The 57,671-nt window shown below is 62.1% G+C and carries 49 protein-coding genes and 1 other annotated feature (1 of these 50 cut by a window edge); of the genes, 30 read left to right on the plus strand and 19 right to left on the minus strand.

From position 1 onward, the window contains the following. Positions 1-394 precede the first annotated feature (394 nt). Positions 395-3,001 (plus strand): Rne/Rng family ribonuclease, encoded by a 2,607-nt coding sequence (locus ACK4FH_RS13570; protein ID WP_409814608.1) that lies wholly within the window; start codon positions 395-397, stop codon positions 2,999-3,001. A gap of 67 nt (positions 3,002-3,068) precedes the next feature. Here the strand turns inward: ACK4FH_RS13570 and ACK4FH_RS13575 are convergent, their stop codons facing one another. After that, positions 3,069-4,475, minus strand: a complete 1,407-nt coding sequence (locus tag ACK4FH_RS13575; protein ID WP_409814611.1) for a gamma-glutamyltransferase — start codon at positions 4,473-4,475, stop codon at positions 3,069-3,071. A gap of 272 nt (positions 4,476-4,747) precedes the next feature. Here ACK4FH_RS13575 and ACK4FH_RS13580 point away from each other — a divergent pair, with 272 nt between their 5' ends. The 7 genes from ACK4FH_RS13580 to ACK4FH_RS13610 all read left to right on the plus strand — a co-directional run bounded on the left by ACK4FH_RS13580 (position 4,748) and on the right by ACK4FH_RS13610 (position 11,978). Beyond that, a complete protein-coding gene (locus ACK4FH_RS13580; protein ID WP_409814614.1) occupies positions 4,748-6,118 on the plus strand; it encodes a M48 family metalloprotease in 1,371 nt (456 codons plus the stop codon). A 32-nt stretch (positions 6,119-6,150) separates the two neighbouring features. Then, positions 6,151-6,891 (plus strand): DsbA family protein, encoded by a 741-nt coding sequence (locus ACK4FH_RS13585; RefSeq protein ID WP_409814616.1) that lies wholly within the window; start codon positions 6,151-6,153, stop codon positions 6,889-6,891. A 127-nt stretch (positions 6,892-7,018) separates the two neighbouring features. Next, entirely contained in the window at positions 7,019-8,005 is a 987-nt protein-coding gene (locus tag ACK4FH_RS13590; RefSeq protein ID WP_409814618.1) for a fatty acid desaturase, read from the plus strand. Between the two features lie 62 nt (positions 8,006-8,067). Further along, positions 8,068-9,060: a zinc-dependent alcohol dehydrogenase family protein gene (locus tag ACK4FH_RS13595; protein WP_409814620.1), complete on the plus strand. Its 993-nt coding sequence runs from the start codon at positions 8,068-8,070 to the stop codon at positions 9,058-9,060. A 60-nt stretch (positions 9,061-9,120) separates the two neighbouring features. Continuing rightward, positions 9,121-9,175, plus strand: a sequence feature (sul1 is cis-regulatory element that is thought to sense ions involved in sulfur or methionine metabolism; They are found in Alphaproteobacteria). An 81-nt stretch (positions 9,176-9,256) separates the two neighbouring features. Continuing rightward, the gene (locus ACK4FH_RS13600; RefSeq protein WP_409815320.1) at positions 9,257-10,753 is read left to right on the plus strand and encodes a SulP family inorganic anion transporter; all 1,497 of its coding nucleotides are present in this window, start codon (positions 9,257-9,259) and stop codon (positions 10,751-10,753) included. A 13-nt stretch (positions 10,754-10,766) separates the two neighbouring features. Continuing rightward, positions 10,767-11,621: a universal stress protein gene (locus ACK4FH_RS13605; RefSeq protein ID WP_409814623.1), complete on the plus strand. Its 855-nt coding sequence runs from the start codon at positions 10,767-10,769 to the stop codon at positions 11,619-11,621. Between the two features lie 9 nt (positions 11,622-11,630). Continuing rightward, the gene (locus ACK4FH_RS13610; protein WP_409814625.1) at positions 11,631-11,978 is read left to right on the plus strand and encodes a TraR/DksA family transcriptional regulator; all 348 of its coding nucleotides are present in this window, start codon (positions 11,631-11,633) and stop codon (positions 11,976-11,978) included. Positions 11,979-11,985: 7 nt separating this feature from the next. Here the strand turns inward: ACK4FH_RS13610 and ACK4FH_RS13615 are convergent, their stop codons facing one another. Both ACK4FH_RS13615 and thiS read right to left on the minus strand, forming a co-directional pair. Beyond that, positions 11,986-12,786 carry a thiazole synthase gene (locus ACK4FH_RS13615; protein ID WP_409814627.1) on the minus strand — a complete coding sequence of 267 codons (801 nt, stop codon included), beginning with the start codon at positions 12,784-12,786 and terminating at the stop codon, positions 11,986-11,988. A 22-nt stretch (positions 12,787-12,808) separates the two neighbouring features. Next, on the minus strand, positions 12,809-13,009 hold the full coding sequence (thiS, locus tag ACK4FH_RS13620; protein WP_409814630.1) for a sulfur carrier protein ThiS: 201 nt from the start codon (positions 13,007-13,009) through the stop codon (positions 12,809-12,811). Between the two features lie 409 nt (positions 13,010-13,418). Here thiS and aroQ point away from each other — a divergent pair, with 409 nt between their 5' ends. From aroQ to aat, 4 genes are all read left to right on the plus strand, one after another. Further along, entirely contained in the window at positions 13,419-13,922 is a 504-nt protein-coding gene (gene aroQ / locus ACK4FH_RS13625; RefSeq protein ID WP_409814633.1) for a type II 3-dehydroquinate dehydratase, read from the plus strand. A gap of 81 nt (positions 13,923-14,003) precedes the next feature. Beyond that, a complete protein-coding gene (accB, locus tag ACK4FH_RS13630) occupies positions 14,004-14,453 on the plus strand; it encodes an acetyl-CoA carboxylase biotin carboxyl carrier protein (RefSeq protein WP_409814634.1) in 450 nt (149 codons plus the stop codon). Between the two features lie 16 nt (positions 14,454-14,469). Beyond that, complete coding sequence (accC, locus tag ACK4FH_RS13635) at positions 14,470-15,813, plus strand: acetyl-CoA carboxylase biotin carboxylase subunit (protein WP_409814637.1); 1,344 nt, start codon at positions 14,470-14,472, stop codon at positions 15,811-15,813. Positions 15,814-15,865: 52 nt separating this feature from the next. Next, positions 15,866-16,495, plus strand: coding sequence for a leucyl/phenylalanyl-tRNA--protein transferase (aat, locus tag ACK4FH_RS13640; protein ID WP_409815322.1), 630 nt, complete (start codon positions 15,866-15,868; stop codon positions 16,493-16,495). Here aat and ACK4FH_RS13645 read toward each other — a convergent pair. From ACK4FH_RS13645 to ACK4FH_RS13660, 4 genes are all read right to left on the minus strand, one after another. Then, entirely contained in the window at positions 16,462-16,857 is a 396-nt protein-coding gene (locus ACK4FH_RS13645) for a DUF2155 domain-containing protein (protein ID WP_409814640.1), read from the minus strand. The genes aat and ACK4FH_RS13645 overlap by 34 nt on opposite strands. A 38-nt stretch (positions 16,858-16,895) precedes the next feature. After that, positions 16,896-17,351, minus strand: a complete 456-nt coding sequence (mlaD, locus tag ACK4FH_RS13650; RefSeq protein ID WP_409814642.1) for an outer membrane lipid asymmetry maintenance protein MlaD — start codon at positions 17,349-17,351, stop codon at positions 16,896-16,898. 42 nt (positions 17,352-17,393) lie between these two features. Then, entirely contained in the window at positions 17,394-17,792 is a 399-nt protein-coding gene (locus ACK4FH_RS13655) for an NADH:ubiquinone oxidoreductase subunit NDUFA12 (RefSeq protein ID WP_409814645.1), read from the minus strand. A 144-nt stretch (positions 17,793-17,936) separates the two neighbouring features. After that, positions 17,937-18,461: a response regulator gene (locus ACK4FH_RS13660; RefSeq protein ID WP_409814648.1), complete on the minus strand. Its 525-nt coding sequence runs from the start codon at positions 18,459-18,461 to the stop codon at positions 17,937-17,939. Between the two features lie 385 nt (positions 18,462-18,846). Here ACK4FH_RS13660 and ACK4FH_RS13665 point away from each other — a divergent pair, with 385 nt between their 5' ends. The 3 genes from ACK4FH_RS13665 (at position 18,847) to ACK4FH_RS13675 (ending at position 26,441) form a co-directional block, all read left to right on the plus strand. After that, positions 18,847-22,575, plus strand: a complete 3,729-nt coding sequence (locus tag ACK4FH_RS13665; protein WP_409814650.1) for a vitamin B12-dependent ribonucleotide reductase — start codon at positions 18,847-18,849, stop codon at positions 22,573-22,575. A 738-nt stretch (positions 22,576-23,313) separates the two neighbouring features. Then, entirely contained in the window at positions 23,314-25,254 is a 1,941-nt protein-coding gene (locus tag ACK4FH_RS13670) for a PAS domain S-box protein (RefSeq protein ID WP_409814651.1), read from the plus strand. A 698-nt stretch (positions 25,255-25,952) separates the two neighbouring features. Continuing rightward, the gene (locus ACK4FH_RS13675; RefSeq protein ID WP_409814654.1) at positions 25,953-26,441 is read left to right on the plus strand and encodes a fasciclin domain-containing protein; all 489 of its coding nucleotides are present in this window, start codon (positions 25,953-25,955) and stop codon (positions 26,439-26,441) included. A 12-nt stretch (positions 26,442-26,453) separates the two neighbouring features. Here ACK4FH_RS13675 and ACK4FH_RS13680 read toward each other — a convergent pair whose 3' ends face one another. Together ACK4FH_RS13680 and aspS are read right to left on the minus strand one after the other, a co-directional pair. Next, on the minus strand, positions 26,454-26,897 hold the full coding sequence (locus ACK4FH_RS13680) for a host attachment protein (protein WP_409814657.1): 444 nt from the start codon (positions 26,895-26,897) through the stop codon (positions 26,454-26,456). Positions 26,898-26,987: 90 nt separating this feature from the next. Further along, the gene (gene aspS, locus ACK4FH_RS13685; RefSeq protein ID WP_409814660.1) at positions 26,988-28,811 is read right to left on the minus strand and encodes an aspartate--tRNA ligase; all 1,824 of its coding nucleotides are present in this window, start codon (positions 28,809-28,811) and stop codon (positions 26,988-26,990) included. A gap of 171 nt (positions 28,812-28,982) precedes the next feature. On the opposite strand from aspS, the gene rnd reads away from it, so the two are divergent. Next, on the plus strand, positions 28,983-30,140 hold the full coding sequence (gene rnd / locus ACK4FH_RS13690; RefSeq protein ID WP_409814663.1) for a ribonuclease D: 1,158 nt from the start codon (positions 28,983-28,985) through the stop codon (positions 30,138-30,140). Positions 30,141-30,142: 2 nt separating this feature from the next. Here rnd and ACK4FH_RS13695 read toward each other — a convergent pair whose 3' ends face one another. Both ACK4FH_RS13695 and ACK4FH_RS13700 read right to left on the minus strand, forming a co-directional pair. After that, complete coding sequence (locus ACK4FH_RS13695; RefSeq protein ID WP_409814666.1) at positions 30,143-31,639, minus strand: Ppx/GppA family phosphatase; 1,497 nt, start codon at positions 31,637-31,639, stop codon at positions 30,143-30,145. Between the two features lie 33 nt (positions 31,640-31,672). Beyond that, complete coding sequence (locus ACK4FH_RS13700; protein ID WP_409814668.1) at positions 31,673-33,883, minus strand: RNA degradosome polyphosphate kinase; 2,211 nt, start codon at positions 33,881-33,883, stop codon at positions 31,673-31,675. Between the two features lie 153 nt (positions 33,884-34,036). Between ACK4FH_RS13700 and ACK4FH_RS13705 the strand changes: the two genes are divergently transcribed. Beyond that, positions 34,037-34,453 (plus strand): hypothetical protein, encoded by a 417-nt coding sequence (locus ACK4FH_RS13705; protein ID WP_409814670.1) that lies wholly within the window; start codon positions 34,037-34,039, stop codon positions 34,451-34,453. Here the strand turns inward: ACK4FH_RS13705 and ACK4FH_RS13710 are convergent. From ACK4FH_RS13710 to ACK4FH_RS13720, 3 genes are read right to left on the minus strand one after another with little or no spacing between them, the layout of a single operon-like run. Next, positions 34,450-35,130 (minus strand): HdaA/DnaA family protein, encoded by a 681-nt coding sequence (locus tag ACK4FH_RS13710; protein WP_409814673.1) that lies wholly within the window; start codon positions 35,128-35,130, stop codon positions 34,450-34,452. The two genes, ACK4FH_RS13705 and ACK4FH_RS13710, sit on opposite strands and share 4 nt — an antisense overlap. Before the next feature lie 3 nt (positions 35,131-35,133). Next, the gene (locus ACK4FH_RS13715; protein ID WP_409814675.1) at positions 35,134-36,231 is read right to left on the minus strand and encodes an AI-2E family transporter; all 1,098 of its coding nucleotides are present in this window, start codon (positions 36,229-36,231) and stop codon (positions 35,134-35,136) included. A gap of 18 nt (positions 36,232-36,249) precedes the next feature. Further along, entirely contained in the window at positions 36,250-37,383 is a 1,134-nt protein-coding gene (locus ACK4FH_RS13720) for a DUF2066 domain-containing protein (protein WP_409814678.1), read from the minus strand. A 183-nt stretch (positions 37,384-37,566) separates the two neighbouring features. On the opposite strand from ACK4FH_RS13720, the gene purM reads away from it, so the two are divergent. Both purM and purN read left to right on the plus strand, forming a co-directional pair. Beyond that, positions 37,567-38,658: a phosphoribosylformylglycinamidine cyclo-ligase gene (purM, locus tag ACK4FH_RS13725; RefSeq protein ID WP_409814681.1), complete on the plus strand. Its 1,092-nt coding sequence runs from the start codon at positions 37,567-37,569 to the stop codon at positions 38,656-38,658. Beyond that, positions 38,655-39,302, plus strand: a complete 648-nt coding sequence (purN, locus tag ACK4FH_RS13730) for a phosphoribosylglycinamide formyltransferase (protein ID WP_409814684.1) — start codon at positions 38,655-38,657, stop codon at positions 39,300-39,302. The genes purM and purN overlap by 4 nt, the downstream gene beginning before the upstream one ends. Positions 39,303-39,485: 183 nt before the next feature. On the opposite strand, the gene ndk is transcribed toward purN, so the two are convergent. After that, complete coding sequence (gene ndk, locus ACK4FH_RS13735; protein WP_409814687.1) at positions 39,486-39,908, minus strand: nucleoside-diphosphate kinase; 423 nt, start codon at positions 39,906-39,908, stop codon at positions 39,486-39,488. Positions 39,909-40,005: 97 nt separating this feature from the next. Between ndk and ACK4FH_RS13740 the strand changes: the two genes are divergently transcribed. Then, positions 40,006-41,913 carry an ATP-binding cassette domain-containing protein gene (locus ACK4FH_RS13740; RefSeq protein WP_409815324.1) on the plus strand — a complete coding sequence of 636 codons (1,908 nt, stop codon included), beginning with the start codon at positions 40,006-40,008 and terminating at the stop codon, positions 41,911-41,913. Here ACK4FH_RS13740 and ACK4FH_RS13745 read toward each other — a convergent pair. The 3 genes from ACK4FH_RS13745 to ACK4FH_RS13755 all read right to left on the minus strand — a co-directional run bounded on the left by ACK4FH_RS13745 (position 41,910) and on the right by ACK4FH_RS13755 (position 44,889). Continuing rightward, the gene (locus ACK4FH_RS13745; protein WP_409814689.1) at positions 41,910-42,839 is read right to left on the minus strand and encodes an MBL fold metallo-hydrolase; all 930 of its coding nucleotides are present in this window, start codon (positions 42,837-42,839) and stop codon (positions 41,910-41,912) included. The genes ACK4FH_RS13740 and ACK4FH_RS13745 overlap by 4 nt on opposite strands. Before the next feature lie 97 nt (positions 42,840-42,936). Beyond that, a complete protein-coding gene (locus ACK4FH_RS13750) occupies positions 42,937-43,386 on the minus strand; it encodes a DNA polymerase III subunit chi (RefSeq protein ID WP_409814691.1) in 450 nt (149 codons plus the stop codon). Between the two features lie 9 nt (positions 43,387-43,395). After that, a complete protein-coding gene (locus tag ACK4FH_RS13755) occupies positions 43,396-44,889 on the minus strand; it encodes a leucyl aminopeptidase (RefSeq protein ID WP_409814694.1) in 1,494 nt (497 codons plus the stop codon). A gap of 249 nt (positions 44,890-45,138) precedes the next feature. Here ACK4FH_RS13755 and lptF point away from each other — a divergent pair, with 249 nt between their 5' ends. The 10 genes from lptF (at position 45,139) to ACK4FH_RS13805 (ending at position 57,233) form a co-directional block, all read left to right on the plus strand. Next, positions 45,139-46,302: an LPS export ABC transporter permease LptF gene (gene lptF, locus ACK4FH_RS13760; protein ID WP_409814697.1), complete on the plus strand. Its 1,164-nt coding sequence runs from the start codon at positions 45,139-45,141 to the stop codon at positions 46,300-46,302. Next, positions 46,299-47,393 carry an LPS export ABC transporter permease LptG gene (gene lptG, locus ACK4FH_RS13765; protein ID WP_409814698.1) on the plus strand — a complete coding sequence of 365 codons (1,095 nt, stop codon included), beginning with the start codon at positions 46,299-46,301 and terminating at the stop codon, positions 47,391-47,393. Before lptF ends, lptG begins: the two co-directional genes overlap by 4 nt. 214 nt (positions 47,394-47,607) lie before the next feature. Further along, entirely contained in the window at positions 47,608-49,677 is a 2,070-nt protein-coding gene (locus ACK4FH_RS13770) for an LPS-assembly protein LptD (RefSeq protein ID WP_409814699.1), read from the plus strand. Between the two features lie 148 nt (positions 49,678-49,825). Then, the gene (locus tag ACK4FH_RS13775; RefSeq protein WP_409814701.1) at positions 49,826-51,178 is read left to right on the plus strand and encodes a peptidylprolyl isomerase; all 1,353 of its coding nucleotides are present in this window, start codon (positions 49,826-49,828) and stop codon (positions 51,176-51,178) included. 63 nt (positions 51,179-51,241) lie between these two features. After that, the gene (gene pdxA, locus ACK4FH_RS13780) at positions 51,242-52,258 is read left to right on the plus strand and encodes a 4-hydroxythreonine-4-phosphate dehydrogenase PdxA (RefSeq protein ID WP_409814704.1); all 1,017 of its coding nucleotides are present in this window, start codon (positions 51,242-51,244) and stop codon (positions 52,256-52,258) included. After that, positions 52,255-53,106: a 16S rRNA (adenine(1518)-N(6)/adenine(1519)-N(6))-dimethyltransferase RsmA gene (rsmA, locus tag ACK4FH_RS13785; RefSeq protein WP_409814706.1), complete on the plus strand. Its 852-nt coding sequence runs from the start codon at positions 52,255-52,257 to the stop codon at positions 53,104-53,106. The genes pdxA and rsmA overlap by 4 nt, the downstream gene beginning before the upstream one ends. Before the next feature lie 85 nt (positions 53,107-53,191). Beyond that, positions 53,192-54,241 carry an alcohol dehydrogenase gene (locus tag ACK4FH_RS13790; RefSeq protein WP_409814708.1) on the plus strand — a complete coding sequence of 350 codons (1,050 nt, stop codon included), beginning with the start codon at positions 53,192-53,194 and terminating at the stop codon, positions 54,239-54,241. Positions 54,242-54,380: 139 nt separating this feature from the next. Further along, positions 54,381-55,184 carry a sulfotransferase domain-containing protein gene (locus tag ACK4FH_RS13795; RefSeq protein WP_409814711.1) on the plus strand — a complete coding sequence of 268 codons (804 nt, stop codon included), beginning with the start codon at positions 54,381-54,383 and terminating at the stop codon, positions 55,182-55,184. A gap of 28 nt (positions 55,185-55,212) precedes the next feature. Further along, on the plus strand, positions 55,213-56,349 hold the full coding sequence (locus tag ACK4FH_RS13800) for a DegT/DnrJ/EryC1/StrS family aminotransferase (protein WP_409814713.1): 1,137 nt from the start codon (positions 55,213-55,215) through the stop codon (positions 56,347-56,349). A 14-nt stretch (positions 56,350-56,363) separates the two neighbouring features. Continuing rightward, complete coding sequence (locus ACK4FH_RS13805) at positions 56,364-57,233, plus strand: glycosyltransferase family 2 protein (RefSeq protein ID WP_409814716.1); 870 nt, start codon at positions 56,364-56,366, stop codon at positions 57,231-57,233. On the opposite strand, the gene ACK4FH_RS13810 is transcribed toward ACK4FH_RS13805, so the two are convergent. Continuing rightward, positions 57,226-57,671: the 3' portion of a methyltransferase domain-containing protein gene (locus ACK4FH_RS13810; RefSeq protein ID WP_409814719.1), read on the minus strand. The gene runs 706 nt beyond the window's last position; the window shows 446 of its 1,152 coding nt (coding positions 707-1,152); the start codon falls outside the window, past its right edge — the gene reads right to left on this strand; its stop codon occupies positions 57,226-57,228. The two genes, ACK4FH_RS13805 and ACK4FH_RS13810, sit on opposite strands and share 8 nt — an antisense overlap.

A 57,671-nucleotide genomic window follows, 5' to 3' on the forward strand; every position in this document is an offset into this window, starting at 1 on the left:
TCAAGGCAATTGCCGTGGGGCGATGCCGAAATGCGCAATCGACAAGTTCTTGCTCCCCCCGCCGCCTCTTACTGGCGCGGCGAAGGGCGGGCCCCGCCGGCACCCGGCGTCTTGATGGGTGCACCAAAGGTAGAGATGCACGACGCAGTCAGACAGCAAGCCGACCGGCCGGCGCGACGGGAATTTCCCGCAGCGGGCCACGCACCGGTTGCGTGTCGGGCCGCGCGGGTTGTCCCCGCCCCTTCATCACAGAACCCGTCCGCCGCCGCGCCGCGCCATCAAGGTGCCGACGCGACCGGCAGGACCAGAACAACAGGCGCGGTTGCGCGGCTTGCCGGACGCATGATTTTGCGACGGACCGCTCGCGACGGTTTGCGCCCCGGAGAACACCCTTATGGGAAAGAAAATGTTGATCGATGCGGCCCACCCGGAAGAAACCCGGGTTGTGGTCGTCAGCGGCAATCGCGTTGAAGAATTCGATTTCGAGTCAGAAAACAGGAAGCAGCTTCGAGGAAATATCTATCTTGCCAAGGTGACCCGCGTTGAACCGTCGCTCCAGGCGGCGTTCATCGAATATGGCGGCAACCGGCATGGCTTCCTCGCCTTCAGCGAAATCCATCCCGATTATTACCAGATTCCGGTTGCGGACCGCGAAGCCCTGCTGAAACAGCAGGCCGACGAGGCGCGCCGCGAGGACGAAGAAGAGGAAGCGGAGGAAGAGGCCGCGGCCGATAAATCCGCACCGAAGGACGGCGAGGCGAAAGCAGACGCCGAAGAAGGCGACGACGCCGAAGACGACAACGGCATGCCCGACCGCGGCGAGACCGAAACGGTCGTCTCCGATGAAACCATCGAAAGCGTGGGCGCGGAAGACGCGATGGAAGAAGCGGCCCCGCGCAAACAGCGTATCAACTACCGCTCCTACAAGATTCAGGAAGTCATCAAGCGGCGCCAGATCCTGCTCGTGCAGGTCGTAAAGGAAGAGCGTGGCAACAAGGGCGCCGCGCTGACCACCTATCTCTCGCTTGCGGGCCGCTATTGCGTCCTCATGCCGAACACGGCGCGGGGCGGCGGCATTTCGCGCAAGATCACCGTGGCGGCGGACCGCAAGAAGCTCAAGGCAATCGCGGAAACGCTCGATGTGCCGGAAGGCATGGGCCTCATTGTCCGCACCGCAGGCGCAAAGCGTACCAAGGCGGAAATCAAGCGCGACTACGAATATCTGCTGCGCATGTGGGAAAGCGTGCGCGAGCTGACGCTGAAATCGACGGCGCCCGCCCTCGTCTATGAGGAAGGCAGCCTCATCAAGCGTTCGATCCGCGATCTTTACGACAAGGACATCGACACGGTCCAGATCGAGGGCGATGAAGGCTACAAGGAAGCCAAGAACTTCATGCGCATGCTCATGCCGAGCCATGCGAAGAATGTGCAGCCCTACAAGGAAAAGCAGCCGCTCTTCCAGAAGTTCCAGATCGAGCAGCAGCTCGACTCGATGCTGAACCCGACTGTCACGCTGAAATCTGGCGGTTATGTCGTCATCAATCCGACGGAAGCCCTTGTTTCCATCGACGTGAACTCCGGCCGCTCCACCAAGGAACGGAACATCGAGCAGACGGCGCTCAAGACCAATCTCGAAGCGGCCGAAGAGATCGCACGGCAGATGCGGCTGCGCGACCTTGCGGGCCTCATCGTGATCGACTTCATCGACATGGACGAGAACCGCAACAATCGTGCGGTCGAGCGCAAGCTCAAGGAATGCCTGAAATATGATCGCGCCCGCATTCAGGTGGGGCGCATCAGCCATTTCGGCCTACTCGAAATGTCGCGCCAGCGCATGCGATCGGGCGTTCTCGAGGGCTCGACCGTCATTTGCCCGCATTGCTCGGGCACCGGCCTTGTGCGATCGGTCGAGTCGATGGCGCTGCATGTGTTGCGCAGCGTCGAGGCGGAAGCCATCAAGGGCCGTGCTGCCGCATTCACGATCAAGGTGCCGGCAGAAACGGCGATCTACATCCTGAACCAGAAGCGCGCAAACCTGCTCGATGTCGAGGAACGCTATGGCGTCTCGGTCTATGTCGAAGCGGATCCGACGCTTGCCGGCTCCGATCACAAGGTCGAACTCGCCGAGGCCCGTGCGCTGACCCGTACGCGTCCGGCGCAGGGCGCAATCAATGCCGAGAGTGGCTATTCCGACGAGGAAGAGCCCGAAGCCGCCGAGATCGAGGACGAAAGCGACGAGGAAGAGGAAGAATCCGAAGCCTCAACGCGCAGTGCCCCGGAAGACAAGAATGACGAGCGGGGCGACGGCCAGCGCCGCCGCAAGCGCCGCCGCCGCCGTGGCGGCAAGCGCAATGGCGAGACCGAAGCGCGCGGCGAGAATGAACCCCGCGATCAGGCCGATAGTGACGAAGACGAAGAAGACCGCGACGAAGAAGGCGCCGCCGAAGGTGAAGCCTCGACGCAGGCGCGCGACGAGGACGAGCAGCTCGATGCCGATGGCCAGCCGCGCAAGCGCCGCCGCCGTGGCCGCCGTGGCGGCCGCCGCAATCGCCGCCGCCAGGACGAGGATGCGAATGGCAACCCGATCGAAGGCGCCATTGCGGATGTGGATGGCGATGCGATCCTGAGCGACGAGGCTGCCGACGAGTTCGAATCCGGCGAGCCGCTCGCAACGGGCGAAGCGCCCGTGCTTCTGTCCTATTCGCGTAACGGCGATGGAGAAGATAACGACGATGAGGAAACCTGGGATGCGGAAGCAGCCCAGGAAGGTGCCTACACCGAAAGCGTGCAGGATGCCGCCGAGGCGATGGGCGACGAGGAAAGCGAAAGCGCCGATCTTCCCGAGACCGCCGACGATGACGACGAAGAAGATGAAGCCGCACTCGAACCCGTCATCGAAATGGCCGAGGCGGAAGCCGATATCCCGATGGTCGGCGAGGCACGGCCCGACGCCGGCGAGCCAAAGGCGTCGTCGAAACGAGGCTGGTGGCAGCGCCGCTGACCTTTTGCCTCAGGCAAAACAAAAGGCCCGGAGTTCGCTCCGGGCCTTTATTTTTGGGCTTTCCGCCTCAATTCACGGCGGAAAATCCGGTCACGCCCATGCCGAAACCTTGCGGGTTGCTTTCAAGGACACAGCTTGCCGCGCCGACACCCGCAGGACAGCCGATGGCATTCACCGGTGAAGCAAGGTCGGCGATACCGGCACCGATTGCAGCCTGCGCCGCCTCTGCAGACGTGAAGTTGCGAGCGATATGCTGCGCCGCCGCTGCGCCTTTTGGCGCGCCGGCCCCCGACACCGACAGACGCACGATTTCGCCGCTTGGACCCGTCACGAGAATGGGCGAGAGATAGACCGAAGCGAGGCCAGCCGCACCGACCGGGCTTGCCGCAAGCGCGACGCCGGTATCGCCTGCAATTTTTGCTGCGCCAAAAAGTCCGTTCATGGTGACGGCGCAGGCGACGGCACCGCCATTGCGGTCCATCGCGGCGAAGGTGGTCGCGCCATGATTGACCCCGGAGGGCGAAGCAGCGCCGAGGCGAGCGGCCGTCTTGTCTGCCAGCGCGGAAAGTTCCGTGGCATTTGCCGTCGCGCCTTCACGCCAGAGTTCGGCGGCAAAAACACCGGCTCCAAGTTCGGCCGAAGGAAACCAGACCCTCATTGGCCCGTGATCGGCGCTTTGCGCCGTGCTGACGATAGGCCTGTAATCCGCAAGATCGCTCTCGTCGAGGTTGCCGCCCGCGTCGCGCACCGCGTCCGCAAGCCGCCTTGCGACGGGGCCGGTATAAAAGCCCGCCGCGCCGCGCGCGCGTATCTGACCGAGGGTCGTGGAGAGTTCAAGTTGCGTGAGCAGGTCGCGCTCGCTTGCGACACGCCCTTGCGGCGCAAATACATTGGAAAGCGAAGGTGAGGCGCCGATGATGCTGGAGGCGATGGCGAACTGGGCCGCGCCTGCGCGCGACACGGAACTGCCGGTGGCTGCCAGCCGTTCGGCGGGAGCAACGACGGACGACCAGGCCGCCTTGCCATAGCGGGAATGGATATAGGCAAAGCCACGCACATTGCCGGGAACGGCGACGGCGCCGCCGCCGCGCGGGCGCGATGCAAGGAAGGAAACGGTCTCAACCGTTTTCTCGCCGGCGCCATGTACGAGGCAGATACCGCCACCGCCAAGGCCGGCTGCCGCCGGATAGGTGACCGACAGCGTGAAATAGATCGCCGCAGCCGCATCCGCCGCATTTCCACCCTGTTCCAGAACCTGCCGGGCAGCGAGTGCAGCTGCGGGCTCGTCCGCCACCGCGGCGCCTGAAAAACCGGGTGCAAGCAGGCTGTCCCTGCCCGTCCGGCCCGTCATGCGGGCCTGACGCTCGGGCTGCGTTTCGACGCCGTGGCTGACCGCCGTGCCGCGAACCGGATCGCGCGGACCATCGTCAGCGCAGGCTGCAAGCCCCAGTGAGGCCGCCAGTACGAGCGGCACCAGCTTCCGGCCGCGCCCGGCTTCAAAGTTTAACCACAATCCGGCGTTCATATGATTTTCAGGCATGTCGTCTTTCACTGGTTCCTCAAGCGCCGGATTCCGCGGGTTTTGCCGTATCTGCAGAGGAACTGCAAAAATCGGCACGATTGACGGTAGTGTGTCCCACCCCTACCGTTTAGTCGCGATCAAGCCGCGGCGTCAACAAAGCGGCAGCCGGCGAGGGCGGGAACGCAGGAGCGGGGCATCGTGCCCCGAACACGGGTTCAGTACGAATGGTATTTTCCAGTTCGATCAAGGGCTTCCGGGCGGCCATTCAGGGCGTTGCCCTCGCCGTCGCGCTTTCTTTCTGCGCCCTGCTTGCCGCCCCGGCGGAAGCGCAGGGCATCCGAATCGTCAGCGATGCTGAAACCGAAGCCATGTTGCGCGAATATTCGGACCCGCTGTTGCGCGCTGCGGGCATCGACCCGGCTGCAGTAAAAATCCATCTGGTCAACGACCGCAATCTCAACGCCTTCGTTGCCGGCGGCCAGCAAATGTTCTTCCATACCGGCCTCATAACGACCGTGAATTCGCCGGGCGAACTCATGGGCGTCATCGCGCACGAAATCGGCCATATGTCCGGCGGCCATCTCGTGAAGCGCCGCGAGGAATTCGAGAACATGTCGATGCCGGTCATGGCATCGATGATCCTCGGTGTCGGCGCCATTGCCGCCGGTGCGGGCGATGCCGGCATGGCGCTCATCATGGGCAGCCAGCATCTCGCAACGCGGAGCCTGCTTGCCTTCACCCGCGAACAGGAAGCAAGCGCGGACCAGGCAGGCGCGACCTTCCTGCAGCGCGCGGGACTGTCCGGCAAGGGAATGCTCGATCTCTTCGCCTCGATGCGCGATCAGGAGCTTCTGTCCGCCAACCGGCAGGACCCTTATGCGCGCTCGCATCCCATGTCCGGCGCGCGCTATTCGGCACTCGAAGCGCGGGTGAAGGAATCGCCCTATTACGACAAGCCCGATCCGCCCGAGCGCGTCCACACCTTCAAGATGGTGCAGGCGAAGATCTACGGCTTTCTCGACGATCCGAATGTGGTGTTCCGCCGCTACCCGGCGTCGGACACGAGCCCCTACGCGCATTATGCACGATCCGTCGCCTATCACCGCACGGGGCAGCTCGACCGCGCCATGACCGAACTTGCGCCGCTTCTCGAGCAGGAGCCGAAGAACCCCTATGTCCGGGAAGTTCAGGGCCAGATTTATTTCGAGAGCGGACAGGTGGAGGACGCCATCACCTCCTATAGCGAGGCCGTGCGCCTGAAGCCGCAGGACCACCAGCTTCACCTGGGATATGGCCGGGCGCTTGCAGCGCGCGGCGACAGGGAAACCACGGAAAAGGCCATCGCCCATCTCAATACCGCGGCCAGCGGCGGCAACCAGCCCTATGCCTATTATCAGCTTTCCATTGCTTATGGTCAGCTCGACAATATCGGCATGGCGGAGCTTTCCACCGCGCAATATTACGACTCGCTCGGCCGGGTGCAGCAGGCAAAGGCCCATGCGGATCGCGCCATGCGCCAGCTCGCAAAGGGCAGCCCCGAATGGTTGCGCGCGCAGGACATTGCGATGCAGCCGAACCCGGAACGGCGCGGCTGACGCACTCCCTATCCTCTCAAAAGACGAGACAAATGATCGCTTACCTTCGCACGGCCATTTTCGCCCTCCTTCTCCTTGCGCCGCTTGCCGTCCATGCGCAACCGGCGCAGTTCGACGACAAGGCGAAAGCCGAGATCGAACGCATCATCCATGACTATCTGATCGAGAACCCGGAAGTTCTGGTCAAGGCCTTCGAGGAACTCGAGCGGCGCCACGACGACGCCAAACTTGCGCAAACGCGGGCGGCGCTCGCCGAACATGCGCAGGCGCTCTATTCCGACCCCGGCGATTATGTCGCCGGCAATCCGGAAGGCGACGTCACCATTGTCGAGTTCTTCGATTACCGCTGCGGCTATTGCAAGCGGAGCTTCGTACCGCTGATGGATTTCGTGAAGAAGGACGGAAATGTCCGTCTCGTGCTGAAGGAATTTCCGATCCTGGGGCCGGCCTCGCTCGAAGCGGCGAAGGCCGCGATGGCGGCCAGGAAACAGGGCCGCTACATGGACATGCATGCAGGCCTTTATGCGCACAAGGGCGACCTCGACAGTGCGGCCATCGACGCCATTGCGAAAAAGGCCGGGCTCGATGTGAAGAAGATGCGCAAGGACATGGAAGACCCGGCCTTTGCCGACCAGGTGAGCCGCACCTACGCGCTTGCCGAGGCGCTCGGCATCGAGGGCACACCGGCCTTCGTTGCGGGCGGCACCGTCTTCCCCGGCATGGCGGATGAAGACCGCCTTGAACATATGGTCGCCAGCGCGCGCGGCAACTGAGCCGGTCATCCACTATCGACAAGTGCTCGCCAAGTGCGGCACACCTTTCTACGCGGTGCCCCGTCCGGGGTATTCGCGCCTTTCGGAAAACTCGAACGAGAAGGCCCTCTCAAGGGGCACGGTTGTCATGCATACACGTATCGATGAATTTGCTGCCCATTGCGCGCGCTTCCGCACGCCGGACCTTGCCCGTGCCAGCTGGCAGATCGCCACTACCGCCCTTCCCTTCATCGCGCTTTCGGCGGCGATGTATTTCAGTCTCTCCGTCGGCTACTGGCTGACGCTGCTGCTGGCGGTGCCGATGGCGGGGTTTGCGCTCCGCTTCTTCGTCATCCAGCATGATTGCGGTCATGGATCGTTCTTTGCTTCGAAGCGGGCAAACGACATCACCGGGCGCATCATCAGCGTTCTGACCATTACGCCTTATGCCTATTGGCGGCGGCTCCATGCGCTGCACCATGCCTCTTCTGGTAATCTGGACCGTCGCGGCTTCGGCGATATCAACACGCTGACGACGGATGAATACCGTGCGCTCAGTCCGGTCCGCCGCCTCGCCTATCGCGTGTACCGGCACCCCGTCTTTCTGCTGGCGGTTGGCGGGCCAGTTCACTTCCTGCTGCTGCAGCGCCTGCCGCTCACCTTGCGTACGCCGGCACGGGAAATGTGGACGAGCGTGATGCTTCACAATCTGGCGATGCTGGCCGTCTATGGCGCGCTGCTCGCGCTTCTCGGCTGGCAGAACTTCCTGGTGATGGTTGTGCCGGTTCTCGTTGCCGCCGCCGCGATGGGCGTCTGGCTTTTCTATGTGCAGCACCAGTTCGAGACCACAAGCTGGGACGGAAACGGCCAATGGGACCGCAACAGCGGCGCGCTCAACGGCAGCTCCTATTATGTGTTACCGCCGGTGCTCGCCTGGTTCACCGGCAATATCGGCCTCCACCACATCCACCATCTCTGCAGCCACATTCCGAACTACCGCTTGCGCGAGTGTCTCGATGCGATGCCGGCGCTCAAATCGATCAACCGGCTGACGATCGCCGAAAGCCTCATGACCGCGCGGCTGGCGCTCTGGGACCCGGCACAGCGCAAGCTCGTGGGTTTTCAGGGCGTATAGCGCAGGCACTCCCTTGGCGTCATACTGCTGCGAAAGCGGCATTTGACGGGAGGCGGGCCAACATGAAGCGCATCGACATATCCGATTATGGCGTACCGGAAGATGTCGCGCGTTGCGTGGAGGTGCCGGATGTCGGCGCGCCGGGCGCGCATGAAGTCGTATTCGATGTCATCGCCTTTCCGATCAATCCGGCCGATATCGGCTTCTGCCGCGGCGGCTATCGGCTCCGCCCTCCCCTGCCCGCAACGCCGGGCGCGGAATGCGTGGGCCGTGTCGTTGCCGTGGGCGAAGGCGTTCGCCACACGAAGCCGGGCGATCTCGTCATCAATCTCGCGCGGGAGAACTGGGCATCGCGCCGCCGCGTGAAGGCGGACGATGCGGTGCCGATCCCGTCTGGCCTCGATCTCAGACAGGCGGCGATGCTGCGCATCAACCCGCCCACCGCTCTTCTCCTTCTCTCCGACATTGTGGATTTGAAGCCCGGCGACTGGGTGATCCAGAATGTCGCGAATTCCGCGGTCGGCCGCCTCGTCATCACGCTCGCAAAGGCGCGCGGGCTTCGCACGATCAATGTCACACGGCGCGAGGATGTGTTCCCCGATCTGAAATCGCTCGGCGCCGATATCTGCCTCACCGACGGGCCCGATCTGCCCGCGCGTGTGAGGGAAGCGACGGGCGGCGAAGCGATCCGCCTCGCGCTCGACGCTGTGGCGGGCGATGCCACGGGCCGCATGGCGCAAGCGATCGCTGAAGAAGGCACGGTCTGCACCTATGGCGCGATGTCCGGCGCGAATGCCGACATCCCCATCGGCGAAATCGTCTTCCGGGGCGTCACCTTCACCGGCTTCATGCTGGGGCGGTTTCTGGGTCGCCGCGCGCCTGAAAAAATCCGCGCGATCTATGCCGAACTCGCTACAGGCATCGCCAACGGGACGATCCACGCGCCGGTCGACAGCGTCTATGCCATCGAAGACATCCGCGAAGCCCTTATCCGCGCGCAAGCGGGCGGACGGCATGGCAAGGTGCTGGTGAGCCTGGGCGGAGCAGTGCCATAACCGGACACTCACCTTTCATATTGCGCCGCAGTATAAATCGCGCTAACAAGCAGCCTCTCGACTGGACCCGGCGATGGCCGGGTGGCTCCTCCGGCCGCTGATCCGCCGGATAACCCACTACACATTCAATGCCTCCCAAGGCCGTGGAATCATTCAGGTTCCGCGCGTGTTCCTTTTGTTGCGGAATCCCCCCTTGTTGCGTTTTTCAAGCTTTTCCTTCGACGCCTATCGCCAGCAGTGGTTCGGCAATATTCGCGGCGATGTGCTCGCCGGTCTCGTTGTCGCGCTGGCGCTCATTCCCGAAGCCATCGCCTTTTCGATCATCGCCGGCGTCGATCCGAAGGTCGGGCTTTATGCCTCCTTCTCCATCGCGGTCATCATCGCCTTCACGGGCGGGCGCCCCGGCATGATCTCCGCCGCGACGGCGGCCACCGCCGTGCTGATGGTGACGCTCGTCAAACAGCACGGGCTCGAATTTCTCCTCGCCGCCACGGTGCTTGCCGGCCTCATGCAGATCGCGGCAGGCTTTCTGAAGCTCGGCTATGTGATGCGCTTCGTTTCGCGTTCGGTCATGACAGGCTTCGTGAATGCGCTGGCGATCCTGATTTTCATCGCGCAATTGCCGGAGCTGATCGGTGTATCCTGGCTCACCTATGCGCTGGTCGCAGCCGGGCTCGGGATCATCTATCTCCTGCCGTTGCTGACCAAATCCATTCCGTCGCCGCTGGTCTGCATCGTCGTGCTGACAGGTGCGGCGATGTATTTCGGTTTCGATATCCGCACGGTAGGCCATATGGGCGAGTTGCCATCGACGCTGCCGGTGTTCCTCATTCCTAACATACCGCTCAATTTCGAAACCCTCATGATCATCCTGCCCTATTCGGCGGCAGTGGCGGCGGTGGGCCTTCTCGAATCGCTGATGACGGCGTCAATCGTTGACGATCTGACGGATACGCCGAGCGACAAGAACCAGGAATGCATCGGCCAGGGCCTTGCCAACACGGCGACAGGCTTTATCGGCGGCATGGCGGGCTGCGCCATGATCGGCCAGTCGATCATCAATGTTAAATCGGGCGGCCGCGGGCGGCTCTCCTGTTTCTGCGCGGGCATTTTCCTGCTTTTCATGATCGTGGTGCTGGGCGACTGGGTGAAGCAGATCCCGATGGCAGCCCTGGTCGCCATCATGATCATGGTGTCGATCGGCACGTTCAGCTGGTCGTCGATCCGCAATCTCCGCCACCATCCGCGTAGCTCCTCCGTGGTGATGGTCGCAACGGTCGTCACGGTCGTCGTCACGCACAATCTCGCGCTTGGCGTGCTTGCGGGCGTACTGCTCTCCGGCCTCTTCTTCGCCTGGAAGATCGCGCAGATTTTCCGGGTGCGCTCGACGCTGTCGGAAGACGGGCGCGAGCGGGTCTATACGATCGAGGGGCAAATCTTCTTCGCCTCGGCGGATGACTTCCTTGCCTCTTTCGATTTCAAGGAGGCGCTCGAGCGCGTGGTGATCGATGTCAGCCGCGCGCATATCTGGGATATTTCCAGCGTCGCCGCGCTCGACATGGCGGTGCTCAAGTTCCGGCGGGATGGCGCGACGGTCGAGATCATCGGGCTCAACGAGGCGAGCGAGACCATCGTCGACCGGCTCGCCATTCACGACAAGCCCGGCGCGCTTGAAAAGCTGATGGGCCATTGAGGGAGGAACGGTCATGACGAAGAAAATCGTCGCGCTGGTGGATGGCTCGATCTATTCGCGCAGCGTCTGCGAAAATGCCGCCTGGATCGCTTCGCGCCTCAGCGCCGCGGTCGAACTGCTGCATGTGCTCGGCCGGCGCCAAGGCGCCGAAAGCAACGATCTCAGCGGCAGCATCGCACTCGGCGCACGCAGCGCCCTGCTGGAAGAACTCACCGCGCTCGACGAACAGCGCGCGAAGCTGCAGCAGCAGCGCGGCCGCGCCATTCTCGACGACGCCAAGGCGGTGGTCGAGGCGGCGGGTGCTGGCCCCGTCACGACGCGGCTTCGCATTGCCGATATCGTCGAGACGACCGCGGAAGCGGAAGCGGACGCCGACATGCTGGTGATCGGTAAGCGCGGCGAGGCGGCGGATTTCGCCCGGCTCCATCTTGGCTCGAATATCGAGCGCATCGTGCGCGCCAGCCACAAGCCGGTCTATATCGCGGCCCGCGCCTTCCATGCGCCTGAGCGTTTCCTGATTGCTTTCGATGGCGGCCCAAGCAGCCTCAAAGCGGTGGAGCATGTGGCGGCGGGCGCCCTTTTCGCCGGGCTCGAATGCCACCTCCTGATGGCGGGCGATGCGAGTGCCGATCTCCGCCGCAAACTCGACGAGGCGGATGCACGGCTGCAATCAGCCGGTTTCACCGTCAAAGCCTTTGTCGCCCCCGGTGCGCCGGAAGCGGCCATCGCAGCGCATGTGGATTCGCAGAAGATCGGCCTTCTCGTGATGGGGGCCTATGGCCATTCGCGCATCCGAAGCCTTATCATCGGCTCAACGACAACAGAGATGATTCGGTCCTGCAAGGTGCCGGTGGTACTGTTCAGGTGAGGCAAGGCGATGGGCGAGCCTGACGACGAGGAACTGAGACGTCTGTTCGAGCCACGGCTTCTGGCCGAGCTTGAGGAGCTGCAGCGCCAGTCAGACGACACCTCGGCCGACCGGAAGCCCGTCGCGCTCGATCAGCAAAGCGTCGGCCGCCTGTCGCGCATGGATGCGATGCAAGCGCAGGCGATGGCGGAAGCCGTCAACACACGCCGCAAGCAGCGCCGTACGCTCATCCAGCAGGCGATCACACGCATGGAACAGGGTGAATTCGGCTATTGCCTCGCCTGCGGCGACTTCATCGGCATGAAGCGGCTCGAGATCGAACCCGTCAGCACGCATTGCGTCGCCTGCGCGAAGTGATGCGGGGTCAAATCAGCCCTGCCAGCGGCGAGCTGGGGTCGGCATACATCTTCTTCGGCATACGCCCTGCCAGATAGGCAAGCCGTCCCGCTTCCACCGCGAGTTTCATCGCGCGGGCCATGCGGATCGGGTCTTTTGCTTCGGCAATGGCGGTGTTCATCAGCACGCCGTCGCAGCCGAGCTCCATCGCAATGGCAGCGTCCGACGCCGTGCCGACGCCCGCATCGACCAGTACAGGCACTTTCGCCTGTTCGATGATGAGGCGGATATTCACCGGGTTCTGGATGCCGAGGCCGGAGCCGATAGGCGCTGCCAGCGGCATGATCGCGCAACAGCCCATGTCTTCGAGTTTCTTCGCCATGATCGGATCGTCGCTGCAATAGACCATGACCTCGAAGCCGTCCTTCAACAGGGCTTCCGCCGCGCGGAGCGTCTCCACCATGTCGGGATAAAGCGTCTTCTGGTCGCCAAGCACTTCGAGCTTCACGAGGTTCCAGCCGCCCGCTTCCCGCGCGAGGCGGAGCGTGCGCACTGCGTCTTCCGCCGTGTAGCAGCCGGCCGTGTTCGGCAGATAGATGATCTTTTTCGGGTCGATGTAGTCGACCAGCATCGGCTCGTTCGGATTGGTGACGTTCACGCGGCGCACGGCGACGGTGACGATTTCGGCGCCTGCCGCTTCCACGGCGGCGGCGTTCTCGGCGAGGCTTTTATATTTGCCCGTGCCGACGATGAGCCGCGATTTGAGCTTCCGCCCCGCGACCTCGAATGTTTCGTCGTCCGCCTCGATGCTTTTCGCCGCTTCCGTCACTGCATACTCCTCTGGGGCCGCCTCAGCCGCCGCCGACAAAATTCACGATCTCGATGCGGTCGCCGTCGCGGAGCGCCACTTCCGCATAGGCCGAGCGCGGCACGATTTCGAGGTTCCGCTCCACCGCGATCTTTTGCGGGGCGAGGCCGAAGCTCTCGACAAGGCCGAGCACTGTCATCGGGCCCGTCACCTCGCGCTCCTCGCCGTTCACCGTCAGTTTCACGCCTTGCCCATGCCTTTCCTTTGGCGCGGATAATGGCGGCGGGGGGAGGCAGTTTCAAGGCGGGAACCCCTTTCAATTGAACTGTCACCCGCGGGCTTGACCCGGGGGTCCAGAGCCGCTTGCGCCGTGCCTCCCGCCCCTGGATTGCCGGGTCGAGCCCGGCAATGACAACATGAAGAGAAGCGCGGGGAACAAGGCCCCTCCCACCCCCTCCCTGCCCTTGCGGCAGGACCAACCCATTGTGGCGGCAAGGCTTTTCCTGTCCCCCCGCTTTGCGTATAAAGAAGTCCACGATTCGGGGCGAAGCGTCGGCCGGGGCACCTTATTTTCGCCCTTTTGCGGCCCGATAGGTTCCCCTCCATAACCCAAGCGCCGGCCTCCGGCACCTGCCCAGAAAGCCCTCGACCCGATGGCCAGACCCAGCTCCAAAGCGGTTGCTCCCAAGGCAAAGGCGAAGCCGGCCGCGAAGATCAAGGCTGTTGCGAAGCCGGTCTATGTGCTGAACGGGCCGAACCTCAATCTGCTCGGCCAGCGCGAGCCGCATATCTACGGTTCGACCACGCTTGCCGCGATCGAGAAGCAGGTGGCAGCGCGCGCAAAGACGCTCGGCCTTGCCGTCATCTGCCACCAGTCGAACCATGAGGGCGAACTCATCGACTGGATTCAGGAAGCGCGGACGATGGGCTCGGGCGTCGTCATCAATGCGGGCGCCTATTCGCACACCTCCATCTCCATTCACGATGCGCTCGCCACGCTCGATATTCCGGTGATCGAGGTTCACATCTCGAATGTCTACAAGCGCGAAGCCTTCCGGCACCATTCCATGATCTCGCCCGTCGCCACGGGCGTCATTTGCGGCCTCGGCGTCGTCGGCTACGACCTCGCGCTCGAGGCGATCAAATCAAAACTTTGAGAGGGGCGACAAGCCTTGGCATCGAAAACCCCGGCAGCGACCACGAAGTCCGCGAGTAAACAGGAAAGCAAGAAGAGCGAGATGAGCAAATCAGGCGTCGACCAGGAACTGATCCGGCAGCTCGCCGCCCTCCTTACGGAGACGGATCTGAGCGAAATAGAAATCGAGACGGAGAGCCTCCGGCTGCGCGTCGCGCGCCAGATGGTATCGGCTGTCGCGCATGTTGCGACGCCTGCGCCCGTGTCCGTTGGTGCCTCCGCCGCGGCAGCGCCCGCCGCCGACAGCAGCGCACCGCATCCCGGCACCGTTCCCTCGCCGATGGTCGGCACGGCCTATCTTGCGCCCGAGCCCGGTGCGTCCGTCTTCGTGCAGCCCGGCTCGAACGTCACCGAAGGTCAGACGATCCTCATCATCGAGGCGATGAAGACCATGAATCACATTCCGGCGCCGCGCTCCGGCAAGCTCACGCGCGTTCTCGTCGATGACGGCCAGCCGGTCGAGTTCGGCGAGCCGCTTTTCGTGATCGAGTAAGGGCGGGCACCCCCTCATGTTCGAGAAAGTTCTCATTGCAAATCGCGGCGAGATTGCGCTGCGCGTCCACCGCGCCTGCCGCGAAATGGGCATCAAGACGGTCGCCGTGCATTCCACGGCGGATGCGGATGCGATGCATGTCCGCCTCGCAAACGAGAGCGTCTGTATTGGCCCCGCGCCTGCGAGCGAGAGCTATCTCAATGTTCCGGCGATCATTTCCGCCTGCGAGATCACGGGGGCGGATGCAGTCCATCCGGGCTACGGCTTTCTCTCCGAGAATGCCAAGTTCGCCGACATCCTGAAGGCGCATGGCATCACCTTTATCGGCCCGAGCGGCGATCATATCCGCCTGATGGGCGACAAGATCCAGGCGAAGATCACTGCGAAGGAACTCGGCATCCCTTGCGTGCCGGGTTCGGACGGCGCCATCACCAGCGACGAGCAGGCCTACAAGGTCGCAGAGGAGACGGGCTATCCCGTTCTCGTCAAGGCGGCGGCGGGCGGCGGCGGGCGCGGCATGAAGGTTGCCCGTTCGCGCGAGGAACTGTCCTCCGCACTCTCCACAGCGCGCGCCGAAGCGAAGGCCGCTTTCGGCGACGACGCGCTCTACATGGAAAAATATCTCGGCCAGCCGCGCCATATCGAGGTGCAGGTGATCGCCGATGCCCATGGCAATGTGGCGCATCTCGGCGAACGCGACTGTTCGCTGCAACGCCGCCACCAGAAGGTGCTCGAAGAGTGCCCTTCGCCCGCCCTCAATGAGCAGCAGCGCGCGGAAATCGGCGGTATCGTATCCCGCGCCATCAAGAAGCTCGGCTATCTCGGCGTCGGCACCGTGGAATTTCTTTACGAGAATGGCGAATTCTTCTTCATCGAGATGAATACCCGCCTCCAGGTCGAACATCCGATCACCGAAGCGGTAACGGGCATCGACCTTGTGCGCGAGCAGATCCGCATCGCCGCAGGCCTCGAAATGAGCTTCCGGCAGGAGGATGTGCAGTTCAACGGCCATGCCGTGGAATGCCGCATCAATGCCGAAGATCCGCGCACCTTCGCGCCGTCGCCCGGCACCATCAAGGATTTCCACACGCCGGGCGGGCTTGGCGTGCGCGTCGACAGCGCGGTCTATTCCGGCTACCGCATCCCGCCCTACTACGACAGCCTGATCGGCAAACTCGTGGTGCATGGGCGCAATCGCAATGAATGCCTGATGCGGCTGCGCCGTACGCTGCACGAGTTCGTCATCGACGGTATCAAGACCACGATTCCGCTTTTTCAGGAACTGGTGAACGAGCCGGACTTCATGAATGGCGAGTATCACATTCACTGGCTTGAGGACTTCCTGAAGAAGAAGTCCTGACCGCCGCCGCGGATATGGCGAGGGAGCGGGCGTGAGCGACATCAATGCCGAAATGCTGCTCCGGGCCTATGCCTATGGCGTGTTTCCGATGGCGGAAGCGCGCGACGATCCAGAGCTTTACTGGATCGACCCCGAGCGGCGCGGCATCCTCCCTCTCGACCGCTTTCATGTGCCGAAGCGCCTCGCCCGCACCATCCGCCACCGGCCTTTCGACATCCGCATCGACACGGCATTTCGCGAGGTAATGCTCGGCTGCGCGGATGCTGCGCCCGGCCGCGACGGGACATGGATCAACGAACGTATCCTTGCGCTCTACTGCGAATTGAATGCGCGCGGCCGCGCCCATTCCGTCGAATGCTGGCGGGAGGACAAACTCATCGGCGGGTTGTACGGCGTATCGCTCGGCGCGGCGTTTTTCGGCGAGAGCATGTTTTCGCGCGAGACCGATGCGAGCAAGGTCGCGCTCGTCTATCTCGTCGCGCGGCTCATTCGCGGCGGCTACCAGCTGCTCGATACGCAGTTCGTCACGTCGCATCTCGCCCAGTTCGGCGCCGTGGAGATTTCACGCGACGAGTACCGCGGCCGCCTTGCCCACGCGACCGCCCAGCGGGCAGATTTTCACGCGATGCCGCAGGATGCGGCGCCAGACTACATTTTGCAGTCGGTCACCCAGATGTCGTAGACCGGATGCTCCAGCGCATTGAGGCCGGGGCTTTCCGCAAACATCCAGCCCTTGAAGATCGGCGGTGCTTGATTGCCATGCGCTTCCCCATCGTCGTCGCGGTCAAGCTGCCGGATTTCGACATAGGCCGCTGTCCGGGGCGGCTCTTCGGGCGGCCTCTTGTCGCAATCGCGCACCAGCACTTCAAGCGAGCCGAAGCGCAGGGGCTCATCGACTTTCGCCTCGAAGCTGTCGACGCGCGCGGTGATCTTGTCGAGACCGCTGAATACGGCGACAGGAAATTTCTCGGCAAGAGCCGGCGCAGGCAATGCGGCGAAAAGCGCAAGCATTGCGCCGGGCAGCGAGAGATGACGGTGACGCATCGAAACTCCTGAGAGCCCCCCGGCCCTGCCGCGCTGAGCTAGTTGCTGCCGCTATCCGTGGCGGAGAAGACGGCCTGACCGATCAGGCTCATCAGATCGACCGAGCCCTGCGTAAACATGATCTCGCCGCCGCTCGTCAGCATGTCGTCGCTGCCGCCGGGCGTGACGGAAATATAGCTGCCGCCGAGCAGACCCTCGCTCGTGATCTTGGCGCTGCTGTCATCCGGCACCTTCACGTTGCTGGCAATGTCGAGCGTGACCACCGCCTGATAGGTGTCGGGATCAAGTGCCTGACGGACCACCGTTCCGATCTTGATGCCCGACATGCGCACATCGGCTCCATTGGCAAGGCCATCCACGGCGCTGAAGGCTGCCTTCACCTGATAGCCGGACGAACTCCTCATGCCCGACGACGAATAGCCGTAGAAAAGGAATACGGCCGCCACAGCGACAACCACCGTACCGATCAGCGTTTCTACGAGATTGCTTTGCATGGGGCTCCCCGCTAATCGCTCCGTGCCGGAGCAGACGTGAAATTACTCGGGCCGCCAGGCCTGATAGTCGCCGGTCGCCTGCGGGCGGTGGCCGCCCTTGTGCAGGCTGCCGTCCGGTCGCCACGCATGGGGCGTGCCGGTGAGGTTCGGGAGATGCGGCTGCTGCCAGCCGCGCGGTGTGTAGTTTTCTTCGGTCGGCGGCGTGTCCACCGTGTGGTGGAGCCAGCCATGCCAGTCGGCAGGCACGCGCGAGGCTTCGGCAAGCCCGTTATAGATCACCCAGCGGCGGACATAGCCGCCGATCGCCCGGCCGTTTTTGTCCTCATAGTAGCGGTTGCCCTCACCGTCTTCGCCCACCAGCCGGCCATTGCGCCAGGTGTGGAAGCGTGTGCCCATGGTCTGGCTGTCCCACCAGATGAAGATTTCAGAAAACAAACCCATGAAAGGCATATCCCGTTGGAAGCGGCGGCAAGGGCCGGTCAACTTCTATTCTAGACGCGATTCCGGCCGGAGGGGGCCGGAAAACGGGCAGAATATGACATTCGGGGAAGGCCGGGTCCAGCCTTGGCGGCCTGCAGCTCGGGCTTATTCCAGCGACCAGGTGGTCTGGCCGACGGCCTTGGCGCGCTTGAGGCCCTCGCGCTCCTTGAGCAGCATGGGCTGGCGGTAGATATCGCCTGCCCGCTCGAACTGGCGGTCGTCGTGCAGCACCCATTCGATCCGGTGCAGCAGGCTTGCCGGCGTCACCGGCTTCACCAGCAGATGCGTCGCGCCGATCTCGAAGGCTTCCTTGATAAGCGAATGCGAGGCATGGCCGGTCAGCACGATGATGGGCGTGAAACAGACCGGCTCGTTGCCGATGGAGCGGACACTGGTGATGAAATCGCGACCGTTCATCGGCTGCATCTCCCAGTCGGAGATGACAAGGTCGATGTCATGGAGCTGAAGTTCCATAAGCCCGTCCGTGCCGTCACGCGCCTGGCGCACGGTGGAAATGCCGAAGGTGCTGAGCATCGTGCGCAACAGCAGCCGCATGCCGCCATTATCCTCGACCATGAGGATTTTCAGCGACTTCAAGTCCTTGCCATAAGCCGTGCTTAGTTCACCCACCTTGCGGTCTCCACCTCTTCTGGGCTTCGCTGACGATTCATATCAGACAAGGCGTTTCCGCATTGTTAACCCGTCGATTCGGGTGGTGGCGCCACCCGATCTCGTAGCTTGAGTGCCTGCAACATCTATATCTTGTGACTTTGGCTTGACGGCCCCCCGGCATCGTCCCTAGGATTTCACTTCCCTCAGGGGAGAGGCACGAGCAACAAGCGGGCATCATACAAGGTCACAAACCTCCGGCGGCGAAGGTACTTTGGAATCAAACACTTAGGTGGGAGGTCCAGATGTGCCCGGCGCGACGGGATTTTGCGCCCTGACCGAACCCGGAACCGGCTCCCTCCTCTCCTGCAGGGCAGATGAAAAGTGCGGAAAACCGGGGGCCAGAATGCGTATCCAGCGTTGTTTCACCGTCGAGGGCCAGTCGCCTTACGAGGGGATCGAGTTCAGGACCACGGCGAGCGAAATCCGTAACCCCGACGGCTCGGTCGTCTTCCACCTGCAGGATATTCATGTCCCCGCCGAGTGGAGCCAGGTCGCCTGCGACGTGCTGGCCCAGAAATATTTCCGCAAGGCGGGTGTCGCCGCCGTTCTGAAATCGGTCCCGGAAGAGGGCATGCCCGAGTTCATCTGGCGCCGTGTGCCCGATACGGATGCGCTCGAGGCGCTGCGCCCGGAAGACCGTTTCGGCCCGGAGCGCGATGCGCGGCAGGTCTTCGACCGCCTTGCCGGCACCTGGACCTATTGGGGCTGGAAGGGCGGCTATTTCGACTCGGAGGCGGACGCCCGCGCCTTCTATGACGAACACCGTTTCATGCTGGCGGCGCAGATCGCCGCGCCTAATTCCCCTCAATGGTTCAACACCGGCCTCCACTGGGCCTATGGCATCGACGGCCCGGCGCAAGGCCATTGGCGCACCGACCCCGCGACCGGCATCACCGCGCCGACCGATACGGCATACGAATATCCGCAGCCCCATGCCTGTTTCATCCAGAGCGTGAACGACGATCTCGTCAACGAGAACGGCATCATGGATCTCTGGGTGCGGGAGGCGCGGCTCTTCAAATATGGCTCGGGCACCGGCTCCAATTTCTCGACCCTTCGCGGCGAGGATGAATCGCTCTCCGGCGGCGGCAAGTCATCGGGCCTGATGAGCTTCCTCAAGATTGGCGACCGCGCGGCAGGCGCCATCAAATCCGGCGGCACGACGCGGCGCGCAGCGAAAATGGTCATCGTCGATATCGACCATCCCGACATCGAGGATTTCATCGACTGGAAGGTGAAGGAGGAGCAGAAGGTCGCGGCACTCGTCACCGGCTCGAAGGTGAACCGCAAACACCTCGCCGCCATCATGCGCGCCTGCGTGAATTGCGAGGCGGATGGCGATGCCTGTTTCGATCCGAAGAAGAACCCGGCGCTGAAACGCGAAATCTCGGCCGCCCGCAAGGCGCATGTGCCGGAGAATTATGTCCAGCGCGTCATCCAGTTCGCGCGCCAAGGCTATAGCGACATCGAATTCGACGTCTACGATACGGACTGGGACTCGGAAGCCTATCTCACCGTCTCGGGTCAGAACTCGAACAATACGGTTCGCGTGACGGATGCGTTCCTGCGCGCCGTCGAACAGGACGAGGAATGGTCGCTCACAAGCCGCCTTAATGGCAATGTGACGAAGCGTCTGCCCGCGCGCGAGCTGTGGGAAAAGATCGGCGTGGCCGCCTGGGCGAGCGCCGACCCCGGCATCCAGTATCACACCACCATCAATGACTGGCACACCTGCCCTGCCTCCGGCCCGATCCGCGCCAGCAATCCGTGTTCGGAATATATGTTCCTCGACGACACGGCCTGCAACCTCGCCTCGATCAACCTGATCCAGTTCCGCGAGGCCGATGGCCGTTTCGACGTGGAAGCCTTCGAGCATGCGGTGAAGCTTCTGACCATCGTGCTGGAAGTTTCCGTTCTCATGGCACAGTTCCCGAGCCGCGAGATTGCAGAACGCAGTTTCCGCTACCGCACGCTCGGTCTCGGCTTCGCCAATATCGGCGGGCTGCTGATGTCGGGCGGCCTTGGCTACGACTCGCGCGAGGCGCGCGCGCTCACTGCCGCGATCAGCGCCATCATGACCGGCGTTTCCTACGCAACATCCGCCCAGATGGCGAAGGAGCTTGGCCCCTTCCCCGGCTATGCGGACAACCGCGAGCACATGCTCCGCGTGATGCGCAACCACGCCCGTGCGGCGCATGGCCTCAACGGCGGCTATGAAGAGCTGTCGGTCTATCCCGTGCCGCTCGATGCCGCTTCCTGCCCGCAATCCGATCTCGTCGATCATGCGCGCGCTTCATGGGATCTCGCGGTCGCGATGGGCGAACGCTACGGCTATCGCAACGCACAGGCGACGGTGATTGCGCCGACCGGCACGATCGGCCTCGTCATGGATTGCGACACGACCGGCATCGAGCCCGATTTCGCGCTGGTGAAGTTCAAGAAGCTCGCGGGCGGCGGCTATTTCAAGATCATCAATCGCGCCGTGCCGCAGGCGCTGCGTACGCTCGGCTACACCGATGCCGAGATCGAGACCATCGTTAAATATGCGGTGGGCCACGGCACGCTCGCAACGGCGCCCGGCATCAATCACGACCGCCTTGCCTCGCTCGGCTTCACGCCGGAAAAGATCGAGGTGATCGAACAAGCGCTCGCCACCGCTTATGACATCCGCTTCGTCTTCAACAAGTGGCAGCTTGGCGAGGATTTCTGCACGGAGACGCTCGGCCTCGACGCGCACGCGATGGACGATCTCGATTTCGACATGCTCTCCGCCCTTGGTTTCACGAAACAGGAAATCGAGGCCGCGAATCTCCATGTCTGCGGCGCGATGACGCTTGAAGGCGCACCGGGCCTGAAGGACGAACATCTTCCGGTCTTCGACTGCGCCAATCCTTGCGGACGCACCGGCACGCGCTTTCTCTCGGTCGAAAGCCATATCCGCATGATGGCGGCGGCCCAACCCTTCATCTCGGGCGCCATTTCCAAGACCATCAACATGCCGAATGCGGCCAGCGTCGAGGAATGCAAGGAGAGCTACATGCTTTCCTGGAAGCTTGGCCTGAAAGCCAATGCGCTTTACCGCGACGGCTCCAAGCTGTCGCAACCGCTCAATGCCCAGCTTCTCGAAGACGACGTGGAAGACGAGGACGAGGAAAGCGCGGTCGAGACGCTCATCGCACAGCCGCAGGCCGAGCGCGCCCGTATCGTTGCCGAGCGCAGCGTGATGGAGCTTGCCGAGCGCGTCGTCGCCTCGGAGAAGACCCGCGACCGCCTCCCCGACCGCCGCAAGGGCTATACGCAGAAGGCGCTGGTCGGCGGCCACAAGGTCTATCTGCGCACCGGCGAATATGATGACGGGAAGATCGGCGAAATCTTCATCGACATGCACAAGGAAGGCGCTGCCTTCCGCTCGCTGATGAACAATTTTGCCATCGCCGTCTCGCTTGGCCTCCAATATGGCGTGCCGCTCGAGGAATATGTTGAGGCCTTCACCTTCACGCGCTTCGAGCCTGCGGGCCTCGTGCAGGGCAATGACCGGATCAAGAACGCAACATCTATCCTCGACTATGTTTTCCGCGAGCTTGCCGTCTCCTATCTTGGCCGCTCCGATCTCGGCCATGTCGATCCGAAGGAACTCGCCTTCGACGCGATGGGCGACGGTGCGGACGAAGGCAAGGCGCCTGCCATGCCGGCCGCCGCCGTGGTGAGCCCCGGCTATACGCGCATGCCGCAAATGGCGAACCTCTATGTCGTGCGCGGCGGAGCGGCTGCCACGGCCCGCGCGGGCGCTGCTGAAGCTGCCGCCGCACCCGCCGTCCGCGAACAGACGATCAAGGCCGAAGTCATGGCCGCAGGCGCGCTGATGCGCACTGGCTCCGGTGAAAGCTTCGCGGCAGTCGCGTCGGGCTCCGTCAGCGTCGCCTCATCCGGCGGCACCATGTCCCGCGTCGCCGAAGCCCGCATGAAGGGCTATGAAGGCGAAGCCTGCAGCGAATGCGGGAATTTCACGATGGTCAGGAACGGGACGTGCCTGAAGTGCGACACCTGCGGAGGCACGAGCGGGTGTAGTTGAGAAGGTGGATGAACAAAGATCGACCGCGAAAATCTCGATTGGCTAGAATTTTAGAGAAGTATCCGCACTGCATTTACTGCGGCGGAGACACACCCGCTAGCACTTGCGATCATATGCCGCCACGGCAACTCTTCGATTTCAAACAGCGCCCTGCCGGTCTGGAATTTCCGTCATGCCTTGCCTGCAATACCAAATCCGGTCATGCCGAGCAGATCGTTTCGCTTATCTCTCGGATATACCCAGACGGAGGAAGTGAAGCTCATCGAAAAGAACTAGAGAAGCTTCTGAATGCAGTCTCGAACAACAACCCCAATCTGCTGCCGTCTTTGCTACCCAAAGAGTTCGTCATGAACTTGCCCCCAACCTTGGACCGGCTGGGCTGGTAAATTAGAATTTTCCAGCTTCAAACGGTCCAGTTTCCGGGGGGCAGGTCAAAAGCCAACTTTGACTTCATTGGCGAAGGCAGGCGCGGAAAGCGCCGCAAGAACGGCTGTCGCCGCTGCAAGTTTTACAAACTGTTTCACTGGATTCTTCCCCCTTAAAATGAAACGCCAAATTTGGGCGTCCCAGTTTGGGGCGGTCAACTCAATATTCGCAATCTGCTCAAGTAAATCCGTACCAAGACTCCGCGCTTTTCGTATTGGTGCGATCCGGAAAGGGATGGTTAATCCCCTGCTGCAATAATTCCAAGGTTTCCCGGCCTTTCTGGAGTCCGGGAGCGGAGGATGGAACGCGCCGATGAGCCTCGCCGACAAAAAAACTGCGCCGGACCCGGATGCCCGTGCCCCTGTGCCGCCACATCTCATGGCCGCAGTCGCGGAGGCATTCGCAATCGGCCGCTGGAAATGGGACGCGGAGAGCGGTGAGATCGACCTGCTCAACGACACGCTCGACGCGCGCAATGCGCCCCGCAAGTTGTATTCGAAGAGCAAGGTACGTACGCCGTCGATGGCGCGGCTCGATTCATGGTTGCAAACCTGCAAGGAGGGCGACAGCGCCCTCGCGAGTTTCACGCTGCGCGACGATCCGGTCGCCGTTCGCGTGTTCTGTCTCGGCCGGACGGAGAAATCCGCCTGGGGCCTCGTTCAGGACTGCACCGCCGAAACGCTGAATGTCGAGAACGACCAGCGCTTCCGCATGGCGTTGATGGGCGCGGCGCACGGCATTGCACTGGTCGGGCTCGATGGCGCCTTCATGCAGGTGAACGAGTCGCTCTGCCGGATGCTTGGCTACTCGGAAGAAGAACTTCGGACACGCACTTTCCAGGACGTCACGCATCCCGACGATCTGGAAATCGATCTCGACCATCTGCATGAGTGCGTTGAAGGGATGCGCACCACCTATCAGATGGAGAAGCGATACTTCCGCAAGGATGGCGGCACCATCTGGGTCAATCTCGCAGTCTCCATACTGCGGGCGGAAAACAACACGCCGCTCTATTTCATCTCGCAGATCCAGGACATCACGGCCCGCAAGCAGGCCGAGGAACAGCTTGTCGCCGCGCGCGACGAGGCCAAGAACGCCAGCGCCGCCAAGAGCGCTTTTCTGGCGTCGATGAGCCACGAAATCCGCACGCCGATGACGGGCGTGATGGGCATGCTCGACATGCTCACCGAAAGCGGCGTTTCCGGCGACCAGCTCGACCTCATCAAGACGGCCCGCAGCTCCGCCGAAATGCTGCTCTCGATCATCAACGACGTGCTCGACATGGCGAAGCTCGAGGCGGGCCGTGTCGAGATTGCGAAGCGCGACTTCGATGCCGAGAAGCTGCTGCATACGGTCTGCGACATGATGGCCGGACGTGCGGAAGCAAAGGGGCTACGTTTCAATGCCGTGCTGCCGCTCTCGACGCGCATCTGGCTCAAGGGCGACCCGGACCGTATTTCGCAGATCCTGTTCAATATTCTCGGCAATGCCGTGAAGTTCACGGATGCAGGCGAAGTGTCGCTCGCCGCGGAAACGCGCCCGACCGACGCCGGCCTCGATCTCGTCATGAAGGTCACGGATACCGGGCGTGGCATTCCGGCCGACAAAACGGAGAGCATTTTCCGCGAATTCGAGCGCGTGCAGGACGAGGCCGGTGCGCGCGTGGAAGGAACCGGACTCGGCCTCGCCATCGTTTCGCGCCTGGTCGGCGCCATGGACGGCCGGATCGAGGTGCAGAGCGAACCCGGCAAGGGGTCCTGCTTCACCGTGACGCTGCCGCTTGCCGCCGGCACTGCGCCCGCCGAGGCGATCGTTCCGGTGGCGCCGGTGCAGCCCGCCACGCCGCCGCCCGTCGGCGTTGAAACCAAGGGAGCGAAAGCGCCGATCGCCGTTCTCGTCGTTGAGGACAATGCGGTGAACCGCAAGGTCATCGGCTCGGTCCTCGCGATCGCGGGCATCGAACCCGTCTATGCCTTCGACGGCCAGCAGGCGCTCGACGCGGTCAGGGAAGCGGTCTTCGATGTCGTCTTCATGGACGTGATGATGCCTGTCATGGACGGGCTGACGGCAACGAGGAAGCTGCGCGAAATGGGCTTCGCGGCGCCCATACTCGGGCTCACGGCAAATGCCATGCAGCATCACCGCGAGGCCTGTTTCGAGGCCGGCATGGACGATCACATCGCCAAGCCGTTCCGCCCCGCCGATATTCTCACCGCCTTGAAAAAGCACGTCGGCGATCACGCGAAAGCGTAACCGCCGCGCGGCAGAAGCCACACGGATGCGCGCGAAGCGGATCACGCAAGGTGGAAGTGCGCGGGGCAGAGAACGCAAACACCATGTATCTCGCATGTGACATGTGGCACATGTAAGGGCGGTTCACGTTCCGCCCCGCGCATTGCGGTTTTCCGGAGGGAGAGTGTCTTTCAAGACCGCCAGCCGCTTTTATCGGCGGTGACGGCCCCGGGCCGTAATACCCGGCTCGTCCCTTGCCTCCCGGGAAAGACGGTCTGGTACCGTCTTTCGCAGGCCGCAACCCCTCTCCACGCCTTCGGCCAGTCCGGACGCGCCTTCCATGGAGCGAGTGGAATGAATATGGGGGCTCTATAAGGGGAGGGGATAAGTTTTTTATTGGGTGGCTCGGACGGGGGCTTTTTGCCCTTCTTGGGTTGTCATGCCCGGCGGCAATGGTGCTGACAACCTCACGGCGCATGCCCTGACGCTGCATTACATTCTCCCGTTCTGATACGGGGCACATAAGGACGGAGGGGGTGGCCTTGCCACTCCCCTTTTTTATTGCGGCGCCGCTGGCCTTGCCCGAGCGCGGATAAATGTCGCATTCCGGTCAAAATCGCACACTAGATATGCTTATCGGGTGGCTCCATTCAGGGATTGACCGCCAATCGAAAGGCAAAGAGATGAAAAGAACCGGCATCTTTCTCGCGGCACTTGCAATGAGCGCTTTTTCCGCCGCTCCAGCCTTCGCTGCCAATGTACTTGAAACGCTGAAGGCCGATCCGCAGTTCTCGACGCTCGTGAAGATGATCGAGGCGAACGATCTGAAGTTCCGCTATTCGGAAAACAACATCACGGTCTTCGCGCCGACCGACGAGGCATTGGCCCGCCAGCCCGGCGGTGTCGACGACATGCTCACGGGCGAAAACCCGAGCGTGAAGGAAAATGCCCGCGCCCTGCTGCTCTATCAGATCGTCAGCGGCCGCCACACGCCTGAGAGCCTGACGGGCAAGGTCACGGAAGCAACCACGCTTCAGCGCGGCAAGGTAAGGATCGATGGCACGGCGAGCCCGATCCGCTATGGAAGCATGGATTTCGGGGCAAATGTCGCGGGCAGCGCCATCAGCGCCTCGAACGGCAATATCATTCCGGTCGATGCCCTGCCGATCCCCGTATTCGAGGAAACGACGCCGCCTCCCGGCCAGTAAGGGCCGCCGCTCTCAAACCTTGAACTGGTCCGAGAGCGCCTCCTTGATTTCGCGCGGGGTGAACCGGGTATAGTCCTTGTTCACCTCGCCAATCAACCTGTCCAGCGCCTCGCCGGACAACTCGGCCCTGAGATCGCCAAGCATGGTGGGCGGCGCCACAAGGATGAGCTTGTCGAAGGCCCGCGCGCGCGCCTTCTCGAGCAGTATATCGGCAATCTTTTTTGCGAAATCGCGCTTGCCCTGCCGGTGAGGATCGGTCGGCGGTTCATAGGCAGAACGCCGCGTGCCGGTGCTCTCGAAGTTACGCCCCTGCTTGTCGCTCACCTGCTCGCGCGTCGGCGGGTTTTCGACCTTCATGTCGGGCATGGCTGATACGGGATCAGCATTGCGCTTCGCGCTCGCAAGAAAGCGGCAGTTCTCACCGTCTGCGACGACGATCCAGATAAGGTCGGGCATGGGCATTGTCCTCCTGACATTTTCAGGTAGTGCGGACAAGCCTGACGGCAAGCGAGGCGAAGTGCAACCGGGCTCTTCGCCGCAGCCTTGTCAGCCTTCCTTCTTCTTCTCGAGCGGCAACGCCAGACGAATGTGCAGTTCCTTGAGCTGCTTCGGCTCGACTTCGGACGGCGCCTGCATCAGCAGGTCCTGCGCCTGCTGGTTCATCGGGAACATCGTCACCTCACGGAGGTTTTCGACACCCGCCAGCAGCATCACCATGCGGTCGACGCCGGGCGCGAGCCCGCCATGCGGCGGCGCACCGAACTTGAAGGCGTTGAGCATGCCGCCGAACTTGGTCTCGACCACCGACTTGTCGTAGCCCGCGATCTCGAAGGCCTTGTACATGACATCCGGCTTGTGGTTCCGGATGGCGCCGGAAGAAAGCTCCACGCCATTACAGACGATGTCATACTGGAAGGCGGTGATGCCGAGGATTTCGTCCGCATCGTCCTTGCCGAGCGTGAGAAACTTGTCGAGCGGATAGTTCGGCATGGAAAACGGGTTGTGCGAGAAGTCGATCTTCTTTTCGTCCTCGTTCCATTCATACATCGGGAAGTCGACGATCCAGCAGAACTTGAAGACACCCTCTTCCACGAGGCCAAGCTCGGTGCCGACGCGCGTGCGGGCCTGACCGGCAAAGCTCGCAAACTTGCCCGGCTGTCCGGCGACGAAGAAGACGGCATCGCCCGCCTTCAGTCCGAGCTGGGTGCGGATCGCTTCGGTGCGCTCAGGGCCGATATTCTTCGCGACGGGGCCTGCGCCTTCTAGCGCGCCCGCTTCCTCGCGGAAGAAAATGTAGCCGAGGCCCGGCTGGCCTTCGCCTTGCGCCCATGAATTCATGCGATCGCAGAAGGCGCGATTGCCGCCGCCCGGCGCCGGGATCGCCCAGACCTCGACCTTCGAGTCCTTTTCGATCATGCCTGCAAAGACCTTGAAGCCCGAGCCACGGAAGTGATCCGTGACGTTCTGCATCTCGATCGGGTTGCGCAGGTCCGGCTTGTCGGAACCGTATTTGCGCATCGCTTCGGCATAGGGAATGCGGATGAAGGGATAGGGCGAGACCTTGCGGTCGCCCGCAAACTCTTCAAAGAGGCCGTGCAGCACAGGCTCGATGGATGAGAAGACGTCGTCCTGGTTGACGAAGCTCATTTCCACATCAAGCTGATAGAACTCGCCGGGCGAGCGGTCGGCGCGTGCGTCCTCGTCGCGGAAACAGGGCGCGATCTGGAAATAGCGGTCGAAGCCCGCCACCATGATGAGCTGCTTGAACTGCTGCGGCGCCTGCGGCAGGGCGTAGAACTTGCCGGGATGGATGCGCGATGGCACGAGGAAGTCGCGCGCGCCTTCCGGGCTCGAAGCCGTGAGGATCGGCGTCTGGAATTCGTTGAAGCCTGCTTCCGTCATGCGGCGGCGGATCGAGGCAATGATTTTCGAGCGCAGCAGGATGTTCCTGTGCAGCGTCTCGCGGCGCAGATCGAGGAAGCGGTAGGTCAGACGAATGTCTTCGGGGTAGTCAGGCTCGCCAAAGACCGGCAGGGGCAGATCCTGCGCTTCGGAGAGCACTTCCAGCGCCGAAACGGCAATCTCGATATCCCCTGTCGGCAAGTTCGGATTTACGGTTTCCGCAGAGCGCGCGACGACCTGCCCCTCGATCGAGACCACATATTCGGAGCGGACCTTTTCGGCGAGGCCGAAGGCCGCCGCCCGGTCGGGGTCGAAAACGAGCTGGGTCAGGCCGTAATTGTCGCGCAAATCGATGAAAAGCAGGCCGCCATGGTCCCGCTTGCGGTGGACCCAGCCGGAGAGGCGGACGGTTTCGCCCACATGCGACTTGCGAAGCTCGCCACAGCTGTGGCTGCGAAAACTGCTCATTGTCATAAGGCCTTGAGATTCAAGAACGAATCGGCGGAGGATCATCAAAGAAGTACCCCCGGCGACCGGCAAAAGCGCACGGATCGGCGGCCCTTGTCAAGGGCGCCTGCCCCTCCCGCCCTCTTGTCTCGACCCGCGACAGGGTGGGCGAGATCGGCTATAGAGCGGCGCATGGAAATTATCACGACGAACGAGGCCCTTAAGGCCGCCTGTGACCGGCTTTCAACGGCCGGATATGTCACGGTCGATACGGAATTCATGCGGGATTCGACCTTCTGGCCGGTCCTCTGCCTGATCCAGCTGGCCGGGCCCGAGGACGAGGTCATTGTCGACCCTCTGGCGCCCGATATCGATCTTGCGCCCTTCTACAAGCTGATGAAGAACCGCAAGGTCGTGAAGGTGTTTCATGCCGCGCGGCAGGACATCGAAATCTTCTTCCATGAGGGCGATGCCATCCCCGATCCGCTGTTCGACACGCAGGTCGCGGCCATGGTCTGCGGTTTCGGCGACTCGATCGGCTACGAAACGCTTGTGCGCAAGCTCGCGGGCGGCAATGTCGACAAGTCGTCGCGCTTCACCGACTGGTCGCGGCGCCCCCTCTCCGAAAAACAGCTGCAATATGCGATGGCGGACGTCACCTATCTGCGCACCGTCTATGAAGTGCTGGCAAAGCGCCTGACGCAGACGGGCCGCGTTCACTGGGTAGCGGAGGAAATGGCGGTCCTGCAGGACCCCGAGACCTATGCCATGCGGCCGGAGAATGCCTGGAAGCGGCTCAAGGGCCGGTTCCGAGGTACGCGCGGGCTTGCCGTGCTGGTCGAGATTGCGGCCTGGCGCGAACGCCAGGCGCAGGAGCGCGACATGCCGCGCTCACGCATCATGAAAGACGATGCCCTCTACGAGATCGCAACGCAGATTCCGAAAAGCCTGTCCGACCTCGACGGGCTTCGCGCCGTGCCCAAGGGCTTCTCGAACAGCCGTTCGGCGGCAAGCCTGATGGAAGCGATCGAGCGCGGCCTCGCCATGAAGGAAGAGGATATTCCCGTCGTCGAAGGGCCGGAACCGCTGCCCGCCGGCATCGGCCCGCTGGTCGAATTGCTGAAAGTGCTGCTCAAGCTGAAATGCGAGGAGCATGACGTGGCGCAGAAGCTCGTCGCCAATGTCTCCGATCTCGAACTCATTGCCGCACATCAGGAAGCGGATGTGCCTGCCCTCAAGGGCTGGCGGCGCGAATTGTTCGGAGAGGATGCGTTGCGCCTGAAGCGCGGCGAACTCGCCATCGGCGCAAAGGGCAAGAAGATCGTGCTGATCGAGACAGGCCGCGGCTGACGCTATTTCCCGATCCTGATATCGCTCTTGCGGCCAAGCGCGCGGGCAAGCGCGGAGAGACGTTTTGAGACGATCTCGCCGATCAGCGCCTCATATTTCTTCGGTACGACCAATGTCACACCGCTCTTCGTCACATCGAAGCGCGTTCGCGGCAACATACCCATCGTGGCGCCGGAGAGCGTGAAGGCGAGGCGGAGCGCGAGGCCGATCACGAGTGCGCGTTCATGCTCGCGCTCCGTGATGAAGCCCGAGAGATTGCCGAGCAACTCAGGTTCGCCCCTGCCCTCGTGGCGGTGATAACCGACACGGGCGAGAAACAGGCGTCCCGGATGATCGACGCCGGAGAAAGGCGCGAGCAGGATCTGCGTCATTGCGTAATGCGCGCGGTAGTCGGGATGCACGTACCAGCCGATATCGGCGAGGATGCAGGCTGCGTGGCGCAGCCGCGCCTCCTGCGGCGTTTCCGCAAGCACGTCATCGGCAAAGAGCGGCTCCGTCCACTTGAAGAATTCGTCGCCATGCTGCGGAAAGCGCGCCAGCCGTCCTGCAAGGTCATGGCAGCCGGCGATCAGCGGGTCCTTCGCCTGCTCCTTCTTGTCGAGGCGGTCGAACAATATGCCTTCGCGCAGCCCATAGGCCGAGATCACGACTTCCTTCGCCTTGAGCGCGCCTATCAGCTTGTCGAGGACCAATGCGCCGAAGGGCAGCGCCTCCACACGACGCTCGGACACGTCCGGTATCTGTGCCAGTGACTTCGGACCAAGCTTCTCGATCACGCGGGAAATTTCGGAGGCTTCGCGCGCCGGGATCACATATTGGTGCAGCACATGGATCGGATAGTTGCGCTGGGCCATATGGATGCGGGCGAGATTTCGCCAGACGCCGCCGACCGCATAGAGGCGCTTGCTCTGATGTTCCTTCGCCCAGGTCTGTTCGCCCAGCGCGCGATCGACCACGGCTTCGGCTTCGGCAAGGCTGCCGTGAGCAAGATCGATCAGGCGGAGCGGACCGAGCGGCAGCGTGGCACCGGGGCCTGCCTTGCCGCCCGATACGGGCACAAGCTCCAGACTGCCGCCGCCCAGATCGCCGACCAGCCCGTCCGCTTCGGGAATCCCTGAGAGTACACCTTGAGCGGCAAACCGGGCTTCATCGACACCTGACAGGAGGTCGATCTTGAAGCCGCAAATCCTTTCCGCCTTTTCGAGAAATTCGGGTCCGTCTTCCGCGTCGCGCACCGCCGCCGTCGCGGCCACGACAAGCGTTTCGACGCCGATCTGGTCGCGCAAGGCCATGAAGCGGCGCAAGGCATCCAGCGCCCGCGCGATTCCCTTCGGGTCGAGACGGCCCGTCGAGGCAAGCGAGCGGCCAAGACCCGCCATGACCTTTTCGTTGAAGACGAGAACGGGGTTCCGCTCCGCCGCCGCGTAGACGACGAGGCGCACGGAATTCGAGCCGACATCGACGATGCCGAATCTTCCCCTGCCTTTTGTGCGGCTCACAGCCTGACCTCCGCCGTTTGCCGCAAGATAGAGTTATGCCGACTTGATGTCGAATTTGGGCGGAAGATTTTTCTTGAGAGAGGTGCCACGCCCGGAAAGGCTCGCATTGTTCATGAAATAGGTATGAGCGTTGAAAGGCTCCTCGCCTTCCTTCACGGCGATTCGGCGATAGACGCCGTCCGGCTCAAGTTCGTAACTCTGCTGGTTGTCCTTCAGATTGGCAACCATGATCTGGTCCAGCACCTGGTCGTGAACCGTCGGGTTCAGGATCGGCACCAGCACTTCCACACGGCGGTCGAGATTGCGCGGCATCCAGTCGGCGGAGGCGATATAGACCTTGGCCTTGTCGCTGGGCAGGCCGTGGCCATTGCCGAAGCAGACGATACGCGAATGTTCGAGGAAGCGGCCGATGATGCTCTTCACGCGAATATTCTCGGAGAGGCCGGGAATGCCCGGACGCAGGCAGCATATGCCGCGAATGATGAGATGGATCTGCACACCGGCCTGGCTCGCCTCATACAGCTTGTCGATGATCTGCGCATCGACGAGCGAATTCATCTTAGCCCAAATGGCGGCTGGACGGCCCGCCTTTGCGTGGTCGATTTCCGCGTCAATATCGCCGATCAGGCGCGAACGCATGTTGATCGGCGAAACCGCCAGAAGCTCCAGCGATTTCGGCTCGGCATAGCCGGTGATGTAGTTGAAGACCTGCGCTGCATCATGCGCGAGGCGCTGGTCGCAGGTGAACATCGAACAGTCGGTGTAAATCTTCGCCGTGACCGCGTGGTAGTTGCCTGTGCCAAAATGCACATAGGAGCGCAGATGTCCGCCCTCGCGGCGCACCACCATTGAAATCTTCGCGTGGGTCTTGAGCTCGATGAAGCCGAACACGACCTGCACACCGGCGCGCTCCAGATTGCGCGCCCAGACGATATTGGCCGCTTCGTCAAAACGGGCTTTCAGTTCCACAAGCGCCGTCACCGACTTGCCGGCTTCCGCCGCCTCGATCAGCGCCTGCACGATGGGACTGTCTTTCGAGGTCCGGTAAAGCGTCTGCTTAATCGCGACGACATCGGGGTCGGCCGCCGCCTGGCGGATGAACTGCACCACGACGTCGAACGACTCGTAAGGATGATGGACGATGATGTCCTTCGAGCGGATCGCCGCGAAGCAATCGCCGCCATGATCGCGGATGCGCTCCGGGAAACGGGCATTGTAGGGCGTGAATTTGAGGTCCGGGCGGTCATCGACGATGAGCTGGCTCGTCTGGGCGAGGCCAAGCAGACCCTCGACCGACACAAGTTCGCGCTCGCTGACGCCAAGCTCATGCACCACGAACTGGCGGAGCGAATCCGGCGTGCGCGCCTCTATCTTCAGGCGGATGACGCTGCCGCGGCGGCGGCGCTTCAGCGCGCTTTCGAAATAACGCACGAGGTCTTCGGCTTCTTCCTCGATTTCGATATCGCTGTCGCGCAGCAGTCGGAACGCGCCCTGTCCGATCACTTTGTAGCCCGGGAACAGGCGGTCGAGGAAAAGCCCGATCATGTTTTCGAGGCTGACAAAGCGGATATCGCTATCCCCGTCCCTCGTGGGCAGGCGTATGAATCGTTCCACCTGGGTCGGCACGGGCAGCAGCGCATCCATCAGCTTGCCGTCCGATATGCGGCGGAGCTGCAGCGCCAGCGCGAAACCGAGATTGGGAATGAAGGGGAACGGATGGGCCGGATCGATGGCGAGCGGCGTCAGAACAGGGAATACCTGCTCGAGAAAGCGCGTTTCGAGCCAGGAAAATTCCTCGGCAGTCACTTCGCCCGGCTCGAGCACGGCAATGCCGTTTTCCCGCATCTCCTTGCGCAGCGCGACCCACTGGCGCTGTTGCTCGCGCATCAGATCGTTCGCCATGGAGTTGACGAGGTCGAGCTGTTGCGCAGGCGTGCAGCCGTCCTGACTCAGCGTCGTCACGCCGGCACCGACCTGCCCGCGCAGACCCGCGACGCGGACCATGAAGAATTCGTCGAGGTTCGAGGCGGAGATGGACAGGAAGCGCAGCCGCTCAAGCAGCGGGTGGTTCATGTTCTGCGCCTCTTCCAGCACCCGAAGGTTGAAGGCGAGCCATGAGGCTTCCCGGTTGATGAAACGATCCGGGCTGTCCATGCCGATATGCGGCTCCTGCCGGACGACAACCGGAAGTAGCGCCTCTTCGGCGGGCGGGACGGCGGCAGGACTCTGCGGGGCGCTGGTCATGAGATCACTTCTGCAAAAACGGGAATAAGTCGCTGCTATCGCTCAAGTTTAAGACAAAGATATGACCGAGTCATGACCGCTGGAGCAAAACCGGAAGTAACCCGGATGCCAAATCCGGTTAGGATGGGCGCGGAACCTTCGGGAGGCACGGCTATGGGAGGGATTTCCTTCGGGCGGGCCGTTATGGCAGGGCTTGTGCTGCTCCATTTGGGGCTTCTTGTCTGGGCGCTGATGGGGCTTTCCGAGTGGATTTTCGGGACCGTGCCCTGGCCAGCCGTCGCCAATCCGCTGTTCCCCCGTCCCATGCTGTTCTTTCACTGGATGTCTGTCATTGCCGCCGCCACTGCATTTCTCGCGGGCTTCGTCCTTCGCTGGCGGGGAACACCCTTTGCCGTGACCCTCGGATATGGCGGCATGGCCATAGTCTGCCTGATCGAGACAACGCAATATCTTGTCCATGACATGCGATGGCTTGCGATGGCGGCGGAATATGCCGCCTATCTAGCCATCGGCACATGGCTCTTTCTTTCGGCGGCTGCGCGCGGCCGCTTCCGCCGCGGAGAAGGCTAGAGCGGCATTTCGCCCTGACGGCCGAGAATTTCGGCGGCGAGCGGTACGGTGATAGGGCGCTTGCCGGAGAGAGAGGCGATGTCGAGTTCGGCAACGGCCTCCCGTGCAGCCTTGACCGAGCGTTCGATGCGGCTTGCGAGATAGGAGACCACGGCCGGCGTGACGCGCAGCTGTCTGTCATCGAAGAGTTTGACAAGAATGCCCGCGAGCAGCACATCGTCGGGCGGACCGAGTTCGATTTGCGGTACGGCCTTGAGGCGCGACGTGAGGTCTGGCAGCGCGAGCGGCAGACGCGCCAGTGCTTCGCGGGAGGTGATGAGGAGAAACGCCTCTTCCGCGCGCACCAGATTGAGGAGATGGAAGAGCGCGCGCTCGCCTTTCGAAGTGAGCGTTTCCAGATCTTCGAGGATGATCGCACGCTGCGCGACAAGACCTGGAATATCGGCACTCGCCAGCATGTCGGGCCGAAGCGAGACGGCGCCGCTCGCCATGCGCCAGACTTCGGCGAGATGCGTCTTGCCGCTGCCCGAGGGGCCCGACAGAGCGACGATCCTGTCTGGCCAGTCGGGCCAGGCGTCGATCAGCGCCACGGCAGCCTCGTTCGACGGCGCGATGAGAAAATCCTCGCGGCCCGAAGCCGGTCTGTGGCCGAGTTCAAAAACGAGCTGCCGTGCCATGACTCAACTGCCGGTATCGCGCGGCGGGATGATGTGGCCGGGCGAGGCGCCGAGATAGAGCTGGCTTTTCCTGTATTGCGAGATGCCAAAGCGCGTAATGACGCCGAGCGCGGCGGCGATGGGCAGCGCCAGCAGCGCACCCACAAATCCGAACAGGGCAGCGAAGGCGAAGATCGCGAACATGACCCAGACGGGGTGCAGCTTCACGCGGTCGCCAACCAGCTTGGGCGACAGGAAATTGCCCTCGATGAACTGGCCGACAGCGAAGACCGCGACCACGAGGCCGACCGACATGAAATCCAACCCGAACTGGAAGAGCGCGAGCGCCACGCCGATAACGAAGCCCACGATCGTTCCAAGATAGGGGATGAAACTGATGATCCCGGCGATAATGCCGACAATCAATCCAAAGCGGAGGCCGACCAGCGTGAGCCCCACCGCATAGATCAGCCCAAGCACCACGCAGACGATGACCTGTCCGCGAATGAAACCCGACAGCACTTCATTGATCTCGCGCGCCAGCCTGCGGATCGTTTCCTGATGATCGCGCGGCAGCAATCCGTCGATCTTTTCGACCATGCGGTCCCAATCGAGCAAGAGGTAGAAGGCGACGACCGGCGTTACCACGACAAGCGAAATCAGGGCCACGAATTGCAGCCCCTGAGAGCCGACCGACGAAACGAATTTCACCAGCCAATCGAGCGAACCGCCGAGGCTGTCCGATATGGCCTTTTCGACGTCGGTGCCATGTACGCCGAGCAAGCGGCCGAGACGGCCATCGCCGACCGTGATGAGCCATTCCTGACCGCTCTGCATGAGGCGCGGCATGATTTCGGCGAGAGCTATGAGCTGATTGTAGAGAACCGGCACCAGCACGATCAGCAAGACCACGGTAACGATCAGAAAGAAGATTGTAATCAACGCCGTCGCCGCGAGCCGCGACAGACCGTATTTCTCCAGCCTGTCTGCCAACGGATCGAGGAAATAGGCGATCGCCATGCCGGCAACGAAAGGCAGCAGGATGCTCTTGAGCGCCCATGTCAGCGCGATGAAAACCGCAATGACCGCCGCCCATATAAGCGCCTGCCGCTGGATGCTCATGCGAGACCCTTCCAAGAATTAACGCCTGACCGCGAGCCGCCAACGAGGCGCTGACGCCGCCGCCGGCCCGGAAGGATCGACCTGGGCGGCCTCCATACCGGCTGCATCGGCTCGCGACAATTCCACATTCTGCTGCGCGAGCGAGAGCGCCAGCATTTCGGTGCTGCCCTTGTGCGAGATCCGAATTTCGGCAGCGCGCGACGAAATGCCGGATACTTCCATGCCCTGCACAAGCGGCGTGGAAGTGAGACCCTTGCGGATGCTCTCCCACTCCGTGAGATTTGCGAAATCGGCCTGAACCACCATCGTGGAAACACGGCCGTCGCGGACGATGATCTGGCGCTTCCACTGGGTGGAAAGCGAATTCAGCATGTCGGCGGCTGCGGCCTTCATGAGGTCGCCCATCTCGCGGCCCTGCCGGTCATAGGTGCTGCTGAGCGGCTCGCTTGCGCCGATGCCGCCGCGCCGCGTCAACGTGACGCGCAATCCGCCCTCGCCCGGTGTCGCTTCGGCGACGATGACTTCATTCGCGCCGTAATTTGCGGCAAGGCTCGTCAGTGCCGTGAGCGCATCCTCGCTGGCCGAGAGTGCGGTCGCGGCGGGCACGGAGTTGATTTCCATGATTTCGCCGATCGGCAGGATGAGCGGCGTCATCTCGTCGCCCGGTTCGAGCGAGGCCCAGGCACCGCGCCAGGGGTTGTCGTCCTCCCAAAGGATCAATTGCCCGTCGCGGTGCAAAACCGGCAGCAGCAGCGCGGGGCGGGCCTGCGTCTCGCCAAAGGCAACGTTCGCGCCGCGCAGCAGGCGCCGGACGGCCTCCGGCTGGAAGCTGACGATCATTTCCGCCATATAGCGCGTCGAACTGGTCCGCTCGTTCGCGACCTGAAAGCCACGGACCGCATTCTGAGCGGCTGCCTCATCGACTTCCGGGAGTGACGGCCAGTCTTCGGGCAGGGTCAGCTTCCGCATCATGGCGGTGAGGGCGAGGCGCTGGCCCTCGGCCTGAGCCGCCGTTCGGGCGGCGGTCGCGCTGTCGGCCGTCTTGTCCACATGGATGCCGCGGACCGTGAAAATGTCGGCAGCGCCCGCCGAAGCCGCAAAACCGGTAGCGAGCAGAAGCGCCGCGCACCAAAGCCTGAATGCAGAAATCATGGATAGAGCCTTGATCCGTCGAGGTATTTGGCGATTCAACAAGCCGCCTCGGGGCACAGTACAACAACCGCGCGCCACGGCGAAGACAGCTTGCCGGGCTTTTTCGTCTTTCTCTTGCGCGTGGGGGCGATTTCGGGTGATTTGAGCGCTTCCGAGACCCCCTTGAGTCCCTTGAGAGACCTTATGGCCCCCACCCCCCCGAAGGACCGTCCGAACCGCTACACCTATGCGGCGGCCGGCGTCGATATCGATGCCGGAAATGAACTTGTGCGGGCGATCGGCCCGCTGGCCGCTTCCACGAAGCGGACCGGCTCCGACGCGGCTCTGGGCGGCTTTGGCGGGCTGTTCGACCTCGCAGCCTGCGGCTTCAAGGACCCGGTGCTGGTGGCCGCGAATGATGGCGTCGGCACCAAGCTCAAGGTCGCGATCGAGGCCGATATTCACGACACAGTTGGTATCGACCTTGTGGCCATGTCGGTCAACGACCTTGTGGTGCAGGGCGCGGAGCCGCTTTTCTTCCTCGACTATTACGCGACCGGCAAGCTTCATGTGGATGTGGCGCGCGATGTCGTTTCGGGCATTGCCGAGGGCTGCCGCCAGGCCGGCTGCGCGCTGATCGGCGGCGAGACGGCGGAGATGCCCGGCATGTATGCCAAGGGCGATTACGACCTTGCGGGCTTTGCCGTGGGTGCTGTCGAGCGCGACCAGATCCTGCCGCGGGGCGATGTTGCACCCGGCGATGTGCTGCTCGGCCTTTCCTCCTCGGGCTTCCATTCCAACGGCTATTCGCTGGTGCGGCGGATCGTGGAGGACGAACGGCTTTCCTATTCGGCGCCCTTCCCGCATGGCGACGGGGCGAGCATCGGCGAGGCGCTGCTCGCGCCGACGCGCATCTATGTGAAGGCGATGCTGCGCGCGATCCGCGAGACGGGCGCCGTGAAGGCGATGGCGCATATCACCGGCGGCGGCTTCGTCGAGAATATTCCGCGCGTACTGCCCGACGGCATCAATGTGGAGATCGACGGCGCGTCCTGGGCGATGCCACCCGTCTTCCGCTGGCTGATGGCGCTGGGCGGTATCGAGGATGCGGAAATGGGCCGGACCTTCAATTGCGGTATCGGCATGGTCGTCGTCGTCGCCGAAAACGAAGCCGACAAGGTTGCCGCTGTGCTTGCCGATGCGGGCGAGACGGTGCAGCGGATCGGCCGCCTGACGGAAGCGGCGGCGGGCGCGCCGCGCGTCAGCGTCAAAGGCGCATTGGGCAGCAAGGCGTGAAGATCGGTGTTCTCATTTCGGGCCGCGGCTCGAACCTCAAGGCGCTGATCGAGGCCTGCGCCGAACCGGACTTTCGCGGAAAGATCGCGCTCGTGATCTCCAACCGGCCGGGCGCGGCGGGGCTTGCTATCGCGGAAGCGGCAGGCATCCCGACGCTGGTGATCGACCACAAGGAATTTGCAAGCCGCGAGACATTCGACGCGGAACTCGACCATGCGCTGACCAAGGCAGGTGTCGAAATCGTCTGCAATGCGGGCTTCATGCGGATTCTCTCCGACGGTTTCGTGGAGAAGTGGCGCGACCGGCAACTCAATATCCACCCTTCCCTGCTGCCCGCCTTCAAGGGGCTCCATGTGCATCAGCGCGCGCTCGATGCGGGCGTGAAGATCACCGGCTGCACGGTGCATTTCGTGCGGCCGGAAATGGATGAAGGGCCGATCGTGGCGCAGGCAGCAGTGCCCGTGCTGCCCGGCGACACGGCCGAGACGCTCGCCGCGCGTATTCTCGAAGCCGAGCACAGGCTCTATCCGCTGGCGCTCAGGCTCGTCGTCAACGGTGAGGCCCGCGTCGTGGGCGAGCATGTGGTGCTGAGCGATGCCGATGGCGCGGAAGCGACGGCGCCGTTGTTTGTGCCGGGAATTTGAACGTCAATAATTTTCGTCACGGCCCGCTTTATGCGGGCCGTCCACGTCTTAGCTGACCGAGCCACGAAGAAAGACGTGGATGGCCCGGACAAGCCGGGCCATGACGGAGTTTTATAGATGCGAGAGCCACAAAAAAGCCCCGCCGTTTCCAGCGGGGCTTTACGAATTCAGCGGCCAATAAAATCAGCCGACGATTTCTTCGTCCTTGAAGAAATACTTGATCTCTTCGGCAGCCGTTTCCGCGGCGTCGGAGCCGTGGACCGAGTTCGCCTCGATCGACTCGGCGAAGTCCTTGCGGATCGTGCCGGCATCGGCATTGGCCGGGTTCGTCGCGCCCATGACTTCGCGGTATTTCGCGATGGCGTTTTCGCCTTCGAGAACCTGGACCACGACCGGGCCCGAAATCATGAAGGAAACGAGATCGTTGAAGAAGGGGCGTTCCTTGTGGACCGCGTAGAAGCCTTCGGCCTGCGCCTTCGACATGTGGATGCGCTTCGAGGCGATGACCCGGAGGCCTGCGCTTTCGATGCGGTCGATGATCTTGCCGGTGATGTTCCGCCGGGTCGCGTCCGGCTTGATGATCGAGAAGGTCCGTTCGAGGGCCATGCTCAGCTTTCCCAAATTGTGCAGGTGGAAGATTTGGCGCGGTTTATAGCGGGGCTTGGTGACGCGGGCAACCGCGAGTGCTAAAAGCCCGCTCACCATGCTTCATATCAACGATCTCACCTTCCGAATGGAGGGGCGCCTCCTCCTCGACCGGGTCACCGCGGCCATACCGCCGGGGCAGCGGACGGGCTTTGTCGGCCGCAACGGTACCGGCAAATCCACCCTTCTGAAGCTCATAACCGGGGAATACGGACCGGAAAGCGGTGGCATTTCCTATCCGAAGAACTGGCGGATCGGCATGGTCCGGCAGGAGGTGCTGGCCGGGCCGACCTCCCTGCTCGATACGGTGCTGGCCGCCGACAAGGAGCGGGCCTCGCTTCTGGAGGAAGCGGAGACCGCGACCGACCCCAACCGGATTGCCGAAATTCACATGCGGCTGGCCGATATGGGCGCCCATGCGGCCCCGGCCCGCGCAGCCACCATTCTCTCCGGCCTCGGCTTCGACGAGGCGGCGCAGGCCCGGCCCTGCTCGGATTTTTCGGGCGGCTGGCGGATGCGCGTGGCGCTGGCCGGTGTGCTCTTTTCCGAGCCCGACCTGCTGCTGCTCGACGAACCGACCAACTATCTCGATCTCGAAGGCACGATCTGGCTCGAGGACTATCTGCGGAGCTATCCCTATACGGTTCTCATCGTCAGCCACGACAAGGACCTGCTCAACAATGTGGCGCAGAACATCCTGCATCTGGAGAACCAGAAGCTCACTTTCTATACCGGCAATTACGACCGCTTCGACAAGACGCGGCGCGAGAAGCTGATGCTTCAGCTGTCGATGAAGAAGAAGCAGGACGATGCGCGCCGCCACATGGAAAGCTTCATCGAGCGCTTCAAGGCGAAGGCCTCCAAGGCGCGGCAGGCACAAAGCCGCATGAAGGCGCTCGCGAAGATGGAGCCCATTGCCGATGTGCTGCAGGAGCGCGTGCTACCCTTCCACTTCCCCGCGCCGGAAAAGCCGCTCGCCTCGCCGATCATCCGGCTTGAATATGCAAGCGTCGGCTATGAGCCGGACAAACCTGTTCTGAGCGGGCTCGATCTCCGGATCGACCAGGACGACCGCATTGCGCTGCTTGGCGCGAACGGCAATGGCAAATCGACATTCGCGAAGCTCCTCTGCGACCGGCTGCGCGTGACGGCGGGGCATAAATATGTCTCGAAGAAGCTGCGCATCGCCTATTTCGCGCAGCACCAGCTCGACGAGCTCAATATGGGCGAGACGCCTTACGAGCATTTCCGCGAGCTGATGCCGGACGCGACGATCGCGCAGGTGCGCGCCCGCGCAGGCTTCTACGGCTTCGGCGCGGACAAGGCCGACACGAAGGTCGAGAAACTTTCAGGCGGCGAGAAGGCGCGGCTCCTCTTTGCCATTGCGACATTCGACAAGCCGCACATGATCATCCTCGACGAACCGACGAACCATCTGGACGTCGACAGCCGCGAGGCGCTCGTCATGGCGATCAACGAATATGACGGCGCGTTCATTCTGATTTCGCATGACCGGCATCTGGTGGAGACCTGCGCCGACCGGCTATGGCTCGTGGCGGACGGCACAGTCGCGCCTTATGACGGCGACCTCAACGACTACCGCAAATGGCTTCTCGATCCGGCACGGCGCATCAAGCCTCTGGTGGCGGAGGATGGCGAGGAAATCGTTGCCGAAGCGCCACGCGCGCAGGTGGACAAGCGAGAGGCTCGCCGCCTTGCCGCGCAGAAGCGCGAGCAGATTGCGCCACTGAAGAAGAAGGCGCAGGAAGCGGAAAAGGAAATCGCCCGGCTGCAGCAGGTCATCGCAACGCTCGATGCGAAGCTCGCGGAGCCGAAGGTCGCGGGCGATCCCGCCGCGATGGCCGCGACCGCGAAGGAGCGCGCCGACACGTTGAAGGCACTTGCCTCGGCCGAAGACAAATGGCTCGAAGCAAGCGCCGCCTACGAAGCAGCCGCGGCGGACTAATCCGCCGTGAGCGAGAAACCTTCCGTCAATCGGCCGGCCTCGACAAGCTGGCCGACGATCTCGCCATCATGTCCCGGCACAATGGCGATTTCGGGTTCCGCTTCGCTCAATGCATGAAGCGCGGCAAGCTGGCCGAACACGGCCTTGCGATCCTCGTTCAGGAAGACCTGCGTGACGAGGCGGGCGCGCTGGCGCTGGGTCAGGATGTTGCGGTATTGCCAGGCGACATCGCCGACGAAAAGAAATTCGGAATAATCCTGCAGTTGCACATAGACCATCTGGCTGCCCGGCGTATGCCCCGGCGCCTCTATGAGAACGACGCCCGGCGCGATGACCATGAGTCTGTCATAGGCAAGCGGCACGAAACCGTCGAGCACGCCTTCTGCAAAACGCGCAGGCAAGCTGCGCCCCGGTTGCGACAATTGTTCTTCGGTCAGCTTCGTTTGCGGCAAGATGGCAGAAAGGTTCGGATGCTCGGTGATGCCGCCGATGTGATCCATATGTTCATGGGTGATAACGATGAGCGAGGCTTCCTCCATCGCCTTGTTCATCCGCTCGAATGCATCGGCGTTGAAGGCGGCGAGATTGCTGCCGCCAAGCTCCTCGCTCAATGCCGTGTCGATGATGGCGCTCTTGTCGGGATAGACGAGGCGGAAGCTGTAGACCGGCATTTCGCGGCTCGACCAGCCGTCGCCCGCGACAATCGCCGTGGCAGGGAAGCTGAAAGATGCAACCCATTCGACCTCGACGCTCCGGGGCTTGTCGCCCGGCACGGCGGCCACGGCGCGGCGCACCTCGCCGATATCGAAGGCATATTCCGCATCGGACGGCATCGTGCTTTCGACGATGAACCAGTAATAGGCTGCACCGCCCACCACCAGCAGAACACCGATAGCGCCAAGCACCACCTTCAACCATTTCGGCATGATGTACCCCCCGTTTGATCCGCACGCATCATGAGCCAGAGGCCACAGGCGATCAATCTATCTCAATTGAATAGCGATACGCCCAATTCCGTTGCACTCAGGCCTTCTTTTCCCAGCGGCCCTGCTCGCTTTGCTGCCAGTAGGTTGCGTCATGGCCTTCGGCCTTGAGCCGCTTCCAGTGCTCGCGCGCCGTGCCGAGCGCTGCCTCGTCGCGCCCGTCGAACATCAGCACGCAGCGTTCATATGGGGTGAGATCGCCGGGCTCGGCTCCGTCCACAACAAAGAGAACATTGGCTCCATTGGGGTTTTCGTTCTCGACCGTCAGGAAGACAGGCTGGAGTTCGGCCGGTCCATCCTGCCTTGTGCCATGCGGCAAAAAACTGTCGTCGCTATAGGTCCAGAGGAGCGAATTGATCGCCTCCAGCCGCTCGGGGCCGCCGGCGCGCACGATAGCGCGCCAGCCGCGTTCGAGCGACTTCTCGAGAAGCTGCGGCAGCACCTTCTCGAGAGGTACGTTCTGTAAGTGATAGAACAGGACTTCCGTCACCCCTCACCTTCACTTTTCATAGTGATCGGCGACCAGCCTGTTGAGCAGGCGCACGCCCCAGCCCGAGCCCCAGCTCTGGTTGGTCGCAGTCTGCGGCGAGGCCATGGCGGTGCCGGCAATATCGAGATGGGCCCAGGGGAGCTTGTTCACGAAACGCTGCAGGAACTGCGCCGCCGTGATCGAGCCGCCATCGCGGCCGCCGACATTCTTCATGTCTGCGAAGCGCGAGTCGATCATCTTGTCATAGACGGCACCCATCGGCATCCGCCAGACCTTCTCGCCTTCCACCTCGCCCGCTTCCGTCAGCTGCTTCGACAGCTTGTCGTCGTTCGAGAAGAGACCCGCATATTCCTTGCCGAGCGCAATCATGATCGCGCCGGTAAGCGTTGCGAGGTCGATCATGAATTTCGGCTTGAAACGATTCTGCGTGTACCAGAGCGCGTCGGCCAGCACGAGGCGGCCTTCGGCATCGGTGTTGATGATCTCGATCGTCTGACCGGACATCGACTTCACGATGTCGCCGGGGCGCTGCGCCTTTCCGTCCGGCATGTTTTCGACGAGGCCGATAACGCCGATCGCATTCACCTTTGCCTTGCGCGCGGCGAGGGTGTGCATGAGGCCCGTCACGCAGGCCGCGCCGCCCATATCGCCCTTCATGTCTTCCATGCCGGCACCGGGCTTCAGCGAGATGCCGCCCGTGTCGAAGCAGACGCCCTTGCCGACAAAAGCGACTGGCTTTTCGCCTTGCTTGCCGCCCATCCAGCGCATGACGACGAGCTGGCTTTCATGCTGGCTGCCATAGCCGACGCCGAGCAGCGAGCCCATGCCGAGCTTCTTCATGGCCGCTTCGCCAAGCACTTCGACCTTCACGCCGAGTTTTGAGAGCGCCCTGGCGCGCTTTGCAAATTCGCCGGGGAAGAGCACGTTCGGCGGCTCATTGACGAGATCGCGCGCGAGCGCCATGCCGTCAGCGACCTTGGAGAGCGTGCCGTAATCCTTGCGCGCGGCAGCGGCGGCGCGCGTCATGACGGTGATGGACTTCAATTCGGTCTTCTTACCATCGTCCTTTTTTTTCGTCTTGTATTTGTCGAAGTTGTACGAACGCAGCCGTGCGCCGAAGGCGACGCGAGCCGCCGCTTCCGCCGCCGTCAGCTTCGGCGCGGAAATGCCATCGAGTACGATCGACAGCGATGCCTCGTTTGCCTTCCCGATACGGCCGGCAAGTTCGCCACCCGCCTTTTCCAGATTTGCCGCCGAAACGTCTGCGGACTTCCCGAGGCCTGCCAGCAGAATTCGGGTGGCGGACACGCCCTGCGGTCCGACGACTTCAAGCACCGAACCGGATTTGCCTGTGAAACCTGCCGCCTTGACGGCGCGCTTCAAGGCGCCGCCCAGCTTGCCGTCAAGATCGGCTGCAACGCCGCGCAGCGTCGCCCCCTCGGTCACCAGCACTGCCAGTGCGCCGGGCTTGGCAAGCGATATGTCGGCGAAAGCGATATTCATTTCAGGGCCTCTCCAGTTTGTCCCCGGCACCAGAACCGGGCATTGAACTCCGCAGACAGGGCCGGATCGTGTCCGGCCCCAGCCTTTTCCCCAGCGGCAAAATGGGATAACCCTTTCCTGCAGCGCCTCGGGACTCCGTTGCGTATCCTAAACCAATCGGCGCCTGTTGAAAGCCGCCGATACAAGACCTTGCCGGCTGCCCCCGAAGCGGGCGCCCGGATGCGCCGAAGCGTCGAGGAAGCCGTATTCATGCCGACGAAACTGTCGAGATACCTGTTTCTGCAGACGCTGGGACCGTTCCTCGTGGCGAGCTTCGTGCTCACAGGCATCATCTGGCTGACGCAGGCGCTGCGGATGCTCGACGTTCTCATTACCCAGGGGCAGACCCTTCTTACCTTCTTTGAACTGACGGCGCTCGCCTTGCCCGGCACCCTGATGATCGTGCTGCCGGTATCGCTGTTTTGCGCAGTGCTCTACGCGCTCAACAAGCTGATCGGAGATAGCGAAGTCGTGGTGATGTATGCAGCGGGTGTCAGCCGTGCGCGGATTGCCATGCCCATCATCGCCGTCGCCACCGTCACATCGCTCCTTATCCTTTCCTTCTCTGTCTATGTGGCACCGGCGGGCCTGCGGGAACTGAGAACCCGGCTCTTCGAAATTCGCAGCGATGTCGCGACCGCCATGATACGCGAGGGCATGTTCAACAATCCGGCGCAGGGGCTCACCGTCTATGTCCGCGAGCGGCATTCCGACGGGTCTACGCACGGCATTCTGGTTCACGACGGGCGCAATCCAAAAGAACCGATCACCTATATGGCGGAGTCGGGCAGCCTGATCGACCAAGGCGACGGCTTGCTGTTCGTCATGTTCAACGGAAGCATCCAGCGTGTCTCACGAGAGGGCAACTCGACGAACCCTGCAACCATTCTCTATTTCGACAAATATACCTACGACCTTTCGCAATATATGGACGACCGGCAGACAGTGACATTCGAAAGCCGGGAGAGATACTTCCGCGAACTCATCAACCCGCAGGCCGACGACGCCTATGCACAGATGAACCGCACAAAGTTTTTGGCCGATGCGAATGAGCGGCTCGTCGAAGGACTCTATCCTGTAACACTTGCATTGATTGCACTCGCGGCCCTGCTGCCCGCGCCGTTCAGCCGCAGGGGGTATGCCGCCCGCCTTGCCATTGCGGCGGCGGCTGCACTTGGCGTCAGGATCGCCGGTTTTGCGATAGCCAATGCCGCCACGCAGGATCTTCGCCTCGTGCCGATCATGTATCTTCTGCCGATCGGCGTAAGCGGCATATGCATCGCAATAATCGCCGGCACCCGTTTCGACCAGGCGTGGCATTCTACCCAACGCAGACTTTTCAGACGCTTCGGGAAGGAGGGGTCAACACAATGAACCTTTCCTGGACGCTGTCGATTTACCTCGCCAGACAGTTTTTAACCGTTGTTCTCCTGACTTTCGGGATCTTCGTCGCACTCATTTACATCATCGAGCTTGTAGAGCTTTTGCGGCGTGGCGCCGGAAAACCCGGTGTTACCTTCGACCTCCTGGCGCTGATGGCGCTGATGGAGGTGCCGAGAAACGGATCGCGGACGCTGCCTTTTGCCGTTCTTTTCGGCGGCATGGCGGCATTCTTGAATCTCAGCCGCAACAACGAGCTTGTGGTGGCGCGTGCGGCCGGTGTTTCGGTCTGGCAATTCATTGCGCCGGCGCTCGCGGTCGCATTCATCTTGGGTGCGTTTGTCATCACCGTTTACAACCCTGTGGCATCGACCCTTACCGCGCGCTTTGGACAGCTCGAAACCCGGTATCTCGAGCAGCGCACGAGCTTCGTCACCGTATCGGCAAACGGGCTCTGGCTTCGTCAGGCCGATCCGCAAGGACAGTCGGTTATTCACGCGCAACGCATCGATGGAACCGGCTTCTCCATCAGCGGCGTCACGATCTATCTCTATGGCAACGGCAACGATTTCATGGGCCGGATCGATGCGCGGACAGCCGCGCTCAGGCCCGGCTACTGGGAGTTGACGGATGTCTGGGCGCTGATGGTGGGCGACCAGCCGCGGCGATACGAGACTTACCAGCAGGAAACCTCGCTGACCGAGCAGCAGATCGAGGAAAGTTTTGCCCGCGAGGAGACGATTTCCTTCTGGGACCTCCCCCATTTCATTGCGACGGCCGAGGCGGCCGGCTTCTCCGCCCGGCGGTATCACATCTATTTTCATCAACTTCTGGCCACGCCTGCCATGCTCTGCACCATGGTGCTGGTGGCCGCGGTCTTTTCCATGCGCGTTACCCGCATGGGCGGCATGCTGACCATGGTCATCGGCGGCATTGCCGCCGGTTTTGTGGTCTTTTTCCTGGGCAATTTGTCGCTTGCGCTGGGCCTTTCAGGCATTTTGCCGAGCCCGCTCGCAGCCTGGGCACCTTCCATCGTGGTGATGCTTTTAGGTCTTGCGGTTCTCTTTCACCTCGAAGACGGTTAGAAATCGAGTTCATGCCTGCCGTGTCAGGCGATTCTCATGTGCAGCCGGGGGGCGGGCAAAGGTGGTCCAAGGGGTTTCGATGGGTTCAGGGGGGGTGCGGCGCGGCGTTCTGCTGGCAGTGGCAACCGTGTTCACGGCCCTTTTTGCGCATCCGGCAAGTGCCCAAGATGCTCCGCCCCGGCAGGCGGCCTTTCCCCAGTCCGGGGAAGTGCTCATGCAGGCTGACGAGCTTACCTATGACCGCGAATCCGGGGTGGTCACGGCTTCAGGCAATGTGGAATTGGCCTATGGCGAGCGTGTGCTGCTTGCCGACCGGGTGACCTACGACGAAAAGACGGGTGTCGTGAAGGCGGATGGCAACGTCGCGCTGCTCGACCCGCAAGGCGATGTTGCCTTTGCCGATCAACTGATCTTGCGCAATGAAATGCGCGATGGCGTCATCGATACGTTACGAGTGCTGCTGTCCGACAATTCGCGGATGGCAGGATCGAGCGTCGTGCGGAGCGGCGGCAATATGACGACGCTTCACCGCGGCGTCTACACGGCCTGCGACATATGCGAAGAAAAGGGGCATACCAAGCCGCTCTGGCAGATAAAGGCCTTCCGCGTCATCCATAATCAGGAAGAAAAGCGGATCATCTACGAAGACGCCTTCATCGAATTCTTCGGCATTCCGGTCTTCTACATTCCGTACTTTTCGCAGCCCGATCCGACGGTAAAGAGGCAATCCGGCTTCCTGCCGCCCAGCCTTTCCAGTTCAACGGAGCTTGGGCAGCAGGTCGAAATTCCCTATTACTGGGCGATCAGCCCCGACAAGGACGTCACTCTCATTCCGCGATTCACGACGAAGGAAGGCACAGTCTATCAGGGCGAATACCGGCAGCGCTTCGAAAGCGGGCAGATCGGGATGTTCGGAACGGCGACATGGCCCGAAACTCGCACCCCCGGGACACCTGCGGACGACAGCTTCCGTGGCAGCCTGTTCGGCGACGGCCGGTTCCGCATTGACGAAAACTGGAGCTGGGGTTTCCGCTCGGAACTAACGACCGACGACACCTATCTTCGCAAATACGGACTGTCCGGCGCAACGGACCTCATCAGCAATATCAATGCGAGCTACGCCGAAGGCCGAAACAGCTTTACGGCCGATGCCTATTATTTCCAGGGACTGCTCGCGACCGACAGCGCTGACACGACACCCTGGGTCGCCCCCATACTTCAATACAATTACTCCCACCCCGAGCAGTTCTGGGGTGGCCGCGTCGGCTTTTCCGCCAATGCGATGGTTCTCGAGCGCAAGGTTGGCGCGAAGTCACGGCGTATTTCCAGCACCATCAGCTGGGATCGCCGCGATACGACGCGCGACGGCTTTGTGCTTCATTACTTCGCCAATCTGCGCGGCGACATCTATTCAGTCGAGGATGTACCCAATCCGGCGCTGCCCGGTACGAATTTTGACACGGCGACGATTGCGCGCGGCTTGCCGACTATCGGGGCGGAGTGGAGCTACCCGCTCATCCGTGCCGAAGGCGGGACGCGCCACGTGTTCGAGCCGATCGTGCAGGTCATCTATTCGCCGAATGTCGGCAATACGGTCGAGATTCCGAACGAGGATTCATTGAGCTTCGAGTTCGACGACACAAATCTGTTTTCGGACAACCGCTTCACCGGCCTCGATCAATGGGAAACCGGCGCGCGGGCCAATGTCGGGTTTCGCTATTCCATCTTCACCGCAGACGGTGGACAGGCAAATGCCATGTTCGGGCAGAGTTTCCGCATCGAGGACAACCAGAGTCTGGCAGCCCCAACTGGGCTCAGGGATCAGTCGTCCGACTATGTCGGCCGGATTATGGTGTCTCCAAACAAGGATTACATGGCGGTCTACCGCTTCCGCCTTGATGATGAACGCTACAAGATCCGCCGTAACGAAGTGTCGTTAATGGGGCGCGAAGGCCCTGTCATGGCCGAACTCGGCTATGCTTATTTCGCGGCGGACCAGACGCTGGCCTTCCAGCCGCGCGAAGAAATCTATGCCGGCAGCGTGGTCAATCTGAGCGAGTATTGGCGCGTTTTCGGACAGGTCAGGCGCGATCTTGCGAACAGCCGGTCGGTCTCCAACCGGATCGGTATCGGTTATGAGGACGAATGCATCGACGTGTCGCTCGGCTATTCTCAATCCTTCTACCGCGATCGCGACATCGAGCCCGACCGCGCCATCGTCCTGAGAATCACGCTCAAGACACTGGGTTCGGCCAGCGCATCGGGGTCGGTCGACTCGAATTAGCCGCGTCATCGAGAAGCCGCCTCAAACCGCTGAAAAAGGCAGGATTTTCGCAATATTTGGCTGGTTGATTGGGCCCCTGTTTCAAGTATTCTGTCGGCCCGACGGAGCTGGCAAGCGGAGGGCTGTTCGCCCCCACAAGAAAGACGCGATGACCCCTACTGAAAACGACGCATTCCCCGTGCCGAAAGGCATTTTGCGGCTTTCCCGCCTGGTTCCAGTTGCCGCCCTGTTCGCCGGGCTTGCGACGCTCCCCGCCGCATCTGCGGTCGCGCAGACGGCGCCTGGGCCCGCGCCATCCGTGACCATGACGTCTGACACGCAGGGCATCGCGGCTGTCGTCAACGATCTTGTCATCTCCTCCTACGACCTCGATCAGCGCGTCAAGCTGGTGCTGCTCAGCTCAGGCATCCCGAACACATCCGAAAATATCGGGCGCATCCGCGGGCAGGTGCTTCGCTCTCTGGTGGACGAATATCTGAAAGCGCAAGAAGCCGGTCGCCTGAACATTACCGTTTCCCAGGAAGAGGTGGACGAAGCGTTCCGGCGTATCGCGCAGCGCTCGAACATGACGCCGGACCAGATTACCGAGACGCTAAAGGAGGGCGGCATCTCGCGGGCGACCCTCGAGCAGCAAATTCGGGTGGACATGGCATGGAACCGGGCCATGCAGCAGCGCTTTGGCCCAATGGTGACTGTCGGCGAAAATGAGATCAACGAAGTGATGCGCCGTCTGCAGGAGGAAGCCGGGGAGCCGCGTTATCTGGTTTCCGAAATATTGATCTCGTTCGACAATCCGGGGCATGCAGACGAAATTTCCGCCGGTGCACAGCGTCTGGCTGACCAAATCCGTCAGGGGGCTCCCTTCGAAGCCGTTGCACGGCAATTCAGCCAGTCCGCTTCGGCGGCCAATGGCGGCGACATTGGTTGGGTTCATTCAAGCCAGTTGCCTGAAGGTGTGCGGGAAGTCGTGACGCAAATGCAGCCCGACATGGTGTCCGACCCAATCCGTACGCTGAACGGCTTCTACATCATTGCGTTGCGGGCGATGCAATCCGGCACAGGCGCCGACCCGATGCGCGATCAATACCAGTTGATGCAGGTGCTCCTTCCGCTTACGCCGGATGCGGACCCGCAAGCCGTCAACCGCAGGGCGCGCGAAGTGAACGAGTTCCGCAACAGCATTTCGTCGTGTGACGACGCCGAGCAGCAGATCAAGAAATATGTGAGCGGCGTTGCCAGTCCTCGCCAGCAGGCAATTGCCGGGCAGCTCGATCCGCGCGTCAGGCAGGCCATCGCCGGCGTGCCCGTCGGCAAGGCAAGCGAACCTATCCGTTCCGATCGCGGCGTCGAGATGATTGTCGTTTGCGGGCACCGGGCGGCAGAAGGCGAAATGCCGACACGCGAGCAGATCGACAATACGCTTTTCGAGCAGCAGCTTTCGATGATGAGCCGTCGCCATCTGCGCGATCTGCGCCGTGATGCGGTTGTCGTCTATCGCTAATTTCCGCACCACCGGCCCAACTTCCGGCATGGCCGACCTAGGCTGGTACAGACGGTGGAAAGCATGGCAGCGCTAGAAGTTCCGCCTCTGGCGCTGACCATGGGCGAGCCGGCCGGCATCGGCCCGGAAATCACGCTGAAAGCATGGGCGGCCGCCCGATCTGCGCCCTTACCGCCTTTTTTTGCAATCGGCGATCCGGCGCATTACAGCGCCACGGCGAAGCGCGCCGGCCTCGCCTGCGAAATTCGCGAAATTGCCGATCCGGATGAGACGCATGCGCTGTTTCCCGATGCCTTGCCCGTGCTGCCGGTGCCGCTTGCGGCAGCTTCGCAGGCCGGGCGCCTCGCGCCGGAAAATGCGGCTGCCGTGATGCGGGCGATCGATCTTGCAGCCGAGCAGGCGCTCGCCGGGAAAGCTGGAGGCGTCGTCACCAATCCCATTCACAAGCGTGCGCTCTATGACGCGGGGCTCAGCGTTCCTGGTCACACCGAATATCTCGCCGCCCTTTGCGGCGGAATGACGCCGGTGATGATGCTCTCCTGCCCCGGCCTGCGCGTTATCCCCGTTACCGTGCATCAATCGCTGAAAGGTGCTGTCGCTTCGCTTCGGGGCGAGGCGATCGCCGAGCAGGGCATCATTCTAGCCGCTGCGCTCAAAGCCGATTTCGGCATTTCGCGTCCGCGTATCGCCGTTGCCGCCCTCAACCCGCATGCAGGCGAGGAAGGCCGGCTGGGGCGGGAGGAAATCGACATCATCGCGCCCGCCATCGAAAAGTTGAAAGCTGCCTGCCCGGAAACCGAATTTCGCGGCCCCCTGCCCGCCGACACGCTGTTTCACGCCGCGGCCCGCCAGAGCTATGACGCGGTGCTGTGCATGTACCACGATCAGGCGCTGATCCCGCTCAAGACCATCGATTTCGAGAATGGCGTCAACACGACACTCGGATTGCCGATCGTGCGGACTTCTCCGGATCATGGCACGGCGCTAGACATTGCGGGCAAGGGCATCGCGCATCCGGGCAGCCTGATTGCGGCCATCCATATGGCTGGCCAGATTGCCTCCTGCCGGGCCCGTGCATGAGCGGCGAACCGGCCAATCTGCCGCCGCTGCGCGAGGTGATCGCAAAACACGGGCTCTCCGCGCAGAAGTCGCTCGGGCAGAATTTCCTGCTCGATCTCAATCTGACGGGGCGCATTGCAAGGTCGGCAGGTCCGCTCGAAGGGCATGACGTGCTCGAAATCGGGCCGGGACCCGGCGGCCTGACGCGCGCGCTGCTCGACAATGGCGCAAGGCGCGTCGTCGCCATCGAACGCGACCGGCGCTGCATCGCGGCGCTCGAAGAGATTTCGCTGGCCTATCCCGGCCGTCTCGTCATCATAGAGGCGGATGCCTTGAAGACAGATATGCGGAGCCTCGTGACCGCGCCCGCCCGCATCATCGCCAACCTGCCCTACAACATCGCCACACCACTGCTTGTCGGCTGGCTGCAGACCGATCCATGGCCGCCCTGGTATGAGAGTCTTACCCTCATGTTCCAGCGTGAGGTGGCGGAACGGATCGTCGCCCTGCCCGGCAGCAAGGCCTATGGAAGGCTTGGTGTGCTCGCCCAGTGGCGGACGAAGCCTCGCATCGTCTTCGATGTCGACCGCCGGGCCTTTACGCCGCCGCCTTCCGTGACTTCTTCCATCGTGGAGCTGATACCCCGGGACAAGCCGCTGGCCGAGGCACACCTGCCGGCGCTCGAGCAAGTGGTTGCGGCCGCCTTCGGGCAGCGGCGCAAGATGCTGCGAGCCGCCCTGAAATCGCTCGGACGCGGCGATCCCACGCCGATGATCGAAGGGGCGGGAATAAACCCGACGCAGCGGGCCGAGGAATTGAGCGTTGAACAGTTCTGCGCCCTTGCGCGGCACTTTTCCGCAGGCGAATAGCTTATCGCGCGGTTGTGGACCAGCTCGGCCCGTGCGAAATTGACACGCAACGACATCGAGAAAAATCGTGCCCGGAGGCAATCCCATGAAGTCCGAAGCCATCGTCGAATACGGCCAGCCGCTTGAAATCATCGAAAGCGAAACGCCGCAGCCCACGGGCAGCGAAGTGCTGCTGAAAGTCACGCATTGCGGCGTGTGTCACTCGGACGTGCATATCCATGACGGGCATTTCGACATGGGCGGCGGCAACAAGCTCGATGTGCGCGGCGGACGGAAGCTGCCCTTCACGCTCGGCCACGAGATCGAAGGCGAGGTCGTGGCTGTGGGGCCGGACGCCAAGGACGTTTCCATCGGACAGCGTTTCGTTGCCTATCCGTGGATCGGCTGCGGCGAGTGCCCGACCTGCAATCGCGGCGATGAACATCTGTGCAACAAGCCGAGGAACCTCGGCATTCAGGTCGCGGGAGGCTATGCGACGCATGTCCTTGTGCCTCATCCGCGCTACCTGCTCGACTACAAGGGCGTACCGGAAGGCCTTGCCGCTACCTATATGTGCTCCGGCCTCACCGCCTATAGCGCCATGAAGAAACTCGGCGACATCAGCCCTGAAGAACGGGTGATGGTGGTCGGCCTTGGCGGTGTGGGCATGATGGGCCTGCAGTTCGCGAAGGCACTGTTTCCGGCTGCACCGCTGGGCGCCGATGTGGATGACAACAAGCTGCAGTCCGCGCGCGGCGCCGGCGCGCATGAGGTCTACAACCCGAAAGACCCGGAAGCGATCAAGAAGGTTCTCGCCGACACGAATGGCGGCGTCCCCGCGGCGGTCGACTTCGTGGGATCGGAAGCCTCGCTCAAATTCGCCACAAGCGTCGTGCGCAAGGGCGGCCAGGTGATCGTGGTCGGCCTGTTTGGCGGTGGCTTCTCCATGCCGATCCCGCTCTTTCCGATGCGCGCCATCTCCATCGGCGGCTCCTATGTGGGCTCGCTCTGCGAGACGAAGGAGATGATGGAGCTGGTGAGGGCGGGCAAGATCGACCCGATTCCCGTCAGCGAGCGTCCGCTTGGACAGGGCTCCAAATCGCTCGACGACCTGCGCAACGGAACGATCATGGGGCGTGTCGTTTTGAGACCCTGATTCGTCAATCGCCCAGGATATTTCAGTTCAAAACGGTTCACACATCCCGGAAATTTCCTTCCGGGGTGTGTTTTTTCTTTCGCTGCGCGGAAAAATGCGCAATTAAGAAAGGGCGCTGGCCGACGGAACTTTCGGTCGCATGCGTATCACACGTGTTGACAACAACCGTTGGATAAACATGACGACGCTTGGACAAGCCTTCAGAGGCCTATTCGATGTTGCTGCTCACAACATCGTCATGAAGACGGCACCGCGGACACACATTCTCCTCGCCTGTATGCCGAAAAGCGGATCGACCTATTTGTCGAATTCAATCGGGCGGTTGCCAAATTTCCGGCGGACATCGCTGGTGAGCGGCGCTGCGCGCGAAGAACAGGAAATCAACTTCCGCGCCGCCATCCGCAAGAGCAAGTACAATTATATTTCCCAACAGCACGTTCGTTACCACTCGAGAACAGCCGAAGCCATCCAGACGTTTCAGCTGACGCCCGTCGTGCTGGTGCGCAACATTTTCGATTGCGTGGTCAGCATCCGCGACCACTGGCGGCGCGAGTCCATCCGGGGTCCAATGGCCTATGTCCTTGAAGATCACCTTGAGATGGATGACCGAGAGCTCGACCACATGATCGTGCAGATGGTGATCCCGTGGTACATCAACTTCTATGTTTCTTGGACGCAATGCGAGGATGCCCTCTGGCTTTGCTACGAGGAGGTTATTTCTGATCCGGTGAAAGCCGTTACCCGCATCCTCGAACGGGCCGGGCATACGACTGACCCCGAAACGATACGGGCAGCGGTGCAATGGACAAACCCTTCCGAGGAACGGAAAAATGTGGGCCGCCCCGGCAGAGGCGCCTCCCTTCCCGAGCACCAGAAGCAGATTGTCCGCGAATACAGAAGCTTTTATCCCGATATCGACTTTTCGCGCATTGGTCTAGAATAGCTCCGGTCTGAATACCGGAGATTCTGAGTTGAGCGAAAATGAAGAGGTGATTCCCGTCGCCGGCCCGTGGGTTACCGAACGGGAGATCGCGTACGTTGCCGACGCAGCCCGCAATGCCTGGTTCAGCAATCATTACGAGTATAATCGCCGGTTCGAGGAGGCTTTCGCCGCCTATGTCGGCGTGAAGCATGCCGTCTCGCTTCCCCATTGCACGGCCGCCATCCATCTTTCGCTGGCGGCGGCCGGTATCGGGCCCGGCGATGAGGTCATCGTTCCCGACGTGACCTGGATTGCGTCTGTCGCACCGGTCGTCTATGTCGGCGCGACCCCCATCTTCGCCGATATCAAGAAGGATACCTGGTGCATCGACCCCCGATCGGTCGAGACCGCCACTACGGCGCGAACGAAAGCCATTATCGGCGTGGACCTTTATGGTTCGATGGCCGACTGGTCCGAGTTGCGGCGGATTGCGGAGCGGCACGGCCTGCTGCTCATCGAGGACGCGGCGGAAGCGCTCGGGTCGGAATATGGGGGGAGGAAGGCGGGCGCGCTTGGCGACACCGGCGTCTTCTCCTTTCACGGCTCCAAGACGCTGACGACGGGCGAAGGCGGCATGTTCGTCACCAATGACGATCATCTCCATCAGCGCGTCATGACGTTGCGAGATCATGGGCGCCCACCGGGCGACAAGCTCTTCCTCAATACGGAGGTTGGCTTCAAATACAAGATGAGCGCCTTGCAGGCGGCCTTTGGGCTTGCACAGATCGAGCGCGTGGAGGAACTGATCGCCAGGAAGCGGGAGATATTCAACTGGTACAGGGAGACGCTGAACGGCCTCGACGGCATCACGCTCAATGCCGAGCCTCAGGGCACGCTCAATTCCTACTGGATGGTGACGGTCATTCCCGAACCCTCGTTCGGACTGGACAAGTTCGCACTGATGGATGGATTCCGTGGACGGAAGATCGACACGCGGCCCTTCTTCTCGCCGCTGTCCAGCCTCCCGGCCTTTGCCGACCGGCCAGCGTCATCCGCGCATATGCCAGCCCAACCGGTTGGCGAGACGATCGCAAAATACGGCGTCAACCTTCCCTCCGGATACCATATGACCGAGGAACTGGTGCAGCGCGTTGCGGACGCCCTTAAACAGATATTGAAAGTTTAGCCCAGGCTCTCTCCATGCCAGAAGTGACTGTCGGTATCCCCGTCTATAACGGTGAAGCGTATCTTCAACGCTGCCTGCTATCGGTCCAGAGCCAGACGGAGAATGACTTCGTTGCGCTGATCTATGACAACGCGTCAACCGACGGCACCAGGGAAATTGCTGAATCCTTCTGCCTTACCGACACGAGGTTCAAATATTTCAGGCAAAGTGAGAACAAGGGGCCAACAAACAATTTTCTCGATGTCCTGGATGCCGCGAGAACGGAATTTTTCTTCTGGCTTGCACATGACGATTTCATTTCCGCAAATTTCATTGAGGAACTGCATCGTCTTTTTCGCGCCGATCCCGGTATTGGCCTCGCAGTACCCCGTGTTGTCTCGCTGCACGAAGACGGCCGGGCCTATGGCGAAGCTCGCTGGCCGAGCCCAATTCCGGACGACCGGCTCGAGCGAATTTCGCTCCTGCTGCGCGAGGCGCCGCCCAGCTGGTTCTACGCTCTGTGGCGCAGGGAAGAGCTCAAGAATGCGTTTGGCCGTGCCTGGTCACACTATCCACATGGGTGGGGATCCGATCATCTGACGATCTACACGCAAATCATTCGGGGAACATTGGCCGGAACGAACACCGCCTCCCTGACCCAGACGATCCAGCATCGGCCCGCGCGCGTGCGGCCGCCCTACAGGCACATGCTGGAACTGCGGCGCCTGTTCAGGCGATTCTGCCTCGATGAGGCGAAGCAACAGGACTTCACGCCGGAGCAACTGAAACGCCTGAGAGGAATGATCGAAAGATATACAAGCGATCGCTGCTATGGCTACCGCAAGATAGCCCGTCGCGCCTTGCGCGAGATTGGTCTCTCGCTGATCAACCGTAAGTCTAACTGAGATAGACCAGTTCCAAACCCTTGCGCTGATCGAGCCCCAGATCGGCCATCGCCTTGCGCGCTATTGCGGGATTCAGCGCAACATAGAGAATTCCGATATCGGAGGATAGCGCTTCCGGCGGCACGACAGGGACGCCCAGATGATCGCGGCCGTGCACATGCGGATTGCGGTCTACAAAACAAACGGCACCGCCATTGTTTCGAATGCGGGCATAGACAAAAGTCCCGTAAACGCCCGCACCGTAGATCGCCACCTTCTTGCCCGCGCTTCCCGATTGCGCATCGGCGACGAATTTCTCTGCCGCATGCCAGGCATCGCAACACTTTTTGAGCGACTGAATTTGCAAATCGACTTCCGCGGGCGCAGAGAGCGCGGCTTTCTCCCCGACCTCCTTAAACACGGCGACAACGACGAATGCCCCGCGCAGCCTGGATGTGT

Origin of the sequence: Parvibaculum sp., assembly GCF_046297875.1 — a bacterium.
In the GTDB taxonomy this organism is placed as follows: Bacteria; Pseudomonadota; Alphaproteobacteria; order Parvibaculales; family Parvibaculaceae; genus Parvibaculum.

Coding starts and splice junctions, on each gene's coding strand:
- ACK4FH_RS13720 (WP_409814678.1), bottom strand. CDS start 37,383: ATGATTTCTGCATTCAGGCTTTGGTGCGCGGCGCTTCTGCTCGCTACC.
- rnd (WP_409814663.1), top strand. CDS start 28,983: ATGGAAATTATCACGACGAACGAGGCCCTTAAGGCCGCCTGTGACCGG.
- lptG (WP_409814698.1), top strand. CDS start 46,299: ATGAACCTTTCCTGGACGCTGTCGATTTACCTCGCCAGACAGTTTTTA.
- rsmA (WP_409814706.1), top strand. CDS start 52,255: ATGAGCGGCGAACCGGCCAATCTGCCGCCGCTGCGCGAGGTGATCGCA.
- aat (WP_409815322.1), top strand. CDS start 15,866: ATGCTGCTCCGGGCCTATGCCTATGGCGTGTTTCCGATGGCGGAAGCG.
- accC (WP_409814637.1), top strand. CDS start 14,470: ATGTTCGAGAAAGTTCTCATTGCAAATCGCGGCGAGATTGCGCTGCGC.
- ACK4FH_RS13755 (WP_409814694.1), bottom strand. CDS start 44,889: ATGAATATCGCTTTCGCCGACATATCGCTTGCCAAGCCCGGCGCACTG.
- ACK4FH_RS13705 (WP_409814670.1), top strand. CDS start 34,037: ATGGGAGGGATTTCCTTCGGGCGGGCCGTTATGGCAGGGCTTGTGCTG.
- mlaD (WP_409814642.1), bottom strand. CDS start 17,351: ATGCAAAGCAATCTCGTAGAAACGCTGATCGGTACGGTGGTTGTCGCT.
- pdxA (WP_409814704.1), top strand. CDS start 51,242: ATGGCAGCGCTAGAAGTTCCGCCTCTGGCGCTGACCATGGGCGAGCCG.
- ACK4FH_RS13655 (WP_409814645.1), bottom strand. CDS start 17,792: ATGGGTTTGTTTTCTGAAATCTTCATCTGGTGGGACAGCCAGACCATG.
- lptF (WP_409814697.1), top strand. CDS start 45,139: ATGCCGACGAAACTGTCGAGATACCTGTTTCTGCAGACGCTGGGACCG.
- ACK4FH_RS13710 (WP_409814673.1), bottom strand. CDS start 35,130: ATGGCACGGCAGCTCGTTTTTGAACTCGGCCACAGACCGGCTTCGGGC.
- ACK4FH_RS13645 (WP_409814640.1), bottom strand. CDS start 16,857: ATGCGTCACCGTCATCTCTCGCTGCCCGGCGCAATGCTTGCGCTTTTC.
- ACK4FH_RS13590 (WP_409814618.1), top strand. CDS start 7,019: ATGCATACACGTATCGATGAATTTGCTGCCCATTGCGCGCGCTTCCGC.
- ACK4FH_RS13585 (WP_409814616.1), top strand. CDS start 6,151: ATGATCGCTTACCTTCGCACGGCCATTTTCGCCCTCCTTCTCCTTGCG.
- aroQ (WP_409814633.1), top strand. CDS start 13,419: ATGGCCAGACCCAGCTCCAAAGCGGTTGCTCCCAAGGCAAAGGCGAAG.
- ACK4FH_RS13715 (WP_409814675.1), bottom strand. CDS start 36,231: ATGAGCATCCAGCGGCAGGCGCTTATATGGGCGGCGGTCATTGCGGTT.
- aspS (WP_409814660.1), bottom strand. CDS start 28,811: ATGAGCAGTTTTCGCAGCCACAGCTGTGGCGAGCTTCGCAAGTCGCAT.
- ACK4FH_RS13605 (WP_409814623.1), top strand. CDS start 10,767: ATGACGAAGAAAATCGTCGCGCTGGTGGATGGCTCGATCTATTCGCGC.
- ACK4FH_RS13675 (WP_409814654.1), top strand. CDS start 25,953: ATGAGCGCTTTTTCCGCCGCTCCAGCCTTCGCTGCCAATGTACTTGAA.
- ACK4FH_RS13770 (WP_409814699.1), top strand. CDS start 47,608: ATGCAGGCTGACGAGCTTACCTATGACCGCGAATCCGGGGTGGTCACG.
- ACK4FH_RS13795 (WP_409814711.1), top strand. CDS start 54,381: ATGCGTATCACACGTGTTGACAACAACCGTTGGATAAACATGACGACG.
- ndk (WP_409814687.1), bottom strand. CDS start 39,908: ATGGCCCTCGAACGGACCTTCTCGATCATCAAGCCGGACGCGACCCGG.
- ACK4FH_RS13775 (WP_409814701.1), top strand. CDS start 49,826: ATGACCCCTACTGAAAACGACGCATTCCCCGTGCCGAAAGGCATTTTG.
- ACK4FH_RS13805 (WP_409814716.1), top strand. CDS start 56,364: ATGCCAGAAGTGACTGTCGGTATCCCCGTCTATAACGGTGAAGCGTAT.
- ACK4FH_RS13790 (WP_409814708.1), top strand. CDS start 53,192: ATGAAGTCCGAAGCCATCGTCGAATACGGCCAGCCGCTTGAAATCATC.
- ACK4FH_RS13570 (WP_409814608.1), top strand. CDS start 395: ATGGGAAAGAAAATGTTGATCGATGCGGCCCACCCGGAAGAAACCCGG.
- ACK4FH_RS13740 (WP_409815324.1), top strand. CDS start 40,006: ATGCTTCATATCAACGATCTCACCTTCCGAATGGAGGGGCGCCTCCTC.
- ACK4FH_RS13670 (WP_409814651.1), top strand. CDS start 23,314: ATGAGCCTCGCCGACAAAAAAACTGCGCCGGACCCGGATGCCCGTGCC.
- purM (WP_409814681.1), top strand. CDS start 37,567: ATGGCCCCCACCCCCCCGAAGGACCGTCCGAACCGCTACACCTATGCG.
- ACK4FH_RS13680 (WP_409814657.1), bottom strand. CDS start 26,897: ATGCCCGACCTTATCTGGATCGTCGTCGCAGACGGTGAGAACTGCCGC.
- ACK4FH_RS13595 (WP_409814620.1), top strand. CDS start 8,068: ATGAAGCGCATCGACATATCCGATTATGGCGTACCGGAAGATGTCGCG.
- accB (WP_409814634.1), top strand. CDS start 14,004: ATGAGCAAATCAGGCGTCGACCAGGAACTGATCCGGCAGCTCGCCGCC.
- ACK4FH_RS13610 (WP_409814625.1), top strand. CDS start 11,631: ATGGGCGAGCCTGACGACGAGGAACTGAGACGTCTGTTCGAGCCACGG.
- ACK4FH_RS13665 (WP_409814650.1), top strand. CDS start 18,847: ATGCGTATCCAGCGTTGTTTCACCGTCGAGGGCCAGTCGCCTTACGAG.
- ACK4FH_RS13745 (WP_409814689.1), bottom strand. CDS start 42,839: ATGCCGAAATGGTTGAAGGTGGTGCTTGGCGCTATCGGTGTTCTGCTG.
- ACK4FH_RS13700 (WP_409814668.1), bottom strand. CDS start 33,883: ATGACCAGCGCCCCGCAGAGTCCTGCCGCCGTCCCGCCCGCCGAAGAG.
- ACK4FH_RS13580 (WP_409814614.1), top strand. CDS start 4,748: ATGGTATTTTCCAGTTCGATCAAGGGCTTCCGGGCGGCCATTCAGGGC.